Here is a 45,540-nt window from a genome sequence, read left to right as displayed (position 1 = left end):
CGTTGGAGACGGTCTGGCCGGTGTTGCGGTCCAGCACGACCACCTCGATATCAGCCCCGGCGGCCGCCGGGGCTGATATCGAGGTGGTCGTGCTGGACCGCAACACCGGCCAGACCGTCTCCAACGGCACCGACCGCCCCTTCCCGATCGCCTCCGTGGCCAAGCTGTTCATCGCCGATGACCTGTTGCTGCGGGCGTCGAAGGGCGAGACGACACTGACACCCGCCGACCGCGAGTCGCTCGACCTCATGCTGCGCTCCTCCGATGACAGCGCGGCCCAGAACTTCTGGGATCGTGACGGCGGAAACGCCATCATCACACGCGTGGTCGCACGGTACGGACTGACCGGCACCACGGCGCCCTACAACGGGCACTGGGACGTCACGCAGAGCACCGCAAGCGATCTCGTCCGCTACTACGACAAGCTGTTGAACGGCAGCGGAGGGCTGCCGCCCCAACAGGCCAACGTGATCATGAGCAACCTGGCGCACTACACGCCGACCGGAACCGACGGGTACCCGCAGCGGTTCGGCATCCCCGACGGGCTCTACGCGGAGCCGGTCGCCGTGAAACAGGGGTGGTTCTGCTGCTGGAACGGCGCCAATCAGTTGCACGTGTCGACCGGCGCGATCGGACCGGACCGCCGCTATGTGATGGCCATCAGCTCCCTGCAACCCGTGGACGCCGCCGCGGCGCGCGACACCATCACCGAGGCCGTCGAGACGATGTTCCCGGGCGGCCGAATCTGAACGGCGCGCCTGCCCGCCCGTTTCTTCCGTGGTTCGTCGGCCGTCATCGCTGCCACACCTGGCGGTACTTCCCGCTGTTGGGGTCACGGGCCGGCGGTTCGGCCGCATGCTCCACCACAACGGGCGCGGCCCCCTGTGCGGCGAAGAACGCCTGCAGGCGCTCGTCGAGGGCGCGCCAGACCTGCGCCGAATCCACCTCCGACGACATCTCCAGTCGCACCCGCAAGGTCCTCGGATCGGTGCGGATGGCCTGACATCGATGCACCCCCGGGGTTTCCTCGATCACCTCCACCAGGGCCAGCGGCAACACCGTGACCACCGACCCGTCCGCCGCGTCGAAGGAGAGGAGGTCGCTGGTGCGGCCCTCCACGGTGATCGCCGGCAGCCGATTCCCGCACGCGCACGCGGTGGCAGCCAGTTTCACGCGGTCGCCGAGGTCATAGCGGATCAGTGGCTGCACCCGGTTGGCCAGGTTGGTGACCAGAACGCTGTGGGAGACGACGCCCGGCGCGACGGGCCGGTTGTTCTCGTCGACCGGTTCGATCAGATACCAGTCGCTGTTGACGTGGAACTGCCCGTACCCGCATTCCATTGACAGGCCGGGGAATTCGGCCGAGGCATAGCGGTTCTCCACCGAGCAGCCGAACGTCGACTCGATGTCGGCGCGTTGCTCCGTGGTCAACTGCTCACCCGCGGTGATCGCCAGCAGGGGTTGTATCGCCAGCCGGCCCGCTCGTTGTTCGCCGGCCAGTAGCGCCAGCGCGCTGGGGTATCCCTCCAGGGCCGTCGGCCGAAACGCGTTGATGTCGCGCACCAGATCGGGCAGGGGCCGCAGCACCGAGAACACGCGCACGTGGTCGGCCAGGAAGGTGCTGCGGCGGCGGGTGGCCTCCAGCGCGGCGGAGGCACCGACGTGCCCGCCGGTGACGAACAGTGCCGCCACCCGCAGCCCGCGCCGCAGCACCCCGCACAGCAGCGCCGGTCGCCGGACGAACCGCCACTCGCCGCGGCGGCCCACGAACTGGAACACCGCCCACGACGGGTCGTCGTGGATCAGGATGGCCGGTTCTCCGCTGGTCCCCGAGGTCGTCGCGACGTGGTAGCGGCCCAGATAGCGGGCTCCCAGAAGGGAATCGTCGGACAGGAAGTCACGCCGTAGCGACTCGATGGTGATGTCCGGATCGGTCACCCAGTCGTCGAAGTGCGTCATCAGCTCACGCTTGGACGTGACGGGGAGCGACTCCGGAGCGACCTGCCCCGGCGGGACATCTCGGTACAGGTGGCGGTAGTACGGTGACGCCGTTCGGGCATACCGGACCAGCGCCTGCAAGCGGGCCCGCTGGCGGCGGGAGATCATCTCGTCACCGCGCCGGAAGCGCCATGCCTCCCATGCGATCGTCGCCAGGCGAACCCTCGTGCCGGCCACTCCCACCTGTCGGCGAGAAAACATGCGTCGCATTGGTTCGCTCCCCTAGCACCGTGGAAAGTTGAAGATCCGCCGCGCGTTGCCCTCGACGATCAGCCTGGCCTCGTCGTCGGGAACGTCCACATCTGCGCCCACACACTTGATGCGGGCGTCGATGTCGTGGCATCCGGTCCGCATGCCACCGTAGCTGCGGGGGTCCATGCCGAAATCACGCCGCGGCTTTCCGGCGACCGCGTTGAGGGCGAAGTTCCCGGCCGGCCTGCCCTCGTAGATCCGGGTGTCGTTGCCGTCGGGCAGCGTCTCGATCCGGGGAGCAGCATTGACGTATTTCGACGGTAACCTGTCCAGCCACACCCTGAGGTGCTCGATGACGTGGTCGTCGACCGAGATGACTTGTGCGTCTTTCGGGAGCACGGTCGGCCTCCTCTCCGTTCAGCCGTATCGGGAGCCCTCGCTAGATCTTCGCGACGGCCTTGTTGCGTGTCACGGGCTCGGCCAGCCTCTGATCGACGATGACCTCCTGGAGAGATTCGGTGGTCTCCTCCAGCCCCTTGCCCCGGCGCCGGCCCGGGGTGAAACAGGCCGGTAGTTTCAGCATGCCGTTGATGATGCCGACGGACGGGTAGTGAATCGTCGTATCGGGATAACAGACGGAAATCAGGGATACGCTCGAGACGATCATGTGACCGAGCGCAAGTCCGCCCACATGGCTATCTTCGGTTGTCCCCGATGGGCGGGACATTGTCGGTAATGAAGGACGCGTGCGCGGCAACGATCCGCCACCGTGTGCCCTCGCGCTTCCAGGCCCTGGTGTAGCGCATCCGGGCGGTGAACGCGGTACCGCCGACGGTCCCCTCCAGGGTGCCGAGGAAGAACGTCGCCCCAACGTCGTCACCGAACGTCTCGATTCGCAGTTCCTCTTCATCGACGCGGCGCATCTTCTGGTGTCCGCTGCGATGAACTCGCATGTCATCGTCGCGGCTGTAGAGGTTGCCGTCGGGACCGGTGAAGACGGCCCTCTCGTCGATGAGCTCCTCCAGGGCGACCACATCGGAAGTCAGTTGGGCGGCCTGCAATCTGCGCTCGGCATCGGCAAGGGCGGACACGCGGGCCTGGTCCATATCCACCTGCGCATCGTGTCAGACCCGCCACGCGGACGCGCTTCCTTACGCCAGCGGCGAACTCCGGCGCGGGCCGCACGCGGCGAGAGGTCCCACTAATTTCACCTGAGCAATCATTGCGCTATCGAAACTATTTCATTATGGTAATCACCTATGGATGCGGACCGACCGGTGAACAGCCTCGAAGAGTTCATGCGGGCGATGTTCACCTCGCTGATCGTGGGGTTGTCGCGCTCGCTCAAGGATCAGCAGCTCAGTGTCGTCGAGTTGGCCGCGCTGCACCTGATCGACCAGCACGGCACGTTGCGGGTGGGCGATATCGCCAAGCGTCTGGACGTCGCGCTGGTGGCGGCCAGCCGAGCGGTGTCGAAACTGGTCGATCAGGGGCTGGTGCTGCGCGCCGAGGACCCCGGAGACCGGCGCAGCCGCACCCTGACGTTGTCCGACGCCGGCCGCGACCTGATCGACGCGACCAGCGCCGAGCGTGTCGACATGGCCATCGCGACAGCCGCCGAGCTACCCGGACCGGTAATGGAACGTATTGCGGCCGTGCTCAATTCGCTCGGCGCCGACGCCCAAACCCGGGACGAGGAGGAACCGCAATGAGAAGCACCTGGAAAGTCGAGACGTTCGTCCCGATGTTGATGACCGCCGGCTTCGTCATCCACCTGATCAACGCGTCGCGCCATCTGCTCACCGGCAGCTCCGACGTCGCCGAGATCATCAGCTGGCCGGTCGATCTCTGCCTCTTCGCGCTGATGCTGTTCTGCTCGGTGGCCCTGATCGCCCGCAGGAAAACCGTGTTCGCCGCCTACGACCTGGCGACGGCGCCGCGCCGGGTCGGTTACTGGGTCATCACCGGCTACATCACCGCGAGTCTGCCCGGACACCTGTTCTTCCTGACAACCGGGAGCACGGTGTATTTCGACGTCTTCCCATGGTGGTTCAGCCTGCTGATCATGGCTGTCTACCTCGTGATGATCGGCTACTTCGTCTCGCTCAGGCCGGTTGCGCGCACCTCGCAACGACTCGGTGAGCCCCACCGCGAGGCGAACGGAGCGGTCCGATGAAGCGCACTGCGAAGGCAACCCTGATCCTCGTGATCGGTTTCGTGCTGGGCGCCGCCGTCGCCCTGGGTTGGTCGATCTTCCGCCCGTTCTCCGGCCCGGACATCAGAGCCACGGCACCCCGGCTGACCGAGACTCCCGAGGGAAAGACCTTGGAGACGTTCTACCTCGAGGAGCCCGGGGACATCGTTGCCATCACCCACGACGGCAACAAGCCGGTGCCGCCGTTTCCCGACGACATCGCCACGTTCGACGCCGACAGCCTGAGCAGCGGGATGGCGTTGGTGACGAAGGTGCGCAACGCCGACGACGAGATCGTGGGATTCGCCGTGGAACAGGAAGAGGTCACCGCGGACTCCTCGGTCATGCGGGGGAGGATGCGGATGTACACGTCGTGGACACTGACCCTGCCGGGCCGGGGAACCATCTTCATGTACGAGATCGAGGACGGCAGCAAGTTCGCCCGCGAAGTGGTCATTCCCGCGCTCACCGGCGTGCGGGAGTTCCAGGCCGACGGTGAGCCCTACTACTTCGTCACCACAGACGGACCCAATCCCGACGGTACGGGTCAGATCATCGGCGGAACCGGTGATTTCGCCGGCATCTCAGGACATTTTCGCGAGCTGAGCTGGCTGCGGAGCTTCACCTCGGACGGCGCCATGACCGGCCGCTTCGCGCTGGAGCTGGTCTACGACCTACCGACCGGCTGACGTCGGTGTGGCCGGCACGACGTGGATGGGACCGCAATGCACGCCAGGCTTCGCCAGCGCCTGCTTCGTATCAACGCGATCTTCCTGGGTGGGTTCGGTCTCCTCGGCCTGGCGGTGCTGGACGTCCCGGCTGCATGCTGCCGGACGGGGGCGGCCGCGACGATCGTCGGCGGCGCACCGTCGTCGGCCATCGGGTTCATCGAGGCGCACGGGCTGGCGGTCATCCTCGCCGCCTTGCTGTTCCACGCGTCGCTGCGGGTGCCCGACCGGTCCTGGCACGTGGCGGCCAGCGCGACGCACCTGCTATTGGGCACGGCCAACATCGTGTTCCGGGACCTCTTCGTCATCGGCGACGTCGTATGGGTGGGCTGGCTGACCACCGTGCTGCATTTCGTCTTCGCGATCGCTGAAACCGTTGCCGCCGTGACGGTGAGCGCGCGGGGCGTTCCGGGACCTGTGAACCAAGCGGATTAGTTCTCCGGTCCCCACGAAATCGTGAACAGTGCTGTTCAATGCGTGTCGATGACCCGGGTCTTTCGGCGTTGTCTCACAGCGGCTGCCCCGGACTTCGTCTCGCGAGGCGCTGCATCTCCTCTACCGATTCCTGACAACGAGCGGCGCATCCAAGCCCAGCCGGGGATTGACAGGCAGGTGGTTACTTGCCTATTGTTCGGACGGGTGGGTGACGTGTTCAAGGCCTTGGCGGACCCCACGCGCCGCGCGATCCTGGACGAACTGACCGAGCGGGATGGCCAGACGTTGTTCGAAATCTGTGCCCGCCTCGCCACTAGGCACGGCATCGGGTCGTCGCGACAATCCACCTCGCAACACCTCGACATGCTCGAGTCCGCCGGTCTCCTCAGGACCCGTCGCGACGGTCGATACAAGTTCCACTACGTCGACACCACACCGCTAAGACAGATCGTGCGGCGGTGGCCGATATCGGACCAGGAAGGACCGACATGAAGATCAACCTGGCCAGTGTGCTGGTCGACGATCAGGACAAGGCATTGCGCTTCTATACCGAGATCCTGGGCTTTGCCCCGAAACACGACGTACCGATGGGACAGTTCCGATGGATCACGGTGGTATCTCCGGAGAACCCTGACGGTACGGAACTCGTGCTCGAACCCGACGAGCATCCCGCCGCCAAACCGTTCAAGGAGGCGCTCGTCACCGACGGAATCCCCTACACCGCCTTCACTGTCGACGATGTCCACCATGAGTACGAGCGGTTGCGTTCGCTCGGAGTACGTTTCACCCAGGAGCCTGCGTCGATGGGCCCGGTGACCACCGCGGTGTTCGACGACACCTGCGGCAATCTCATTCAGATCCAGGCGGGTTAGCCGCTGCCCCTGGTCGGTGTCGGCGCTCGGGTATTCCCGCGTCGCGAATGCCGTGGTGCTGCGCCCGCAGCCACGCTGGTCGAACATGACCAACCGATACGCGTCGGGGTTGAAGGGCCGTCGCATGCCGGGCGCGCTGCCCGATCCTGGACCGCCGTGGACTGCCAGACCTGACCCTCCTGCCCCTCGGGGCGATCACCGCGCCGTCACACGACCAGCGCGACCGACTCACCGGCAACGGAAACGGCAGGACCGTGAAAGCCGCTGGGCGATATCGGTTCCCGCAGACCCGTCGCCGGGGCGGATCACCGAGCAGCCCAAGGGGTTTCCACGGTCTGGACTGCGTCACGCGAGGGTGAGGCAAAGAGTGCCGAGGGCACCCTTTCCACCTTCAGGATAAGGCAGGGCCGGGGGCTTGTGGCAAGGCCCGGGTGGTACTGCATACTTGCGCGTCCCACCAGCTCGGCAGGAGGATTCCAGGTGTCCGGACCGCTTGATGAGGGGCCGTTCTTCCACGGCACGATCGCGGACATGACCGTCGGTGAGTTCCTCACCGCGGGCCGTCCATCGAACTACCGTCCCGAGATCGTGATGAACCACATCTACTTCACTGCACTCGTCGATGGAGCCGGCCTCGCGGCGGAGATCGCCGCAGAACTGGCGACGGACGCAGCCGTTCCGAGGGTCTATCGGGTGGAGCCGACCGGGGCATTCGAGAACGACCCGAACGTGACTGACAAGAAGTTCCCCGGCAACCCCACCCGGTCCTACCGCAGCAGCGCCCCCTTGCGGATCCTCGGCGAGATCACCGAGTGGACACGACTGACTCCCGAGCAGATACAGACGTGGCGGGAACGGCTGGCGGCGCTGCTCTCAAGCGACCGTGGCGTGATCATCAATTGACATCGGGTTCCCGGGGTGGGAACGGTCCGTTCCCTCGATTCTCAAGGGGTGGCGATGAGGTTTCGCCTCGCCGCCGGTCGGTACAGACATGACCGACCAGACCACGACAATCCCGAGCCAAGGAGGAGTGTCATCGAACAACACCAGATCGCCAAGGAACTGGCCCTCACGGGCGCGAAGGAACTGCTCGACGCCACCTCGGAAGCGCACCTGGCCTACACCGGCCGCGACGGAACACCACGGGTGGTCCCCGTCGGCTTCTATTGGACCGGCGAACAGTTCATCATCTCCACCGCGGAGACGGCACCCAAGGTCAGCGCACTGTCGGCCCGCCCCGACGTCGCACTGGCCATCGATCGCGGCGACACTCCCGGAGAAGCACGAGCCCTGTCCGTACGGGGGCGAGCGGCCATCACGATCGTCGACGGCGTGGTCGAGGAATACCTCGCCGCCGCGCGCAAGTCCATGGGCACCGAGGCGGCAGCCGAGTTCGAACGGAACTGCCGGCAGATGTACGACCGGATGGCCCGCATCGCCATCACACCCAGGTGGGCGCGGTTCTACGACTACGGCGCAGGCCGACTGCCCACATTCCTCGCCGAGCTCGCCCAGCGGAACCAGAGTTAACGGCACGACCGAAAAGGACTGACACCCATGCCCGTGATCGACGTCAAACAGGACATCGACAACCTCACCCTGACCATCACCGCCGACTTCGCCGCACCCGTGGCGCGGATCTGGCAGGTCTACGCCGACCCGCGTCAGCTGGAAAAGATCTGGGGACCACCCAGCTACCCGGCGGCCGTGATCGGCCACGACCTCACCCCCGGCGGGCTCGTGACGTACTACATGACCGGCCCCGAGGGCGACAAGCACGCCGGATACTGGCGGATCACCACCGTCGACGAGCCGAACAGCTTCTCGTTCATCGACGGCTTCGCCGACCAGGACCTTAACCCCAACCCCGAGATGCCGGTCTGCACCAACGTCTACACCTTCGCCGAGCACGGCGGCGGCACCCGCGCGACCTACCTCAGCACCTACGAGACCGCCGAAGGCCTGCAGCAGGTGCTCGACATGGGTGTCATCGAGGGCACCTCATCGGCGATCAACCAGATCGACGACCTGATCACCACCTGAGCCCTCCTTGGGCTGGTCGTCGCAGGCCCCGCCCTGGCCGGTCCGGAGGCGAGAGGACTACCCGAGCAGCTGCTGGCGCAGCGTCATGTCAAGCCAGCTGCGGTAGCGCCGCGGGCTCCAGCGGCGGTCGACGACGAGCAGACGATACGTCTCGGGCGACATGATGGCGTAGACGATATCCGCCGCGTCAGGTTCGGCCAGCCCGGCGCGCAGGGCGCCCAGGCGCGCGAGCGCCCGGGTGAGCTGACGCTGCCCGGTGGCGCGCTGCCGCTGGATGTCACGAAACAGGCCTGCCGCGTCGGAGTCGGCCTCAGCGGCGCCGGCCAGGATTCGATAGACGTTATTGCTCCGGCCGTTGATCGCCACGGCCAGGTCGGCGAACCCGGTGATCAGACGTACCGGATCACCCTCGGCGAGCAGGTTGGCAACCTGGGGCCGCTCCGTCACTGCCACCGGAGCGTCATCGCCGCCGATCGCGACGTCGAGCCATGCCTTGAGGATCCCCAACTTCGACTGAAAGAGCCGGTACACCGTTGCCGGAGGCACATCGGCTCGCTCGCTCACCTCGGCGACCGTCGTTGCCGCGTAGCCATGGTCGACAAAGAGTGCGGCAGCGGCATCGATGACGGCCCGGCGGGCAAGGCGGGTACGCGCCTGTCCGTCGGAAGGCTTGACACTCGGTGACTTGCGAGGCACATTTTGAGAGTACCGCTCTCAATTTGAGAGTTCCAGTTCACGATGGGAAGTGGCATCCGATGAAGACGATGACCTGCCAGCAACTGGGCGGGCCCTGTGATCATGCGCACCGCGGTGCGACAGCCGACGACGTCATCAACGCGCAGGACCGTCATCTGCGCGATGCCGTCGCGCACGGGGACCCGACTCATTCCGATGCCCTGGCCGCGATGAAGGCGCGCTGGAGGCGCCCGATCTCCGGAATGGGCTGGTATCGCAGGGTCAAGCGTGACTTCGCCGCCCTACCGGAGGATTGACATGGCCGAGTAGCCGAAGCCCACCCGCGAGGCGGGAACCACCGAAATCGACAACCTCCTCGCCAGCCTCGCCGACTGGCGAGGAGAGCTGCTCGCCCGGGTCCGCGGGCTGATCCTCGATGCCGTCGACGGCATCGAGGAGACCTGGAAATGGATGGGCAGCCCGGTGTGGGAAAAAGACGGCATCATCGCCGTCGGCAACGCGCACAAACAGAAGGTGAAGCTGACCTTCCCCAGGGGCGCACAGTTGCCGGACCCGTGCGGGGTGTTCAACAACGGGTTCGGTGGCAAGTCCTGGCGCGCGATCGACCTGCACGAGGGGGCCGCCCTCGACACCGCTGCTTTCCAGGAACTCGTCCGGCAGGCGGCAGCACTCAACGCCGACTCGCGCTGAGGTGTGCGTCGCGCCCCGCGATCCCACCGTCGGCGCTGTGACCGGTCGCGACCCATCGGCCGTACGTCCGGCGAGCCCAGGATGCCCCCGGTCAGACCAGCGGGGTATTGAGGTCCAGTCCCAGCTGATGCCGTCCGATCAACTCGCGGGTGATGTCCCAATCCCAGAAGGCGTGCGAGCACACGGTGTTGATGTCGCGCCAGTGCCGCTGGATCCGCTTGTCGTTGTGAAAGCTCGACGAACCGGCAACGGTCATCATGTGGTTCATCGTGTCGCGGCAAAGATTGGACACATAGGCGACGCGCCCCTTTGTGGCGACACGGTCGTCGATCGTGAAGGGCCTCGTCGCGAGGATGGCCTCCGACTGCGCATAGCCGGTACGCGCCAGATCCTCGGCCATCTCCAGTGCCAGCTCGAGGCCGCCCAGAGTGATGTGGGCGTGCTGCTGGTCCTTGATCACGGTGCCGACATGGCTGCGCACGCGTTTTTCCGTGGTCGCCTCAAACTCCTCGAGCGCACCGGCCAGCGCTCCCGAAATCACCGGCATGATCGAGGACAGCGCGACGACGAAGAAGGGGATCGAATAGAAGGGGTTGGCATAGAGTTTCGATCCCTCGGTCTCGCCATCGAAGAATTCCAGCAGCGAAATCGCGCGATGGTCGGGCACGAACACATCCCTGGCCACATAGTCGGCGCTGCCGGTTCCCGACATGCCGGTGAAATACCAGGTATCGAGTACTTCGACATCGCTGACGGGCATCAGGAACGAGCGCGGCCCCTCCGCCGTGTTGCCGGTGATGATCACCCAGTCGGCGTGCATGATGCCCGAACCCCAGACGGCCTTGCCGCTGATCTTCCAGCCGCCATCGACCCGTTCCGCTTGCAGGTCAGGAGCCGAGGCCGCCGGCAACAGCGCATAACCGTTCTTCGCGAAGACCTCTTCCTGCGCCTGGGCGGGGAATTTCGCGATGTACAGGTTGTGGAGGATGTAGAAGGCAGTGATCCAGCCGGTCGACGGACAGGCCGCGGCGATCGGCCGAACGACATCGAAGATCGTCGAGAATTTGGCCTCCGAACCGCCCCATTTCTCCGGCACCCACATCTGCAGGATCTCCGCGTCGAGCAGGTCCCTGATCGTGTCGTCGTGCGGCTTGCGCAGCCTCGCGGTCTCGGCCGCGCGCGCCTGAATGGTTGGAGCAAGAGCGCGGGCACGTTCGATCAGCTCAGCATCGGTAGCAGGCATTTCTCTCTCCTAATAGGGTGCGGCCTTGGCGGTCCGCACATCAACGGGGCCGACCTCCGAGCTGTGCATCGGTGGCGTTGAACCGCAGGCGTTGGATTCGCTAACGGCTTTTCGACTCGCTCATGGGAGAACGGGGGTCGGGATGCCGAGGATCTTGCGGTATTCATCCGCCGTGGCGGGCCGCCGACCGTGGAGTTCGGCAATCTGCCTTGCCATCTCGAGCATCTCCACGTTGCTGGTGAGCTTCTCGTCGCTGTTCGGATACTTCCACGGTGTGTCTTCCGTACCGACCCGGATGTGCAGGCCCATCATCGTCGCGAGCGTGGTCATATAGAGGGTCGCGCGGCCGGCTGCACACACCAGGATCGGCCCCTCGGGATCGATTCGCCGGATCTGGTCCACCATCAAGAACAGGTGCAGCGCCATGTCGCGTGCGTTCGGCACGTAGGTGCCGGAAAGGAGCGTGCGGCCGGAGTTGAACGGGAGCCCGTACAGAATTCCCCAATAGGCGGGCAGTTTCAGCACGCCCGTGTCGACGAGCTTGCGCTTGGTCAGCTCGATCTCCCCCGAGCTGTGGATGGCGAGGAACGGTTTGACACCCGCGTTTTGCACGGCCTCGATCGCCGGGACCATGAAGGCTTCGGGGTGCCCTGGGGCACACGGCGCGAGCTCGGCAAGACCCTCGCGCGCCGGGGCCATGCACTCGTCGAAGGTGGACCCGTTGAGCACGTTGCAGTCCGTCACGAATTCGGTGCCGTACTGCTTGCGCAGCGGGTCGATCACCGTCCGGTAGGCGTCGACGGGCTTGAGGTCGCGATCCAGCCGGCGACCCGAGGAGTCTTCGACCCAGGTGAAGTCGAAATGCACGCCGACGGCGCCTGCTTCGATCACCGCGCTCGCGTCCGCAATGTAGTCCTCGAGGTTGGTCGCCCCGACACCAGCGCGGCCGGAGACCGCCGTGTGCAGGGCGATCTGCTCAGGAACGTCCCACCGGGGCTGGATCTCGGGCCCCACCGTGAACTGGTAGTCCTCCATCTCCTTGCGGGCGGCTTCCCAGAGCGGCGGCGGCGTGGTCATTATCTCGTCCTCCATCGATCGTTGGTTGTCTACGGCGATGAGCCGGCCATCGCACCCTCTAGCGCGGCGCGGGCCCTGTGGGTCGTCGTGGGTTGCAGTGGACTGGCGCCGTCGTCGAGCTCGACGGCGATCCGCGGCGCACCATCGAGGTGCGATCCGCGGCAGGCACCACCCGAGAGCGTCACCGCGTCCCCCCTTGAGCTCCTCACGACGTTTTCGCCCCGCCGGCGCGTTGGTCCGTCTCGCCTTCCCCGGCAACACTCCGGGATCACGCGTGTCCAACACACCAGGTCGGGGCCCGGTGCTGCACCTCGGTATGACGATCCGCGACGAAGGTGCTAGACGAACCTAACCCGAAACATCTAATATTCCAATAGTTCAATAGTAGGCGCTCCGCACCCTGGACCACCGGGACGGGGAGACCGGATCGCCGCCGGCACACCATCAACCGCGCGGGAAGCGGTCAGGGACGATCGACAACGAAGCGTCGCACAGCGCCATGGCACAGAGCCGCATGCATACGGTTCCGGCAGGGAGCCGACCGGCGGGAAGATCGCGACGACGTCGGCGCGCCTCCGGATCTCCTTATTGAGCCGCTCCTAGGGAACGCGGTGAACGCCGGCAGATCGGCCCGAGCTGCCTCCAAGTGTTCGGCGGACCGGCGCGCGAACGCCAGGCCCCCTCTCCGCCCCGGCGTCTGGGACAATAGTTCAGACCATCAGATCAACAGCAAGGGAGACGACCATGGCGAGCGCCCGTCTGCGCCAGGTCGATCGCAGGCCGCTCTACGAACAGGTCAGCGAGCGACTCCGAGAGTTCATCGACACCAGCGGCATGCAGCCCGGCGACAAGCTGTCCAACGTCCGCGATCTGGCCAACCAGTTGTCGGTGGGGCGGTCGTCGATCCGCGAGGCCATCAACGCGCTGCGCACTCAGGGCATCGTGGAGGTCCGCCACGGCGATGGGATCTACCTGCTGAATCGTCCGGAGGACGTGATCACCTCGCTAGCCACCGAACTGGTCGAGACTCGTGTCGACCTCCCCTACATATGGGAAACGCGCCAGGCGCTAGAGACGCAGTGTGCTCGGCTGGCCGCTACTCGTGGGACGGACGAAGACCTGGATGAACTTGAGGCGGCCCTGAAGGAGATGGAGGCAGAAGTCGATGCGGGCGAGCCCGGCCTCAACGGAGATCGCCGTTTCCATCTCGGAGTCGCCGCCGCCTCGCACAACCCGATCCTTATCAAGCTGCTACATGGGCTCAGTCAGCCATTGGACCGCACGTCGGAGGTCTCGCTGACGCGCGGGGGCCGACCAACGAAGTCACTGGATGACCACCGCCAGATCCTCGCCGCTATTCGTGCCCACTCGGCCGACGATGCGGCAGAGCGGATGATGCAACACCTGGTCAGCACCTCGGACCATCTGATGGCCAACCCCGACTGACAGAGCGGTTCGACGGGGCCCTCCCACTTTGGCGCGCGGGCCGCGGCGCACGGTGCTACCGTTCAGGTGATCTGATCACCTGAACGGTTTCGACCGTACCGCTCCGGCGAGCGAGAGCCGGCCGACCAGGATAAGCCAAGAGATCAGGCCACCTGATCACTGAAAGGACTGTTGATGGGTTCCTCATTCATCGCCGAGCACGGGCTGTGGACGGCAGAGCAACAGGAAGCTGCTCAGCAGCTCGGGGCGCGAGTCCGGGAGATGAATCTGCGCCAGATCCGCATCAGTTGGGGCGACCAGCACGGCATCCTGCGCGGTAAAACCCTAGAGGTCGATCACTTTCTCACCGCACTCGAGAATGGCAAGGACTTTCAGACCGCGACGCTGATCTTCGACACCACCAACAATCCCGCCATCCCGCCGTTCGAGGCGCATGGCTTCGGAGATCCGCGACTGACGGGGCTGCCGGACGGCGTGCTGGTCCCGGATCCCACAACATTCCACGAACTGCCGTGGGCCGAGCGGACAGGCTGGGTCTTGTCAGATCTGTACTACCGCAACGGCGACCGAGTGCCGTTCGATACGCGCGGCGTGCTACAGCACCAACTCGCCGCGCTCGCCGCTGACGGATACACCTTCACCACAGGTGTGGAGCTGGAGTTCTACATCACCCGAATGGTGGATCCCAAGCTCGGGTTCGCCGACTCGGGCTACCCGCCTGCCCCACCGGTCGTGACCGCCCTGTCCCACGGATACCAGTACCTCACCGAGAACCGTGGCGACGAGGCCGACGCCATCCTTAGCGTGCTGCGCGATCATCTGGTCGCCCTGGGGATGCCCCTGGCCACGATCGAAGACGAATGGGGGCCGGGGCAAGTCGAACTGTCGTTCGACCCGCTGCCAGGCATCCAGTCAGCCGACAATGTGCTGCTGATCCGCAGCGCCATCAAACAACTGTGCCGCCGGCACGGATACCACGCGACCTTCATGTCTCGCCCCGCCTTCGACCACGTGGTGTCCAGCGGATGGCACCTTCACCAGTCTCTCGGTGTCGCCGGTCAATCCAACGTGTTTCCGGGCAAGGACGGTGCGTTGTTGTCGGATACGGCGATGAACTACATGGGCGGCCTCTTGGCCAACGCCCGCGCCAGTTCGCTGCTCACGACGCCCACCGTCAACGGATACAAACGCTACATCGCCAACTCGTTCGCACCGGACCGAATCGCGTGGTCGGAGGAGAACCGAGGCGCGATGGTGCGGGTGTCAGGCGCCCGCGGCGATGCCACAACGCATCTGGAAAATCGCATCGGCGAGCCGGCCGCCAACCCCTACCTGTACTTGGCGTCGCAGTTGATCAGCGGACGCGATGGCCTGGCCCGCAAGCTCGACCCCGGCCCACCCGTCGATGAGGCGTACAACGCCGACGCGCCGTTGGTGCCGGCGTCGCTTCAGGAGGCGCTCGGATACTTCCAGGGAAGCGAGCTGATGCGGCGCGAACTCGGCGATCCTTTTGTCGACTACCTCACCGCCCTCAAGAAGATGGAGGTCTCCAGATTCAATGCCGCGGTGACGGATTGGGAACAGCGCGAATACTTCGAGGTCTACTGATCCGACATGAGCTCAAACATCGCGATCGAGGTCATCAAAGAACATCGTGAACCCCGCGCCGGCCCGGACGTCCTCACGGTGGCTGCCGCGCAGCTCTCCGGGCCGTGGCTGGCACCGGCAGCCCGGCTGTCGCGCGCCATCGCGGCCGCGGAGGTCGCCGCCGCAGCTGGCGCGCAGCTGGTCGCCTACCCAGAAACCTACCTGTGTGGCTACCCGTTCTGGCTACCCAGGACCGACGGGGCGTCGTTCAACCACCCCGACCACAAGGACTGCTACGCCTACTACCTGGACACCGCCATCCACGTCGACGGGCCGCAGGTAGCCGAACTATGCACCGCAGCATCTGATCTCGGCATCACGATGGTGATCGGGGCATCCGAGCGCGGACACCGTCAGGGAGAGGGCACCATCTGGTGCACGCTGCTGACCATCGACCCGCGCATCGGCGTCGCCGGCCACCACCGCAAGCTCGTCCCCACCTACGACGAACGCCTGGTGTGGGCACACGGCGACGGCGCCGGACTGCGCACCCATCGCGTCGGCACCGCCACCGTCGGCAGCCTCAACTGCTGGGAGAACTGGATGCCGCAGGCGCGAACGGCGCTCTACAGCCAAGGCGAGACCGTGCACATCAGCGCGTGGCCCGGGTCGACCGAGCTGACCCGCGACATCACCCGCTTCGTCGCCGCCGAGGGCCGGCTGTTCAGCGTCGCCGTGTCCGGATTGATCACCGCGGACACGATCCCTGCCGACTTCCCGCTCGCCGAGCAATTGCGCAGCGCCTGCGACGACGTGATCTTCGACGGCGGCAGCGCCGTGGCCGGGCCCGACGGCGCCTGGCTGATACCCCCGGTCCCGAACGTCGAAGGGTTGTTGATCGCCGACCTGGACCCCGAGCAGGTCGCCCGGGAGCGATTGACCTTCGACCCCACGGGTCACTACGCGCGCCCCGATGTCCTACACACGACGGTCGACCGCAGCAGGCGAGCAGCGGTCACCTTCGACGACCCCTCCCCCGACCCAACCTGACAGCACCTACCAGCAGCGCAGCTATCCCACTCCTACCACTCACAAGGAGGCTCCATCATGTCCGCACGCATGTCCGCACGTCTTGCCAGCACCATTGCCATCGGCCTGCTGGCCGGCCTGTCCTGCCTGGTCACCGCCTACGTCATCACGGTGCCGATCTGGGTTCTGTTCATCTCCTGGGCTTCGTTCTTCGCCGCCGGCGGCGGCGTCACCGGCGCCAAACGCTCCCTGGTGATGTCACTGCTCGGCATCGCCAGCGCGACGGGCACTCTGCTGGCAATCGCCGCTCTCGGCGGCAGCCCCTGGGCGGTTGCCGGCTGCGTGGTGGTCGGCGCCGGACTCCTTGTCGTCATAGCCACCGACGACGTGCTCAGCTTCACCCCCGCCGGGTTCTTCGGATTCGCCTCCACCGTCGGCACGATCGCGGCCACCGGTCTGCCGATCACCTCGCCGGTATCGATTTCCCATCCGGTCGTGCTGGTCGTGACCGCCACCGTGCTGGGGATCCTGTTCGGGCTGGCATCGGAGTGGCTCGGAACGGCACTCACCTCAGATCGCAGCCCGGCCCTCACCGAGCAGTGAGCCCACACCACCAGCCGGGATCACCGATCCCGTCACAATGGCGGCCAAGTTATCGGCCGACGACGATCTGATTAGGACAAGACCGGATACAACAGCAGCGCAACACCTTTGGCACGCGGCACCCTGAGCAGCGGACATCTGATGGCTGGTACGTTCCGATTGAGGACCGGCCACGAGCTGACCCGCTCATGAGGTCATGGGGTACTTCGTCAACCCAAGAAACGCGGTTGAGAAGCGGGGGCTTCCGGGCGCGTTGGCGGAGATGTACGACTCGGAGACGAGGTGACGATCACGGACGTCGCTGCTACGAGGACCAGCACGGGCTGTGCAGTCGGGCGAACGAAGGGAAGCGGCATCAACCCCAGGCGGTTCACAGTCCCGCCCCGGGCCGTTTGCCGGCCCCGCCAGAATATTCGCGGCGTCCGCTATTCCGCTGAGCGAAAATAGGGCTCGACCGTGCCGCTGAGCTTGACGACCATGGGATTTCCGCGGCGATCCTTCGCGGTTGGGACTTCAACACGCACCCAACCCTCGGCCACGTTGTACTCGTGAACGTTGGTTTTCTCGACGCCGTTGAAGCGAATACCCACGTCGCGGCTGAGCACCTCTTCGCTATAGAAGGCGCTGCGCGGATCGATGGAGAGGTGATTCGGGGGAACGCCGGTGTTCTGATCGTCGGACATGATGGCCTTCGTTTAATGCTGCGTCAGGTGGTCGGATTGCTCCTCGAAGAATCTACGCGACCCTGCAGTAGCGGGAGGAGCGGAGGTCTCGGCGAACGCAGTAACTTAACCGGGTAAGGGGTTGGACCGACAGTCGAGAACTCTCCCCGCGGAGCCGCCTGTGGATACCCGTGCCTTGGTCGCAGCCGCTCTGGAAGTTCTCGAGCGGGATAAGTCTTGTTATCTCACTCCGATGTCCAAAATGACATGCGATGACAGTCCGTTTGAGAGATGACACGGATTTTGAGATTCGACAACAGTGCAGCGTCCTACCGCGCCATGTTCGTGAACCGGGACAGATGCAGCTGATGAGCCACGGTGACGGTACGGGTGGGTCCGGCACGGTGCTTGGCGATGATCAGGTCGGCCTCGCCGCCGCGCGGGTCGTCGCTTTCGAAGGCGTCCGGCCGATGCAGCAGGATCACCATGTCTGCGTCCTGCTCGATCGACCCCGATTCGCGCAGGTCGGCCAGCATCGGCTTCTTGTCGGTGCGCTGCTCCGGACCGCGGTTCAGCTGGCTCATCGCGACCACCGGCACCTCCAGCTCCTTGGCCAGAAGCTTGATCTGGCGGGAGAATTCGGAGACCTCCTGCTGGCGTGACTCGACCTTCTTACCGGAGGTCATCAGCTGCAGGTAGTCGAGCACGATGAGCCGCAGCCCCGCCTTCTGGTGCAGCCGGCGGGCCTTCGCCCGGATCTCCATCATCGTCAGGTTCGGCGAGTCGTCGATGTAGAGGGGCGCCTCGCTGATCTCGCTCATCCGGCGCGCCAGGCGCGTCCAGTCGTCGTCGCTCATCCGGCCTGAACGCATGTCGGCGAGCTTGATCTTGGCCTCCGCCGACAGCAGCCGCATCACGATCTCGGACTTGCTCATCTCCAGCGAGAATACGATGCTGGGCATCCGGTTCTTGATCGAGCACGACCGCAAGAAATCCAGGCCCAGCGTCGATTTCCCCATACCGGGCCGCGCCGCGACGACGATCATCTGCCCCGCGTGCAGCCCGTTGGTGAGCTCGTCGAGTTCGGTGAACCCGGTGGGCACCCCGCGGGCGATCCCGCCGTTGGAGGCGATCGCGTCGATCTCATCCATCGTGGGCTGCAGCAGGCCCTCCAGCGCGACGAAGTCCTCGGCGGTGCGCCGCTCGGTGACGTCGTAGATCTCGGCCTGGGCGCGGTCGACGATCTCGGTGACATCGGCGCCCTCGGCGCCCGCGTAGCCGTACTGCACGACCCGGGTGCCCGCCTCCACCAGGCGGCGCAGCAGCGCCTTCTCCGCGACGATGCCGGCGTAGTAGCCGGCGTTGGCGGCGGTGGGCACCGTGGAGATCAGGGTGTGCAGATAGGGCGCTCCGCCGATGCGCTTGAGCAGCCCGCGCCGGTCCAGCTCGGCGGCCACGGTGACCGCGTCGGCCGGCTCACCGCGGCCGTACAGGTCGAGGATGGCGTCATAGACGCTCTGGTGGGCCGGCCGGTAGAAGTCGCCGGGCCGCAGCTTCTCCAGGACGTCGGCGATGGCGTCCTTGCTCAGCAGCATGCCCCCGAGCACCGACTGTTCGGCGGCCATGTCCTGCGGCGGCTGGCGCCCGAAGTCCTCATTGGGCGGAGGTGCATCCATCCCCGGCTGCCCGCGATCGTCAACGACGGCCATTCGGCGTCCATACCCCCTCACCACTATTGTCGAACAGTCGTTCGATGTCCTTGCGCCGAAGCGTACGGAGCCGCTCCGACATGCCCTGCCTGATCCCCTGCCCGACCCCCGGCCCGATGCCAGCTGCCGCATCGCGCCGGGATGACGGTAGACGTTGCTGGGCCCGTCGCCAACTGGGCCTGTAGATCAACTTGTGGAAGGCATGTGGATATCTGTGTGCGGCGATGTTGGCGCACTGGGGAAAACCTGTGGACAACTGCCGACTTTCCGGGCGTCACTGCTGATAAACGCACGATAAACGGCTACTACCACTGTGGATGGGAAACTCGTCGGCGTGTCGGGTCGGGTTGCCGCCTCGGGCGTGTTGTGTTGCCGGCGATTGTGCGGCGGGTTAACAAACCGTAATTTTCGCTGCATTCACTACTGCAAAGTAGGTTCGCCAGCGCAGACAGCAAAACCCCGGTGGTCGCCACGTCGGGCTCCCACCGGGGTTCTTGCTCACGTCGACGCCCTCCGGGCGACGACTGATGCTATTCGTTCAGGTGTTCGGGCTGTCCGCTCCGGACCTGATCCGCGGACTACTCGGCGACGACGTCCACCGAGACGGTCGCCACGACATCGTGGTGCAGCCGCACCTCGACCGGATGCGTGCCCGTCGACTTGATGTGCGCCTTGGGCAGATGCACGATCCGCTTGTCCAGATTCGGGCCGCCGGCCTTGCGGATGGCCGAGACGATGCCGGCCGCGGTGACGGAGCCGAACAGCTTGCCCGAGTCGCCGGCGGTCTTCACCGGCAGCGGCACCGGCCCCAGCGCGTCGATGGCGGCCTTGATCTCCTGGGCGTGCTCGAGGTCGCGAACCGTCTTGACCTCCTGGGCCCGGCGGATCTCGTCGGCCTGACGCTGCGCGCCGCGGGTGGCCACGATGGCCAGGCCGCGCGGCAGCAGGTAGTTGCGGCCGTAGCCGTCCTTGACCTCGACGGCGTCTCCGGCCGAACCCAGCTTGTCGACCTCAGCGGTGAGAATGAGTTTCATCGGTTGTTCCTCCCGTCCCTCAGCGCGTGCTCGAGGTGAACGGCAGCAGGGCGACCTCACGGGCGTTCTTCACCGCCACGGCGACGTCGCGCTGGTGCTGCACGCAGTTACCGGTCACGCGGCGGGCGCGGATCTTGCCCCGCTCGCTGATGTAGGTGCGCAGCAGTGCGGTGTCCTTGTAGTCGATGATCTGCCCCTTGCCCTTCTTGGAGCAGAACACGCACTTGCGCGTCTTGACGGGCTTCTCCGGCGCAGGGCGCCGCTTGTTGGCCTTGGCCATGGTGTGTCTTTCTCTCTCTTACTTCTTGACGAATGTTCGTGTGTCAGAAGGGGGGCTCGTCGTCGCTGCCACCGAAGGACCCCGAAGCCGGGGCGCTGCCCCACGGGTCCTCCGCCGGAGCGCTGCCGCCGCCACCGCCGGCACCGCCGGACGGGCGGGAGCCACCGCCGCCGCCACCACCACCGAAGCCGCCGCCACCGCCACCGCGGCTGATCTTGTTGACCTTGGCGGTGGCATACCGCAGCGACGGGCCGATCTCGTCGACCTCGACCTCGACGACGGTGCGCTTCTCCCCTTCGCGGGTCTCGAAGGAGCGCTGCTTGAGCCGGCCGGTCACGATCACTCGTGCCCCGCGGGTCAGGCTCTCCGCGACGTTCTCGGCGGCCTCCCGCCAGATGTTGCACCGCAGGAACAGCGCCTCGCCGTCCTTCCACTCCCCGCTCTGCCGGTCGTAGATGCGAGGTGTGGACGCGACCGTGAAATTGGCCACGGCCGCGCCGGACGGGGTGAAGCGCAGTTCCGGGTCGGCGGTCAGATTGCCGACGACGGTGATGGTGGTGTCACCAGCAGCCACGGGAGGTCCTCCTGAGGAATAGGCGGTGTGCTCGATTCAGCGTTCGCAGGCGAGCCTACGGAAGCACGCTGACGTGCAGGCCCCATCTGGCGATTAGTGGATCAGTGCTTGTCGGTCCGCATCACCTTGGTGCGCAGCACCGACTCGTTCAGGCCGAGCTGACGGTCGAGCTCGGACACCGTGGCGGGAGCGGCCTTCACGTCGACGACGGCGTAGATGCCCTCGGCGTGCTTGGCGATCTCGTAGGCCAGCCGGCGCCGGCCCCAGATGTCGACCTTCTCGACAGTGCCACCGTCATTGCGGATGACGTTGAGAAACGTCTCCAGCGACGGGGCTACGGTGCGCTCGTCAAGTGTGGGGTCAAGGATGACCATGATTTCGTATGGACGCATGGGAACCTCATCACCTCCTATGGTCGTCGCGGCCACGGCGTGTTCCGTGGCAGGAGGGTCGCCTGCGTCGGCAACCGGGCCAGGTTACAGGAAAACCCTCTGATCAGGAAAATCGCGCACCCCGGGTGACCGTTTCGGGTCGAGTCCGCACGGTGGCGGGGATATCTTGGCCAGGTGCTGCCGCCCGGCTCGACGATCGCGGGTTACCGCGTCCGACGGGTGCTGGGCAGCGGCCGGATGGGCACCGTGTACCTGGTGCGCAGCCCCGACCTGGCCCGCGACGAGGCACTGAAGGTGCTCAGCGGCGACCTGGGCCACGACCCCGAGTTCCGCGCCCGCTTTCTGCGGGAGGCCGAGGTGGCCGCGGGGCTCAACCACCCCAACATCGTCGCCGTGCACCGCCGCGGCTCGACCCCCGACGGTCAGCTGTGGATCGCGATGCAGTTCGTCGACGGCACCAACGCCGACATCGCCCAGCGCAGCGGCCGGATGACCCCGGAACGCGCCGTGCACATCATCGGCGAGATCGCCGAGGCGCTCGACTACGCACACCGCCACCACGTGGTGCACCGCGACGTCAAACCGGCCAACATCCTGCTCTCCGGTCCTGCGGGCCCCTCCGAGCACGCGCTGCTCGCCGATTTCGGCATCGCCCGGGCTCTCGGGCACGCCGAGCTGACCACCGCCGGTCAGGTCCTGACCACCGTGGCCTATGCCGCCCCGGAGGTCCTGGCCGGTCAGCCGGTCGACGGGCAGGCCGATCTGTATTCGCTGGGCTGCACCCTGTTTCGCCTGTTGACCGGCCGGGTCCCGTTCCCCGGCGACGGCGGGATGGCCGCGACGGTCGGCGCGCATCTGCATCAGGCACCGCCGCGGGTCACCGACCTCGTCCCGACGCTGCCCCCGGCCCTCGACGACGTCATCGCCAAGGCCCTGGCCAAGGACCCCGCCCAGCGCTACCCCACCGGGGCGGCACTGGCGGGCGCCGCCGCCGAGGCAGTACTGGCGGGCGCCGCCGGGACCCTCCGCGCCCCGGCCGCGCCGGCGGTCGAACCCCCGGCGCCGCCCGCCTCCCCGGCCGTCCGACGCCGGCTGGCGTGGGTCGCCGGTGCGCTGGCAGCCCTGGTGGCCGTCACCCTGGGCGTGGTGGTGTTGCGCTCGGGCGGCTCCGACACGGCTACTCCCCCAACCGAGCCCACCGCGACGTCACCGCCGATCGTCGCCGACTCCGGGCTGGACCCGCTGCTGCTGTCCGAGCCCAACATCAGCGCCATCATGGGCACCCCGATGCAGCTGGGCGCCTCGGCCGGCAAGCTCATCGACTACGCCGGCCTGATCCGGGAGGACCAGTGCGGTAGCGCCTACGGGCCGCTGGCGCGTTCCGTCTACGCCGGATCCGGCTACCTCGGCGTCCGGGCCCGCGGCTACCGCACGGTGGAGGCCAGGCCCGCGCAGGGTCCGGCCTCGGCACAGCAGGCCGTCGTCGCCTACCCGTCGCCGGCCGCCGCCGACGACATCGTCGACCGCCAGCTCGCCGACTGGCGTGGGTGCGCCGGCCGAACCGTGACCAGAAGGGTGCCCGCCGAGGACCCCAACGCCCGGGTCACCTTCGGCACGGTCGACACCACCGACACCGACGTCAACGTGGTGACGCAGCGGGTGGGCGCCGGGGGTTTCGTCTGTGCGCGCGGGCTCACCGCGCGCAACAACGTCGTCGTCGACGTGCTGGTGTGCCGGATGAACGACGCCACCCGGCAGGCCCTCGACATCGCCCACGACATCGTCGCCCGGATCGGCTGACCACCGCGCGCGGATACCGCACGCGGTGTCAGTCCCCCGGAGGCGCCGCCGGGACTCCCGCCGGCCGAACCGCCTCCCCGCCATGGGCCGCCCCCGGCGCCACGCCATAGGCCGCCCCCGGCGCCGCGCCCGCAAGCGCCCGGGGCCGCAGCCGGTTCGGCAACCAGGAGGGCGGCGCATCGGGCGCCCGGTCGAACGGCCCGCCGGCCGGGTCGTCGAGGCGGCCTTGCCAGCGCACCAGATCCGTACCGGGCCGGTAGATCTGGCGCAGCACCAGCACGCACAACGCCACCACGGCGATGTCGCGCACCAGCACGGTGGTGGTGAACCACTCCTGGGGCAGACCCATGTTCTGCTCGCCGTAGAGGTACTGCATCCGCGGTATCCACACCAGCGCGTCGATGGTCATCCACGCCAGCAGCACCCGCCGATGCGGCAGCGCCAGCACCGCCAGCGGCACCAGCCACAGCGAGAACTGCGGGCTCCACACCTTGTTGGTGAGCAGGAACGCGGCCACCACCAGGAAAGCCAACTGGGCGATCCGGGGGCGCTGCGGTGCCGTGAGTGCGACGTAGCCGATGCCGGCCAGACACACCACGAACAGCACCGCCACCACGGTGTTGAGGATCACCGGCGGCTCCCACAGGCCCAGGCCGGTGTCGAAACCCGGCCAGCCGGTGAAGGACCGCACGACGTTGTACAGCGAATCCATGTCGTCGCCGCGGCGGGTGTTGAGCCGGAAGAACTCCGACCAGCCGCGCGGGAACAGCACCATGATGGGCAGGTTGACCACCAGCCAGGCCAGCACCGCAGCGATGCCGGTCCGCAGCGCCTCGGCCCACCGCCCGGTCCGCAGCGCCAGCAGCGCGATGGGTACCAGCAGCAGCACCGGATACAGCTTGGCGGCCACCCCCAGGCCGATGAGCACGCCGGCCAGCACCGGTCTTCGGCGCGCCCAGGCCAGCAGCCCGCCCATGGCGAACGCGGTGGCCAACGCGTCGAAATTGGTGAAGATCTGGAAGATCAGGATCGGTGACCCGGCCACCAGGGCCGCGTCCCAGATCCGCCGGCCGGCCAGGGTCGCCGCGGCCCACACGGTCAGCATCCAGGCCAGCGCCAGGCCGAGCGCGGAGATGTTGAAGAACATCACCACCTCGGCGACCACCGGCATGGCGATCGTCTTGGTCAGCGCGGTGTAGGTCTTGGCCAGCGCCATCGAGACGTACTGATAGAGCCCGGTGAGCACCGGATACTCCATGTATCGCACCGCCGGTCGGCCGTTGTACTGCACCTGCGGGGTGCCGGCGTCGTCGGTCTCCACCCAGCTCGACTTGTAGGGGAACTTGCCCTGGCTCAACAGCTCCGCGCCGTAGAGCGGCACGGTGTCGGAGTAGCACATCGCGAAGTAGGCGCGCTGCTGGCCCCAGTTGGCGACCTTCTGGTCGGCGGTGCCGGTGCCGACGGTCTGCAGGCAGGCCGATTTCGTCGTCCAGCCCAGGGCCATGAACACCAGGGCGATGATCAGCATCACCCGCAGCGGGGTCAGGAACCGCTGCCGGCCGATGAGGGCGTGCCGGCCGACCGGTCCACCGATCACCCCCGACAGGGCCGCCCCCAGTTCGTCGTTGCGGCTGGGCAGGTCCCGGTCGTCGGCGCTGCGCAGGTCGGTGGCCACCGGCGCCGGCGACACCGTCACCGGGTCCGGATTCGAGCCACCGGCCTCAGGGTCGCCCCATGTCACGGCACGGGCGCCGGGACGGCGTTGGGATCACCCGGTGGCGGCGCGGCGTTCGGGTCGCCGCCCGGCGGCGGCGGTGGCGGCGGCGGGGCACCCGGCGGCGCCTGGATCGTCGTCGGCGGCCCGATGGGGATGGTGATGCCCGGGGCCACCTCGATGCTGGGCTGGATGACCGTGCCCGGCGGCGGCCCGGGCGGCTCGGTGGGGGTCGGCTCCGGCGGTGGTGGCGGCGGGGCGGGCACACCCGCGTAGCCGCCGACCTCGGTGGGCTTGGGGAACGACTCGTTGTCGGTGCCCTCCAGCGCGCCGTCCATCGTGGCCTTCCAGATGTCCGACGGCAGCCCGGAGCCGTACACCGGCCCGCCCCATTCGTTCTGCAGCGGCTTGGTGCCGTCGGTGGTGCCCACCCACACCGCGGTCGACAGCGACGGCGTGTAGCCCACCATCCAGGCGTCGCGGTTGTCGCCGGTGTCACCGAGCTGAACGGTGCCCGTCTTGGCCGCCGAGGGCCGGCCCCCGGCCAGGTTGTGCCCGCGCGACCAACCGGCGATCGGCTGCATCGCGGCGGTGACGTTGTCGGCGACCGCCTTCTCGATGCGCTGCTCGCCGCTGTCGTCCTGGGTGCTGGCGTCGAAGAGCACCTGGCCGTCGGAGTTGACCACCTTCTGCACGAAGTGCGGGGCGTGGTAGACCCCGGAGTCGGCCAGCGTGGCATACGCCGAGGCCATGTCGATGACCCGGGTCTGGTACTGGCCCAGCACGATCCCGTTGTTGGGCGGACCGCCCTTGCCGTCCTCGCTGAGGGTGTGGTCCACCCCCGGGAAACTCTCGGCGATCCCGGCGCGGTGGGCGGCGTCGGCGACATCGGCGGGCCCGTTCTTGAGCTTCAGCATCAGCCGGTAGTAGCTGGTGTTCAGCGACATCTTCAGCGCCTGGGCGATGTTGCAGGTGCCGCAGCCCTCGCCCCCGACGTTGGTGATCTTGATGCCGTTGACGGTCACCGGCGAGCTGTCCACCTGGTATCCCAGACCCATGCCTTGTTCCAGGGCGGCCACCAGCGCGAACACCTTGAACGAGGATCCGGTCGGCAGTCCGGCCTGAGCGAAGTCGAAGCCGTTGGCGTCCGAGCCGCCGTAGTAGGCCTTGACCCCTCCGGTCTTGGGGTCGATGGACACCACCGCCGCACGCGTGTCCGGGTCCTCGCCGTCCAGGTACTCCGAGACGGCGTCCTGGGCGGCCTGCTGGGCCTGCGGGTCGATGGTCGTGGTGACCTGCAATCCCTCGGTGTTCAGCTGCTGTTCGCTGATGTTGAACAGCTCCAGCAGTTCCTTGATGACCTGGCGCTGGATCAGCCCGTCGGGGCCGGTGGTCTGGTTGGCGTCGCGGGCCTGGTCCGGCGGCACCGTCGCCGGGAAGACCTCCTGGGAGCGGTCCTGCGGCGACAGGGTGCCCATCTCGACCATCCCGTCGAGCACCCAGTTCCAGCGCCGGTCGGCACCCTCGGGGTCGACGGCGGGATCCAGCGTCGACGGGCGCTGGATGAGCGCCGCCAGCAGCGCCCCCTCGGCGACGGTGAGTTCCTCGACCGGTTTGTCGAAGTACGCCCTGGACGCCGCGGCGATGCCGTAGGCCCCGCGGCCGAAATAGATGATGTTCAGGTAGGACTCCATCACCTGGTCCTTGGACCACTGCCGCGACATCTTCGTGGAGATGACGAGTTCCTTGGCCTTGCGCACGAGCCCGCCGATACCGGTGCGCTGGTCGCCCACCAGGGCGTTCTTGACGTACTGCTGGGTGATGGTGGAGCCGCCCTGGGTGTCGCCGCCGAACAGGTTGTTCTTCAGCGCGCGGGCGAAACCGGTCAGCGAGAACCCGGGGTTGGAGTAGAAGTCGCGGTCTTCGGCGGCCATCACCGCGTTGCGCACATGCACCGGGATCTGGTCGATGCTGACGTCGACGCGGTTGCCCTCCGGCGGGACGATCTTGGCGATCTCGGTGCCGTCGGAGGCCAGGATCGTCGACACCTGGTTGGTGCGGATGTCCCCGGGCTTGGGCACGTCGACGATGAAGTAGGCCATCGCGAACGTGACGATCGGCAGCACCAGCAGGAGCACGGCCGCCAGCGCGGTCCCGCGCCGGACCCACCGCCAGTTGATGGCGGGCGTCCGCCGGGGCGGCCGGCCACCGGATGCGCCGCCGCCGCCACCTCCACCGCCGCCCGGCGGCGGGGGTCCCGACGGCGGACGGGGCGGGGGCGCCCCGTCCAGGGCCGCCTTGACGACGTCGATGGGGTCGCGCAGCCGCGGGTCGATCTGTTCGCGCACCGGCGGCAGGATCGCCGTGGGTCGGCCGTCGGGAGCGACGGGCCGGCGCGCACCGGTCCCGTGGCGCGGCCCCTCACCGGGTCGCGCCGCCGGCGCGGCGGGCGGTCTCTGGGCGGGCATCCGGGTGGTCTCGCCGGTGGAGCCCGGAGCGTCCGATCGGGCGTGGCGCGGCGCCGGGGCACCGTCGGACGCCGGCCCGTGCGGGCTGTCGGCGGCCGACCGGTTCTGGCGCTCGTCGCTATTCACTGGCCGTGCGCGCGCCCTTGCGCGCGGTCTGTGCGCGCCGGCCGCGCGTCGGTCCCTTGCGGGGCCGCGGCGTGCCGAGCACATAGGACTTGACCAGGTGATTCCAGCTGCAGGTCCGGCATACCTCCACCACATGTACCGAGAACTCGTCGAAGCGGGTGGCCAGCAGGACGAGTTCCTCTGCCGTGCGCGCCGATCCGGAGACGGCGCCCAGGTGGTCGCCGAACACCCACGACACCAGGGTCAGCTGCTCTTTGCGGCAGATCGGGCAGGGCACCGAACTCTGCTTGCCGTGGAACTTCGCGGCGCGCAGCAGGTAGGGATTGGCGTCGCAGACCTCGCTGACACCGGTGCGGCCCGAGTACACCTCGGCCAGCAGGGACCGGCGCCGCAGCGCATAGTCCACCACCTGTCTCTGCAGTCGCACGTTGACAAGAGTACGTCGGTGATCTGAGCGCGGAGGCGCGACGGGCCACGCGCCGCGTTCCGGCGAACGGTTCTGCCAGCCGAATCGACTCCTGAATCGGCTGGGGATCGACCCCTGGATCGAGCGCCGAAGCGGCGCCGGAGTCCGCACTACTCCCGGAACCGAGTCCGTACCGAGACTGTCGTCCCGTGGCGGCGGGTGCTCTCTTACGATCATCGCGTGGCGACGCGGCAGACGGCGGCTACCCGGGCGAAGGACAGCGACCGCAATGACACCTGCACGGTGCTCGACAGCGCGCTCGCCGACGGCCAGCTGTCCATGGAGGAACACCGGCAACGGGTGGCGGCCGCGACCCGTGCGGCCACGCTCGGGGAACTGCAGACGCTCGTCGCCGATCTGCAGACCACCAACGCCCCGGTCAAGCTGCCCACCCTGAAGTCACCGTCGCCGTTGCGGGCGGCCGGCGGCGGGTGGGGCATCCGGGCGGCGATCGCCGGCGTGCTGGTGGTGCTGGGCATCGCGATCGGCTGGGGCCTGTACGGCAACACACCGTCGCCGCTGAACTTCACCTCCGACCCCGGCGCCAAGCCGGACGGGATCGCCCCGGTGGTGCTGACCCCGCCGCGACAGCTGCACTCGCTGGGCGGGCTGACGGGTCTGCTGGAACAGATGCGCCAGAAGTTCGGCGACACCCTGGGCTACCGGTTGGTGGTCTACCCCGAGTACGCGTCGCTGGACCGTCCCGACCCCGCCGAGGACCGCCGCGAGCTCAGCTACACCTACCGCGGCGGGTGGGGCGACCCGACGAGCGCGCCGCGCAGCGAGAACGCCGTACCGGTGGACCTGAGCGCCTTCGACGCCAAGGCCGTCGTCGGGGTGCTGCGCGGGGCGCCGGAGACCCTGGGCATCAAGCCCGGCGACGTCACCAGCACCTATCTGATCTTCGACCCGAGCGGCGACCCGACCGCCCCCGGCACGCTGGACATCTCGGTGTACGTCTCCAGCGACTACGGCGGGGGCTCCATCGAGCTCGCCCCCGACGGCACGACGAAACGCATCAACTACCCATCCTGACGCCGCTGACCTGCGGTGTGCCCGGTCATCCGGCCGGCTCCGGCGGGGGCAACGGGCGGATGGCCACGGGGTGAAGTAGCGGTAAATATATCGGCGCGATACTATCGTGCGAGGTGTCGGACCGCCGTAACGGCTGTGCAATGAGGAGGTGTTTTCATGCTGGAGCTCGCGATTCTGGGCCTCCTGCTCGAATCACCGATGCACGGCTACGAACTGCGGAAGCGCCTGACGGGCCTGCTGGGAGCGTTTCGCGCGTTCTCCTACGGCTCGCTGTACCCGGCCCTGCGCCGGATGCAGGCCGACGGCCTCATCGTCGAGGACGCGGCCCCGGCGGGAACCCCGAAGCTGCGACGCGCCCGTCGCGTCTACCAGCTCACCGATGCCGGCCGCCAGCGCTTCGCCGAGCTGGTCGCCGACACCGGGCCGCAGAACTACACCGACGACGGGTTCGGTGTACACCTGGCCTTCTTCAACCGCACACCCGCCGAGGCGAGGATGCGGATTCTGGAGGGCCGCCGCCGCCAGGTGGAGGAACGCCGGGAAGGCCTGCGCGAGGCGATCGCACGGGCCAGCAGTTCGTTCGACCGCTACACCAAGCAGCTGCATCAGCTCGGTTTGGAGTCCAGCGAACGAGAAGTCAAGTGGCTCAACGAGCTGATCGCGGCCGAACGGGTGGCCCAGGGTCACCCCGAGCAGAGTTAGCCCGCCTGCTCGATCCGCGAGAGTCACGCCGCAGCACAGCAAGTAGCACAACAGCAGGCAGAACAACAGCAGGCAGCCAAGTAGAGGCAACAAGAGGGAAGTAAAAGGAGAGCCCCCCATGAGTGAGAACCACGCGACTGCGGCCAATATGGCATCCGGGGATGTGCGGGTCGCCATTGTCGGCGTCGGTAACTGTGCGTCCTCGCTGGTGCAGGGTGTGCAGTACTACCACGACGCCGACGAGAACGCCACGGTGCCGGGCCTGATGCACGTCAAGCTCGGCCCGTACCACGTCCGCGACGTTAAGTTCGTCGCCGCGTTCGACGTCGACGCCAAGAAGGTCGGCTTCGACCTGTCCGAGGCCATCTTCGCCTCGGAGAACAACACCATCAAGATCGCCGACGTGCCGCCCACCAACGTCACCGTGCAGCGCGGCCCGACCCTGGACGGCATCGGCAAGTACTACGCCGACACCATCGAGGTCTCCGACGCCGAGCCGGTCGACGTGGTCAAGGTGCTCAAGGACGCCGGCGTCGACGTGCTGGTCTCCTACCTCCCCGTGGGCTCCGAGGAGGCCGACAAGTTCTACGCCCAGTGCGCCATCGACGCCGGCGTGGCCTTCGTCAACGCGCTGCCGGTGTTCATCGCCTCCGACCCCGAGTGGGCCAAGAAGTTCACCGACGCCGGCGTGCCGATCGTCGGTGACGACATCAAGAGCCAGATCGGGGCGACCATCACCCACCGCGTGATGGCCAAGCTCTTCGAGGATCGCGGCGTGCAGCTGGACCGCACCATGCAGCTCAACGTCGGCGGCAACATGGACTTCCTGAACATGCTCGAGCGTGAGCGCCTGGAGAGCAAGAAGATCTCCAAGACCCAGGCCGTCACCTCGAACCTGCAGCGCGAGTTCAAGACCAAGGACGTGCACATCGGCCCGTCCGATCACGTCGGCTGGCTCGACGACCGCAAGTGGGCCTATGTCCGCCTGGAGGGCCGCGCCTTCGGCGATGTGCCGCTGAACCTGGAGTACAAGCTGGAGGTCTGGGACTCGCCGAACTCGGCCGGTGTCATCATCGACGCGGTGCGCGCGGCCAAGATCGCCAAGGACCGCGGCCTCGGCGGCCCGATCATCCCGGCCTCGGCCTACCTGATGAAGAGCCCGCCCAAGCAGCTGCCCGACGATGTCGCCCGCGCCCAGCTGGAGACCTTCATCGAGGGCTGACCTCACCGGAGCTGACTGCGGAAGTCTGCGCACAGACTGCGGCCACCGTGCATCCCGTCACGGTGGCCGCAGTCTCGTCGGTGGGCTCCCCGCGCCGGGCGGCGAGTAGGGTCCGCACTGTGAGCGCACCGGACTTCTCCGACGACCAACTGGTCGGACTCGACGAGTTCGCCCTGCTGCCCGAGAACGCCGAACAGGCCGGCGTCGAGCGGGTTCCACCCGTGCAACGCCTCGAGCGCGGGCCGATCAGCGCGCTGCGGTTCGGTGCCGGGCCACCGCGCGTGGTCTTCCTGCACGGCGGCGGCCAGAACGCCCACACCTGGGACACCGTCGTCCTCGGGCTCGGCGTGCCCGCCCTGGCGGTGGATCTGCCCGGCCACGGCCGCTCGGCCTGGCGGGAGGACGGCGACTACGGGCCCCGGCTCAACGCGCAGACGCTGGTGCCGGTCCTGCGGGAGCTGGCACCCGATGCCGAACTGGTGGTGGGCATGTCGCTGGGTGGGCTGACGGCGTTGCGGATCGCGGCCACCGCCCCCGAGCTGGTGCCGCGCCTGGTCCTGGTCGACGTCACACCCTCGGCACCCGAGCGGCACGAGCAGATGACCAAGGCTCAGCAGGGCGCGGTGGCGCTGGTGCGGGGCGAACGCAGCTTCCCCAGTTTTGCGGCCATCCTCGACGCCGCCGTGGCCGCGTCCCCGCACCGTGACCGGAAATCGTTGCGCCGCGGCGTCTTCCACAATTCCCGACGTCTCGACGACGGCACCTGGACCTGGCGTTACGACTCGTTCCGCAAGGCCGACGGGTTCGAGGGACTGTGGGACGACGTTCCCTCGATCACGATGCCCACCACGCTGGTACGCGGCGCCAACTCGTTCTTCGTCAACGACGAGGACGCCGGCGAATTCGCCCGGACCGCACCCGGTTTCCAGCGCGTGCACGTCGTCGCGGACTCCGGTCACTCGGTGCAGAGCGACCAGCCCGACGCACTCGTGGCGATCCTGCGCGGCGTGCTCGACGGCTGAGGACGCCACCGCTCCTAGGCCGCGCCGGGCGCCCCCGCCCGTCGCCGCCGGCCGAACACGAGGACCCCCACCAACGCGACCGCGTCGGTGGGTGAATGGGGCATCACCCGGTAGCCGAGGTCGGTCAGGATGCCCAGTTCCACGGGGCTCAACACCCGCACGCCGGGTCCCCGGTCGGTGACGGCGCTCATGATCTTGGATACCCACAGTCGTTACCAGGCCTTGCTCAGGACGTAGGCAGCGGTCAGGTCGACTTCGTAGAGGTGCCCATCTCGGCCCAAAGTCTTCGCGACAGTGACGTGGCCAAGTTGGCGCTGGAAAACCGGCTCTTCGGCCCGTGGAGATCAGTAGTGGCTTCGAACGCTCCGCGGCGCGCGAAGGAGCAGGGGGCATCAAGAGAACCTCTTCGGGCGTCCACGGATGCCCAGCGGACTGGCCGCAGCCAACGTGCTGCTGCCTGCGCGGTGACTTCACGGGTCGTACGCAGCGAGATCACCGAGACCGAGGCCATCGAGAGCCGCGAGAATTTCTCCTGCGGGGATACCAATGTAGAAGCCACCGAACTCGCCCGGTCCCATCACCCCCGCGTCCGACGGTTCCTCGCCAAGCGTGTTCTTCGCCGATAGACCTTCCTCGATCACCATTCCGATGACGCGTCCGTCCTGCGCCACGATTGGCCCACCACTGGCGCCTGGCCTCGCTATCGCCGAATAGAGAAATAGCGGACGCCGGTCATATCCCCGCACCTCCGGGTTGACGACCTCGCCCCGCTGAACGATGAGATTCGGACCGTCATCACCATCGGGGAGTTGCCCGGGCGGGTATCCGAAAACGTAGGTCGTGTCACCCCATTGTGGATCGCGAAACCCTATATCGGGGACGGGCTTCATCGGTGCGTGTCCAGGCGCGGGCTCTACTTCGAGAACAGCGAGGTCAATATGCTTGCTCCTGCGCGTATTGGTAATTCTTACTTGCGATGCTGGGCGAGGAGGCGCTTTACTATGCGGCTTCGGACTGCTCGATCTCGGCGGCGCCATTGTGGGAGTTACGAGCACGGTATCGAGCACCATTCCGTCAACGTTGTGTTTGGCGGTCAGGATGTGGTTCTGGCCGATGATTAACCCTGAGCCAATACCGTGCCTACCATCTTTGCGGCGAGTGCCCGTAATTGCGATAGTCACCGACCCATAGGTGGGTATAACGAGGCCAGCACCCAGTAAGCCCGACAGCCAGAGATCGCCACGCCCCTGTACATTGGTGATTTCTCCGCCTGACAAATAGTACCTGTTAATCACGTCCATCTGTTGCGGCTCACCGAAATACGGGTGCCTGATCAGAAATCCGCTTCTCTCCAATTCCGCGCAGAACCGTGAAATTTGAAAGGCGTACTGAAGGTGATCGACTCCAGTGAAAGATTGTAGATAACGGCACAAGTGGTATACGGTGCAGCCTCGCGATAACCCATTACGCATTTCACCCGGATTCGGCAGCTCTAAAGCCTCCTCCACAGACTTGTCCCGTTGTGGATGGAATACAGCCCAGGCGGCACGGGCGATCAGAGCCATATAGCCAACATCGAACGGGCCGCCACTCATGCTCCAAGGCTAGAATACTTGTTCGAGAGTCAACGGGTTGGCGCGCCGCCGACTCTTTTCGCACGTTGAGTGCAACTCAACCCGCGCCAATGGAGATCGTGGCTCAGATTCCCATCCAATCGGTCAATTCAGCCAACGCTGGCTGGCCTACATAGACGACATTACGAACACTGCCTTGTGGTGGCGCTCCATGGGCGCGATGTCCGGGTTGGCGTCGGTGCGCCTGCAAACGTCGAACTGCCTCGCGGTAAGGAACGCAGCCAGCACTGCCCAGCAATCATAATAACGGCGGAATGGTTCCACAAGTATCGCATTGCCCCCATCGCTCCACGGAAGATGACCCATCTCACCAGCGACAAAGCTGGGCAGTTGCAGATCTAGTTAATGTCCAGATGTATCCAAACGAGTCCAAACCGGAAACGTCAAAGTGTAGGGACTGTAGCCGCATAGCGCCCCACCCCGGCAAACCTCCAAGGGCAGGTGGTCCCGACCCGTAACGCCCCCGTCTCCCACGCGCCGGGCAGGCTTCAATCGCCGTTCACTCGCTCCTCGCCTCACGCTCGCGAAGCTGCCGTAACTTCCGGCGCGATCCCGGCCCCAGCCCGGCCGGATGCCCCGTCGGAAGGATTCCCAGCCATGGCGCTTCAGCCGTTGAACCTGTTCGTCAGCCACAACGGAAAGTCCTCCCGCCAGCACGTCACGTGCCGGTACAAGTGCGGCGACGCGTGCTCCCGGCCCGCGCCCAACACCAGCGACAACGAGTACTTCGGCGATGTGGTGCGTCAGTCGGTGTCGCGGCGCTCGGTGCTGCAGGCCGCCGGGGTGACGGTGCTGGCGGTCGGCGCCGGTTCCGCGCTGGCCGCCTGCTCGTCGGATCCGGCCCCACAGAACGGCGCCGCCGGCACGTCGAGCGAGGCACCGAACGCCCCGAGCCCGGGGATGAACTTCGCCTCGGTGGCGCCCAACAGCGAGGATGCCGTGATCATCCCCGACGGCTACAACCAGGCGGTCGTCATCAGCTGGGGCGACCCGGTGCTGCCCGGCGCACCCGCTTTCGACGTCAACGCGCAGTCGGCCGCGGCCCAGCGCCAGCAGTTCGGCTTCAACAACGACTTCGCCGGGCTGCTGCCCATCGAGGGCTCCCCCAACCACTACCTGCTGGTGGTCAACCACGAGTACACCACCGAGCAGTTCATGTACCCGCGCTACGACGCCGACAAGCCGACCCGCGACCAGTTCGACACCAGCGTCGCCGCCCACGGGCTGACCGTCGTCGAGGTCGAACGCACCCCCGACGGACTCCGGCCCGTGATGGGCCGCTACAACCGGCGCGTCACCGCCGACACGCCGTTCACCCTCACCGGGCCCGCCGCCGGCACCGACTTCGTCAAGACCGCGGCCGACCCCACCGGGCGCACCGTGGCAGGCACCGTCAACAACTGCTCCGGCGGTGTCACCCCCTGGGGCACGGTGCTTTCCGGCGAGGAGAACTTCAACAACTACTTCGGCGCCGCCGAGGGTTCCCAGGCCGCCAACCCGGTGGAGGCCGACCGGTTCGACCGCTACGGCATCGAGTTCGAGCCCAGCGAACGACGTTGGGAGAACTTCGATCCCCGGTTCGACCTCACCGCCACACCCAACGAGACCAACCGGTTCGGCTACGTGGTGGAGCTCAACCCGTGGGACCCGGCCTCCACCCCCGTCAAGCACAGCGCCCTGGGCCGGTTCAAACACGAGGCCGCCAACATCTATGTCACCGACGACGGGACCGTGGTGGCCTACTCCGGCGACGACGAGCGGTTCGACTACATGTACAAGTTCGTCTCGTCGAAGAAGGTGCAGCCCGGCCGGGACCCCGCGGCGATGGCCCACAACATGACCATCCTCGACGAGGGCACGCTGTATGTCGCCAAGCTGAGCAGCGACATCCCCGCCGACCAGATCGACGGCTCCGGCACGCTGCCCGCCAGCGGGGCATTCAGCGGAACCGGGACGTGGATCCCGCTGCTGCGCTCGGGCCCCGACGGCGCGGAGTCGCTGATCGACGGAATCTCCCCCGAGGAAGCCGCCGTGTTCACCCGATTCGCCGCCGACAAGGCCGGCGCCACCAAGATGGACCGGCCCGAGGACTTCGAGGCCAACCCCACGACCGGCAAGCTCTACGTCGCCCTGACCAACAACGACAAGCGCGGCGCCAGCGGCAAGCCCGGCCCGGACGCACCCAACCCCCGCAACGACAACAAGAGCGGGCAGGTACTGGAGATCACCGACAACCACGCGGGCACCGACTTCACCTGGGATCTGCTACTGGTCTGCGGCGACCCGGCCGCCGCCGACACCTACTACGGCGGGTTCGACAAGACCCAGGTCAGCCCGATCTCCTGCCCCGACAACGTCGCCTTCGACAGCCACGGCAACCTGTGGATCTCCACCGACGGCAACGCCCTGGACGCCAACGACGGCCTGTTCGCGGTGGCGCTCGACGGCCCCAACCGCGGTGAGACCAAACAGTTCCTCACCGTGCCGATCGGCGCCGAGACCTGCGGCCCGATCATCACCGACGACCTGGTCACCGTCTGCGTCCAGCACCCCGGTGAACACGACGACAACAGCATCGACGACCCGCTGTCGCGGTGGCCCGAAGGCGGCAACGGCACCGCGCGCCCGTCGGTGGTCGCGGTGTGGCGCGACGGCGGTCAGATCGGCATGTGACGAGTCGCTGTGGGTGTCGGCGCCGCCGGTCGGATCGGCGCACCCGAGGGCTACTCTCGGATGAATGACCTTCCCGATCCGCATCGGCGTGCAGCTGCAGCCCCAGCACGCGCCGGACTACAACGACATCCGCGACGCCGTGCGGCGTTGCGAGGACATGGGTGTCGACGTGATCTTCAACTGGGACCACTTCTTCCCGCTCTACGGTGATCCCGACGGTGCCCACTTCGAATGCTGGACCATGCTGGGCGCCTGGGCCGAGCAGACCTCGCGCGTGCAGATCGGCGCCCTGGTCACCTGCAACTCCTACCGCAACCCCGAGCTGCTGGCCGATATGGCCCGCACCGTCGACCACATCTCCGGCGGCCGGCTGATCCTCGGCATCGGGTCGGGCTGGAAGCAGAAGGACTACGACGAGTACGGCTACGAGTTCGGCACGGCCGGCAGTCGGCTGGCCGACCTGGCCGAGGCGCTGCCGCGCATCGAGTCCCGGCTGGCCGCACTCAATCCGCTGCCCACGCGCCATATTCCGCTGCTCATCGGTGGGCAGGGCGAGAAGAAGACCCTGCGTCTGGTCGCCCAGCACGCCGACATCTGGCACGGTTTCACCACCGGAGCCACCTATCCCGGCAAGGCCGAGGTCCTGGCCCGCCACTGCGAGACCGTCGGCCGCGACCCGGACACCGTCGAGCGGTCCTCGGGGGTGGACGCCCGCGACGCCGACGGGCTGATCGCCGAGGCCGAGGCGTTGTCCGCGCTGGGCGTCACGCTGCTCACCGTCGGATGCGACGGCCCCGACTACGACCTCGACGCCGCTCAGACGCTGTGCGCCTGGCGTGACCGCCGCTAGCCTCGGTCTCTCATGCCCAAGAAGTACGGGGCCAAGGAGAAGGACCAGGTCGTCGCGCACGTGGTCAACCTCATCCTGACCGGAAAGCTGCGCACCGGGGACCGCATCGACCGCAACGAACTCGCCCAAGACCTCGGCGTCAGCCGCGTGCCCGTGCAGGAGGCCGTCGTCCAGCTCGAACACGACGGCATCCTGACCACCCGCTACCACCGCGGTGCCTTCGTGGAACGGTTCGACGAGTCCGTGGTGCGCGAGTACCACGAGCTGCACGGGCTGCTGACCGGGCTGGCCTCGGCGCGCGCGGCCGCCGACCGGAATCCGGCGCTGCTGGCCGAACTGGAACGACGGTTGCAGACGATGCGCCGGGCCTCCGAACCCGGAGCATTCCAGGACGCCGCGTTCGAATTCCGGCGCACACTGTGCGAAACCTATGCCGGCCCACGCCTGCTCGCACTGATCCGCGCCTCGCAGAGTTTCCTCCCCCGCCCCTTCTGGGCGGTCTACCAGGCCAGCCGCGAACAACTGCTGCCGTTCCTGGAGGCCGAGGTGACCGCCATCGCCGGGGGCGACCCGGAGGCGGCCCGGGCCGCCAACACCGGCCGGGCCCAGCTGATGGCCGAGATCATGCTCACCGAGCTGGCCCGCCGCGGGATCATCGAGGCGCCGCGCTGACTCCCGCGCTCAGCGCCCGTCGTCGCGCAGCATCCGGGCCAGGTCGTCGGCCTGCTCGGGGGTGAATTCACCGGAGAGCAGCAACGATCCCCCACGGATCTCCCGGGAGATCGACGGCGCCGAGAGCACCACCGCGTCGTGCAACAGCGCGACCTGCTTTCCCACCTGGGTGGCGGTGTAGTCACCGAAGGCCTCGCTGGACTCTGGCGTCAGATCCACCCGCACCGCCAGGGTGCCGTTCTCGGCCGGCGCCGGGTAGACCTCGGCGGCAGTGACGTTCAGCTCCAAGGCCACCGGCCCCAGCGAGAACATCGCCGTCTTCTCGATGTTGCACGCCGACAGCGGTTCGGCGGGGGCCACCGGCCCGACGGTCATGCAGGCCTCCGGCGCGGTGCCACGCACCTCGATCACCGGGCGGACCGCGATCGGGCGGCCGATCACCGGGGCCACCGCCGTGGTGCTGGGGCCGGCCTGCACCGGTGCCGGCGCCATCTTCTGGTACAGCAGCGGCACCAGCACCCCGGCCAATGCCCCGATCACGATGGCCAGGATTCCGATCGTCGCCAGGATGGCCAGCATCGTGGCCTTGGGTCCCCGGCCGCTGAGAGGATTGCGCATCAGTTGGATTATCGACCTCACCGTGGGAAGTGTCGGGCGGTTCGGATCCCCGGTTTGACCCCGCCGCCGCCGGTTGGCCCGGAATTCACAAGCATGTCAGAAATACCCGCGAGCACCGAGAATGACCGGCACTGACACGTTAGACTGTCGAACTATGGCAGAAAGCGACGCCACCCCCGCTGAGGTGACCGCGCTTGCAGAGGGGCTGCACCGGACACTGTCCAAACTGTTCTCGGTGCTGCGCCGAAGCGATGCCGACAACCCGGCGGCCGGGGACCTGACCCTGGCGCAACTGTCCATTCTGGTCACCCTCCTGGAGCAGGGTCCGATGCGGATGACCGACCTGGCCACCCACGAACGGGTCCGTACCCCCACCACCACCGTGGCGATCCGCCGGCTGGAGAAGCTGGGCCTGGTCAAACGCTCCCGCGACCCCTCCGACCTGCGCGCCGTACTCGTCGACATCACCCCCAAGGGCCATGCGTCGCACGCCGAGGCGCTGGCCAACCGGCGGGCGCGGCTGGCCGCGATGCTGCAGCAGCTCACGCCCGGTGACCTGATCACCCTGCAGGACGCCCTGGCCCCGCTGGAGCGGCTCGCCTGCGGGGAGCAGGCCTGCGGGGAGTCCGGCGAGAACGCCGTCCCCGGTGCCACTAACCCTGCCGGTAGCGCTGCCAACGACAGCGCCATCGCCGTCCAGCACTCGGGCTAGTCCGCGAGCGCTCAGCCCAACCAGTCCAACACCGCTGCGGCGGTCCAGGATTGCTGCATGCTGCCCAGCGGCTCCCCGGTGAACGGCTCGTAGTACTCGGCGAAGGTTCCGTCGCTGGCCTGACGCAGGCCCTCCTGCCGCAGCATCCGGGACCGCTCCGCCCAGCCCCGGCGGGCGAAGGCCCAGGAGAACAGCCACGTCATCACCGGCCACACCGGGCCGCGCCAGTATTCGCGGGGCCGGAAATCCCGCGAGACCGGCGAGGTGGACGGGATGAGCGCGTACTTCAGGTCCGGGTGACCGCAGAACCGCGGCCCCTCAAGCAGTTTCAGCAGCGTGCGCTCGCGGTCGTGGGCCAGCCCCCCGCAGAGCAGCGGCGCGAACTGGGCCACCGTCTCGGTGGTGATCAGCCTGTTGGTGCGGACGTCGAAATCACGTGCGGCGCCGGTGCGTTCGTCGGCGGTCTCCACCACGCCGGTACGGAACCGGTCGGCCCACCCGTAGAGATCGCGCACGTCGGCGCGGGGACGCTTGTAGTCCTCACCGATCTCGGCGAGCACGGTGCATGCCAACGAGAACACCGCCGAGACGAACACGTCCTCGACCGCGAAGCTCATCTCCTTGGGCAGCAGGTCGTCGTCGTAGCGGGCGGCCTTCATCTCCTCCAGCAGCCACAGGTACCGGTCGTACTCGCCGTCGGAGGGCCGCTGGCTCGGGTCGGTGATGATGTGGTTGTCCTCGCGCTGGTACTCGGGCACCTCACCGGGAACGACGTTGGCGTAGGCGGTATCCCAGCGCGGGGAGTTGTCCATTCCCGACTCCCAGCCGTGGTACAGCGTGATCCTGCCGTGGGAATTCTGATCGCGACACTCGGCCAGCCAGCGGTGCCAGCGCACCAGATCGCTCCACCGGCGGTCCAGGAACGCCTCGGCGACCGCGCGCGTGGACCGGCCGCGGTTGCGCGCGTGGTCCAGGATGCGCTGCACCGCGATGGCGTGCACCGGCGGTTGGGTGATACCGGAGGTGTGCCGGTTCAGCGGTGCGTGGGCGGACAGGGCCGAGCACGCCCAGCGCGCCGGGCCCGGGAAGTACCCGTCGACGCCGTTGGCGAACACGATGTGGGGAATCATCCCGTTGGCCCACTGCGCCGACAACAGGGTGTCGAGCTCGACGACGGCGCGTTCGACGCTCAACGGCGCCAGTCCCACCGCGACGAACGCCGCGTCCCAGCTCCACATGTGCGGGTACAGCAGCGGTGCCGCCGTGGTCATAACCCCCAGGTCATTGCCGCGCAGCAGATAGGCGGCGCGGGCCGCGAGCTGCGTCGGGGTGAAGGTGGGATCATGGGCCACGCCCTCCATTCTGCGTCGCGTCGCCTGTGCTCGCGCGGTGAGGACCCCGGGTGACCGCTGGCACACCCGCGGCCCGGCTAGGGTGGCCGGTATGCCGACCGCACTGATCACCGGCGCATCCCGGGGGCTGGGCACCGCCATCGCAGAGGCACTGGCCCCCACCCACTCGCTGCTGCTCGGCGGGCGCCCCTCCCCGCAGTTGCAGGCGGTCGCCGACCAGCTCGGGGCCACCGTCGTGCCCCTGGACCTCGCCGACGACGACCCGCTGGGCCCGGTGGCCGAGCCGCCCGCCGAGCTGGACGTTCTGGTGCACAACGCCGGGGTCGCCATCCCCGGCCGGGTCGCCGAGTCGACCGTCGAACAGTGGCGAACAACCATGCAGGTCAATGTGATCGGCGCGGTGGCTTTGACCCTGGCGCTGCTGCCGGCCCTGCGCGCGGCCGCCGGTCAGGTGGTCTTCATCAACTCCGGTTCCGGGCGCAACGCTTCACCCGGGCTGGCCTCCTACTCGGCGAGCAAGTTCGCGCTGCGCGCATTCGCCGACTCGCTGCGCGCCGACGAGCCCCGGCTTCGGGTGTCCTCGGTGCATCCGGGCCGCATCGCCACCGACATGCAACGCACCCTGATCGCCTACGAGGGCAGGGACTACGACCCCGGACAGTTCCTGCGACCGGAGACGGTCGCCGGGATGGTGGCCGAGGTGGTCTCCACCCCCCGCGACGCCGACGTCCACGAGGTGGTCATCCGCCCCGCCTGACCCCGGCCCGACTCCGTCAGGCCCGTCACATCGCCCGACTCCGTCAGGCCGGTCACATTGCCCGACTCCGTCAGGCCGGTCACATTGCCCGACTCCGTCAGGCGACGATATTGACCAGCTTGCCGGGCACCACGATGACCTTCTTCGGGGTCGCGCCGTCCAGGAACGCCAGGACCTTCTCGTCGGCCAGTGCGGCCGCCTCCAGCGTCGCCTTGTCGGCGTCGGCCGGCACCGTGATGCGGCCCCGGACCTTGCCGTTGACCTGGACCGGATACTCCACGGTGTCCTCGGTCAGATAGGCCGGGTCGGCCACCGGGAACGGGCCGTGCGCCAGCGAGGACTCGTGGCCCAGGCGCTGCCACAGTTCCTCGGCCAGATGCGGGGCCAGCGGCGCCAGCATGAGCACCAGCGGTTCGATCGCCGCGGCGGCCGTGACCGCCTCCTTGGTCAGGTGGTTGGTGTACTCGATCAGCTTGGCCGCCGCGGTGTTGTTGCGCAGCTGCGCGTAGTCCTCGGACACCCCGGCGATGGTGCGGTGCAGCGCCTTGAGCGTCGCCTCGTCGGGCTCGGCGTCGGGGGTCACCCTCACCTCGCCGCTCGCCTCGTCGACGACCAGGCGCCACACCCGCTGCAGGAACCGGTGGGCGCCGACGACATCCTTGGTCGCCCAGGGCCGCGAGGCCTCCAGCGGGCCCATCGACATCTCGTAGACGCGCAGGGTGTCGGCGCCGAACTCGTCGCAGATCTCGTCGGGCGAGACCGAGTTCTTCAGGCTCTTACCGATCTTGCCGAACTCCTGGTTGACCTCGATCTCGCCGTCGGGTCCGGGCCAGTAGAACCTGCCGTCGCGTTCGGTCACCTCGGCGGCCGGCACGTAGGTGCCGCGGGCGTCGGTGTAGGCGAAGGCCTGGATGTAGCCCTGGTTGACCAGGCGCCGGTACGGCTCGCGGGAGCTGACGTAGCCGAGGTCGTGGAGGACCTTGTGCCAGAACCGCGAATACAGCAGATGCAGCACGGCGTGTTCGACGCCGCCGACGTACAGATCCACCCCACCGGGGTCTTTGGCCCCGTGCGTCTCCGGCCGCGGCCCCATCCAGTAGGCCTCGTTCTCCTTGGCGCAGAACGAGTCCGGATTGTGCGGATCGCAGTAACGCAGCTCGTACCAGGAGCTGCCCGCCCACTGCGGCATCACGTTCGTGTCCCGGGTGTAGGACCGCAGGCCGTCGCCGAGGTCGAGCTCGACGTGCACCCACTCGGTCGCCTTGGCCAGCGGCGGGGACGGCTCGCTGCCGGCGTCGTCGGGGTCGAAGAGCACCGGCGAGTAGTCGGGGACGTCGGGCAGTTCGACAGGCAGCGCCGATTCGGGCAGCCCGTGGGCGCCGCCGTCGGCGTCGTAGACGACCGGGAACGGCTCGCCCCAGTACCGCTGCCTGGCGAACAGCCAGTCGCGCAGTTTGTACTCGATGCGGGCGCTGCCCCGCCCCGACTCGGCCAGCCGTGCGGTGACCGCCGCCTTGGCCGCCGCGACCTCGGAGCCGTCGAGGTCGCCCGAGTTCACCAGCACGCCGTCACCGGTGTAGGCCCCTTGCGAGACATCGCCCCCGGCAATGACTTCCACGATCGGCAGGCCGAATTCCTGGGCGAATTCCCAGTCCCGGGCGTCGTGGCCCGGTACGGCCATGATCGCGCCGGTGCCGTACCCGACCAGGACGTAGTCGGCGATGAAGACGGGTACCGGGCTCCCGTTGACCGGGTTGACCGCGTAGCCGCCGAGGAACACCCCGGTCTTGGTCTTGTTCTCCTGGCGCTCCAGGTCGGACTTCGCCGCGATCGCCTTGCGGTAGGCCGCGACCGCCTCGGCCGGGGTGGCCGCGCCGTAGGTCCAGCGTTCGTCGGTGCCCTGCGGCCAGGCCTGCTCGGTGAGCCGGTCCACCAGCTCGTGCTCGGGGGCCAGCACCAGATAGGTCGCCCCGAACAGGGTGTCGGGCCTGGTGGTGAAGACCTCGATGTCCACCGGCGCCGAGGAGGCGCCCGCCGAGAACAGCACCGCGGCGCCCGTCGATCGGCCGATCCAGTTTCGTTGCATGGTCTTGACCTTGTCCGGCCAATCCAGCACATCGAGATCCTCCAGCAGCCGCTCGGAGTACGCGGTGATCCGCATCATCCACTGCCGCAGCCGTTTCCGGAACACGGGGAAGTTACCGCGATCACTGCGGCCGTCGGAGGTGACCTCCTCGTTGGCCAGCACCGTGCCCAGGCCCGGGCACCAGTTGACCATCGAGTCGGCCCGGTAGACCAGCCGGTGTCCGTCGACCACCTCGGCCCGCTGGTGGGCCGTCAGTTCCGCCCAATCTCGACCGTCATCGAGTGTTCTTGTACCCGAGTCGAACTCGGCGATCAGCTCGGCGATCGGCCGGGCCTTGCCGGCGGCGGGGTCGAACCAGGAATTGTAGATCTGCAGGAAGATCCACTGAGTCCACTTGTAGTAGTCGACGTCGGTGGTGGAGAAGCTGCGCCGCGAGTCGTGACCCAGACCCAGCCGGCCGAGCTGGCGCCGGAAGTTGACGATATTGGCCTCGGTGCGGGTGCGCGGGTGGGTTCCCGTCTGCACCGCGTACTGCTCGGCGGGCAACCCGAACGAGTCGAAACCCAACGCATGCAGCACATTGCGGCCATGCATCCGGAAATAGCGGGCATAGACGTCGGTGGCGATGTAGCCCAGCGGGTGGCCGACGTGCAGGCCCTCCCCGGACGGGTAGGGGAACATGTCCTGGACGAACATCTTGTCCGCCGGCACCGCGGACCCGTCGGGTGGTGCCAGCGAACCCACCGGGTTGGGCACGTTGAAGGTGCCCAACCGGGCCCAGTTGGTCTGCCAGCTCTGTTCGATCCGGCCCGCCAGCTCTGCGTTGTAGCGGTAACGGGGTGTTTCCTCCACCGGGGTGCCGGCCGGGCCTGCGGTCGGGGTTTCGCTCACCGCACCAGGGTATAAGGGCATGTCCGCGGGTCGGAAAACAGCCGGGCCGTCGCGGCGTGCGCCCCCGCGCCGGCCGGGCCGACAACGACGCCGACAAGGACGCGACAACGACGCCGACAACAACTTGGTCTCGGTTGCGTCGCGGGGGGGTCAGCGGTTGGTTCCAGCTCGGTTCCAGGTGCGCCCGCGGCCTTCAGAACTGCCCCGCGATGTGGATACATTCACCCCCTGAGCTTGGGTGACAGGCGCACCCGCACACATCCGGATACCCGGTCCGGATACCACGCGATCCCGGAAGGATGGCCGTCGATGTTCGCAACTGCCCGTAGCTGGCGGGTACTGGTCGGTGGCGTCGCCACAGGCGTCGCCGGGGTCGTGGGCTTGGCGGGGGCCACCGCCTCCGCCGAGCCGACGCTGCCGCCGGCTCCGCCGGTTCCGGCCCCGGTCACGGTGACCCAGACCGTCGTGGTGCCCGAGACCGTCGGCCCGGTTCCGGCGACCGCGGACGCGGCCACCACCGTCGCGGTCGCCCCGCAGATCGCCGAGCAACAGGCCGCCACCGCCCCCGTCGTGCCCGCGGCGCCGGTCAGCACCCTGGTGCCGGCCAGCTCCGGGACCCTGCGCGAGTACTTCGGTGAGAAGGGCGTGCAGATGGAGCCGCAGAACCCGCGCGACTTCCGTGCCCTGCACATCACGCTGCCGGTCCCGACCGGCTGGACCCAGGTGCCCGATCCCAACGTCCCCGATGCGTTCGCGGTGATCGCCGACCGGGTCGGCGGCGACGGCCTGTACACCTCGAACGCGCAGGTCGTGGTGTACCGGCTGGTCGGCGATTTCAATCCCGAGGAGGCGATCACCCACGGGTTCATCGACAGCCAGCAGCTGACGAACTGGCAGTCCACCGACGCCTCGCTGGCCACCTTCGGCGGGTTCCCGTCCTCGCTGATCGAAGGCACCTACCGGCAGAACGACATGACGCTGAACACCTCGCGCCGCCACGTCATCGCCACCGCCGGCGCGGACCGGTACCTGGTGTCGCTGTCGGTGACCACGGCCGTCAACCAGGCCGTCGCGGCGGCCGGCGCGACCGACGCCATCGTCAACGGTTTCCGGGTCACCGACCCGGCCACAGCTTCCCCGGCTTCCCCGGCCGCCCCGGCCTCGCCCGCGTCGCCGTTGACGTCCGCGACGCCGGCCCTTCCCGCCGCCCCGGCCGCCTCCGCGGCCTCCGCCCCCGCAGGGGCCTCGGCCCGGGG

General features: G+C 67.7%; 48 protein-coding genes. 27 read left to right on the top strand and 21 right to left on the bottom strand.

The window, feature by feature from the left end; translation table 11 throughout:
• Window positions 1-749: serine hydrolase (locus tag CSR00_RS17715; RefSeq protein ID WP_099023732.1), on the top strand; the 749-nt coding region annotated here is incomplete at its 5' end.
• Window positions 750-792: 43 nt separating this feature from the next.
• Here the strand turns inward: CSR00_RS17715 and CSR00_RS17710 are convergent.
• The 4 genes from CSR00_RS17710 to CSR00_RS17695 are packed head-to-tail and all read right to left on the bottom strand — an operon-like array spanning window position 793 to window position 3,296.
• On the bottom strand, window positions 793-2,175 hold the full coding sequence (locus CSR00_RS17710) for a phenylacetate--CoA ligase family protein (RefSeq protein ID WP_245906189.1): 1,383 nt from the start codon (window positions 2,173-2,175) through the stop codon (window positions 793-795).
• Between the two features lie 45 nt (window positions 2,176-2,220).
• Entirely contained in the window at window positions 2,221-2,589 is a 369-nt protein-coding gene (locus CSR00_RS17705; protein WP_245906187.1) for a hypothetical protein, read from the bottom strand.
• Window positions 2,590-2,629: 40 nt separating this feature from the next.
• Window positions 2,630-2,857 (bottom strand): hypothetical protein, encoded by a 228-nt coding sequence (locus CSR00_RS17700; RefSeq protein WP_099023730.1) that lies wholly within the window; start codon window positions 2,855-2,857, stop codon window positions 2,630-2,632.
• A gap of 28 nt (window positions 2,858-2,885) precedes the next feature.
• Entirely contained in the window at window positions 2,886-3,296 is a 411-nt protein-coding gene (locus tag CSR00_RS17695) for a nuclear transport factor 2 family protein (protein WP_099023729.1), read from the bottom strand.
• A 171-nt stretch (window positions 3,297-3,467) separates the two neighbouring features.
• Between CSR00_RS17695 and CSR00_RS17690 the strand changes: the two genes are divergently transcribed.
• From CSR00_RS17690 to CSR00_RS17645, 9 genes are all read left to right on the top strand, one after another.
• A complete protein-coding gene (locus CSR00_RS17690) occupies window positions 3,468-3,902 on the top strand; it encodes a MarR family winged helix-turn-helix transcriptional regulator (RefSeq protein WP_218014512.1) in 435 nt (144 codons plus the stop codon).
• Window positions 3,899-4,366: a hypothetical protein gene (locus CSR00_RS17685; RefSeq protein ID WP_099023727.1), complete on the top strand. Its 468-nt coding sequence runs from the start codon at window positions 3,899-3,901 to the stop codon at window positions 4,364-4,366. The genes CSR00_RS17690 and CSR00_RS17685 overlap by 4 nt, the downstream gene beginning before the upstream one ends.
• Window positions 4,363-5,073 carry a hypothetical protein gene (locus CSR00_RS17680; protein ID WP_099023726.1) on the top strand — a complete coding sequence of 237 codons (711 nt, stop codon included), beginning with the start codon at window positions 4,363-4,365 and terminating at the stop codon, window positions 5,071-5,073. The genes CSR00_RS17685 and CSR00_RS17680 overlap by 4 nt, the downstream gene beginning before the upstream one ends.
• Before the next feature lie 36 nt (window positions 5,074-5,109).
• Window positions 5,110-5,547: a hypothetical protein gene (locus tag CSR00_RS17675; RefSeq protein WP_099023725.1), complete on the top strand. Its 438-nt coding sequence runs from the start codon at window positions 5,110-5,112 to the stop codon at window positions 5,545-5,547.
• 204 nt (window positions 5,548-5,751) lie between these two features.
• Entirely contained in the window at window positions 5,752-6,039 is a 288-nt protein-coding gene (locus CSR00_RS31300; protein ID WP_245906185.1) for an ArsR/SmtB family transcription factor, read from the top strand.
• On the top strand, window positions 6,036-6,419 hold the full coding sequence (locus CSR00_RS17665; RefSeq protein ID WP_099023724.1) for a VOC family protein: 384 nt from the start codon (window positions 6,036-6,038) through the stop codon (window positions 6,417-6,419). Before CSR00_RS31300 ends, CSR00_RS17665 begins: the two co-directional genes overlap by 4 nt.
• 480 nt (window positions 6,420-6,899) lie before the next feature.
• Window positions 6,900-7,322, top strand: a complete 423-nt coding sequence (arr, locus tag CSR00_RS17655; RefSeq protein ID WP_099023723.1) for an NAD(+)--rifampin ADP-ribosyltransferase — start codon at window positions 6,900-6,902, stop codon at window positions 7,320-7,322.
• 54 nt (window positions 7,323-7,376) lie between these two features.
• The gene (locus CSR00_RS17650; protein ID WP_245906183.1) at window positions 7,377-7,949 is read left to right on the top strand and encodes a pyridoxamine 5'-phosphate oxidase family protein; all 573 of its coding nucleotides are present in this window, start codon (window positions 7,377-7,379) and stop codon (window positions 7,947-7,949) included.
• 27 nt (window positions 7,950-7,976) lie between these two features.
• Window positions 7,977-8,462 carry an SRPBCC family protein gene (locus tag CSR00_RS17645; protein WP_099023722.1) on the top strand — a complete coding sequence of 162 codons (486 nt, stop codon included), beginning with the start codon at window positions 7,977-7,979 and terminating at the stop codon, window positions 8,460-8,462.
• A gap of 57 nt (window positions 8,463-8,519) precedes the next feature.
• Here CSR00_RS17645 and CSR00_RS17640 read toward each other — a convergent pair whose 3' ends face one another.
• The gene (locus CSR00_RS17640; protein WP_099023721.1) at window positions 8,520-9,158 is read right to left on the bottom strand and encodes a TetR/AcrR family transcriptional regulator; all 639 of its coding nucleotides are present in this window, start codon (window positions 9,156-9,158) and stop codon (window positions 8,520-8,522) included.
• A 59-nt stretch (window positions 9,159-9,217) separates the two neighbouring features.
• On the opposite strand from CSR00_RS17640, the gene CSR00_RS17635 reads away from it, so the two are divergent.
• Both CSR00_RS17635 and CSR00_RS17630 read left to right on the top strand, forming a co-directional pair.
• Window positions 9,218-9,454 carry a hypothetical protein gene (locus tag CSR00_RS17635; RefSeq protein WP_099023720.1) on the top strand — a complete coding sequence of 79 codons (237 nt, stop codon included), beginning with the start codon at window positions 9,218-9,220 and terminating at the stop codon, window positions 9,452-9,454.
• A 46-nt stretch (window positions 9,455-9,500) separates the two neighbouring features.
• Window positions 9,501-9,848, top strand: coding sequence for a DUF1801 domain-containing protein (locus CSR00_RS17630; RefSeq protein ID WP_099023719.1), 348 nt, complete (start codon window positions 9,501-9,503; stop codon window positions 9,846-9,848).
• 91 nt (window positions 9,849-9,939) lie between these two features.
• Here the strand turns inward: CSR00_RS17630 and CSR00_RS17625 are convergent, their stop codons facing one another.
• Window positions 9,940-11,091, bottom strand: coding sequence for an acyl-CoA dehydrogenase family protein (locus CSR00_RS17625; RefSeq protein WP_099023718.1), 1,152 nt, complete (start codon window positions 11,089-11,091; stop codon window positions 9,940-9,942).
• A gap of 120 nt (window positions 11,092-11,211) precedes the next feature.
• On the bottom strand, window positions 11,212-12,168 hold the full coding sequence (locus CSR00_RS17620) for a 3-keto-5-aminohexanoate cleavage protein (protein ID WP_099023717.1): 957 nt from the start codon (window positions 12,166-12,168) through the stop codon (window positions 11,212-11,214).
• A 744-nt stretch (window positions 12,169-12,912) separates the two neighbouring features.
• Between CSR00_RS17620 and CSR00_RS17615 the strand changes: the two genes are divergently transcribed.
• The 4 genes from CSR00_RS17615 (at window position 12,913) to CSR00_RS17600 (ending at window position 16,833) form a co-directional block, all read left to right on the top strand.
• A complete protein-coding gene (locus CSR00_RS17615; protein WP_099023716.1) occupies window positions 12,913-13,614 on the top strand; it encodes a FadR/GntR family transcriptional regulator in 702 nt (233 codons plus the stop codon).
• A gap of 174 nt (window positions 13,615-13,788) precedes the next feature.
• Window positions 13,789-15,222: a glutamine synthetase family protein gene (locus tag CSR00_RS17610; protein ID WP_099023715.1), complete on the top strand. Its 1,434-nt coding sequence runs from the start codon at window positions 13,789-13,791 to the stop codon at window positions 15,220-15,222.
• Between the two features lie 6 nt (window positions 15,223-15,228).
• Window positions 15,229-16,251, top strand: a complete 1,023-nt coding sequence (locus CSR00_RS17605) for a carbon-nitrogen hydrolase family protein (RefSeq protein ID WP_245906181.1) — start codon at window positions 15,229-15,231, stop codon at window positions 16,249-16,251.
• A gap of 57 nt (window positions 16,252-16,308) precedes the next feature.
• Window positions 16,309-16,833: a DUF1097 domain-containing protein gene (locus CSR00_RS17600; protein ID WP_245906178.1), complete on the top strand. Its 525-nt coding sequence runs from the start codon at window positions 16,309-16,311 to the stop codon at window positions 16,831-16,833.
• A 425-nt stretch (window positions 16,834-17,258) separates the two neighbouring features.
• Here CSR00_RS17600 and CSR00_RS17595 read toward each other — a convergent pair whose 3' ends face one another.
• The 6 genes from CSR00_RS17595 to rpsF all read right to left on the bottom strand — a co-directional run bounded on the left by CSR00_RS17595 (window position 17,259) and on the right by rpsF (window position 21,484).
• Entirely contained in the window at window positions 17,259-17,516 is a 258-nt protein-coding gene (locus CSR00_RS17595) for a DUF3297 family protein (RefSeq protein ID WP_099023714.1), read from the bottom strand.
• Between the two features lie 308 nt (window positions 17,517-17,824).
• Entirely contained in the window at window positions 17,825-19,204 is a 1,380-nt protein-coding gene (gene dnaB / locus CSR00_RS17590) for a replicative DNA helicase (protein ID WP_099023713.1), read from the bottom strand.
• Between the two features lie 578 nt (window positions 19,205-19,782).
• Complete coding sequence (gene rplI, locus CSR00_RS17585; protein ID WP_099023712.1) at window positions 19,783-20,238, bottom strand: 50S ribosomal protein L9; 456 nt, start codon at window positions 20,236-20,238, stop codon at window positions 19,783-19,785.
• Window positions 20,239-20,257: 19 nt separating this feature from the next.
• A complete protein-coding gene (gene rpsR, locus CSR00_RS17580) occupies window positions 20,258-20,518 on the bottom strand; it encodes a 30S ribosomal protein S18 (RefSeq protein ID WP_099023711.1) in 261 nt (86 codons plus the stop codon).
• Window positions 20,519-20,561: 43 nt separating this feature from the next.
• The gene (locus CSR00_RS17575) at window positions 20,562-21,092 is read right to left on the bottom strand and encodes a single-stranded DNA-binding protein (RefSeq protein WP_099023710.1); all 531 of its coding nucleotides are present in this window, start codon (window positions 21,090-21,092) and stop codon (window positions 20,562-20,564) included.
• Window positions 21,093-21,193: 101 nt separating this feature from the next.
• On the bottom strand, window positions 21,194-21,484 hold the full coding sequence (gene rpsF, locus CSR00_RS17570) for a 30S ribosomal protein S6 (protein ID WP_099023709.1): 291 nt from the start codon (window positions 21,482-21,484) through the stop codon (window positions 21,194-21,196).
• Window positions 21,485-21,658: 174 nt separating this feature from the next.
• Here rpsF and CSR00_RS17565 point away from each other — a divergent pair, with 174 nt between their 5' ends.
• Complete coding sequence (locus CSR00_RS17565) at window positions 21,659-23,284, top strand: serine/threonine-protein kinase PknH/PknJ (RefSeq protein WP_099023708.1); 1,626 nt, start codon at window positions 21,659-21,661, stop codon at window positions 23,282-23,284.
• Window positions 23,285-23,312: 28 nt separating this feature from the next.
• On the opposite strand, the gene CSR00_RS17560 is transcribed toward CSR00_RS17565, so the two are convergent.
• From CSR00_RS17560 to CSR00_RS17550, 3 genes are read right to left on the bottom strand one after another with little or no spacing between them, the layout of a single operon-like run.
• Window positions 23,313-24,974, bottom strand: a complete 1,662-nt coding sequence (locus CSR00_RS17560) for a glycosyltransferase family 87 protein (protein WP_099023735.1) — start codon at window positions 24,972-24,974, stop codon at window positions 23,313-23,315.
• Between the two features lie 47 nt (window positions 24,975-25,021).
• On the bottom strand, window positions 25,022-27,592 hold the full coding sequence (locus tag CSR00_RS17555; protein WP_176562126.1) for a transglycosylase domain-containing protein: 2,571 nt from the start codon (window positions 27,590-27,592) through the stop codon (window positions 25,022-25,024).
• Window positions 27,585-28,019 carry a DUF5318 domain-containing protein gene (locus tag CSR00_RS17550; RefSeq protein WP_099023707.1) on the bottom strand — a complete coding sequence of 145 codons (435 nt, stop codon included), beginning with the start codon at window positions 28,017-28,019 and terminating at the stop codon, window positions 27,585-27,587. The genes CSR00_RS17555 and CSR00_RS17550 overlap by 8 nt, the downstream gene beginning before the upstream one ends.
• A 219-nt stretch (window positions 28,020-28,238) precedes the next feature.
• Here CSR00_RS17550 and CSR00_RS17545 point away from each other — a divergent pair, with 219 nt between their 5' ends.
• The 4 genes from CSR00_RS17545 (at window position 28,239) to CSR00_RS17530 (ending at window position 32,039) form a co-directional block, all read left to right on the top strand.
• Window positions 28,239-29,093 carry a DUF1707 SHOCT-like domain-containing protein gene (locus CSR00_RS17545; RefSeq protein ID WP_099023706.1) on the top strand — a complete coding sequence of 285 codons (855 nt, stop codon included), beginning with the start codon at window positions 28,239-28,241 and terminating at the stop codon, window positions 29,091-29,093.
• Window positions 29,094-29,249: 156 nt separating this feature from the next.
• The gene (locus CSR00_RS17540) at window positions 29,250-29,795 is read left to right on the top strand and encodes a PadR family transcriptional regulator (protein WP_099023705.1); all 546 of its coding nucleotides are present in this window, start codon (window positions 29,250-29,252) and stop codon (window positions 29,793-29,795) included.
• 118 nt (window positions 29,796-29,913) lie between these two features.
• A complete protein-coding gene (locus CSR00_RS17535) occupies window positions 29,914-31,017 on the top strand; it encodes an inositol-3-phosphate synthase (RefSeq protein ID WP_099023704.1) in 1,104 nt (367 codons plus the stop codon).
• 119 nt (window positions 31,018-31,136) lie between these two features.
• On the top strand, window positions 31,137-32,039 hold the full coding sequence (locus CSR00_RS17530; RefSeq protein ID WP_099023703.1) for an Rv0045c family esterase: 903 nt from the start codon (window positions 31,137-31,139) through the stop codon (window positions 32,037-32,039).
• Window positions 32,040-32,053: 14 nt separating this feature from the next.
• Here the strand turns inward: CSR00_RS17530 and CSR00_RS30695 are convergent, their stop codons facing one another.
• Window positions 32,054-32,230 carry a hypothetical protein gene (locus tag CSR00_RS30695; RefSeq protein ID WP_176562125.1) on the bottom strand — a complete coding sequence of 59 codons (177 nt, stop codon included), beginning with the start codon at window positions 32,228-32,230 and terminating at the stop codon, window positions 32,054-32,056.
• 279 nt (window positions 32,231-32,509) lie between these two features.
• The gene (locus CSR00_RS17525; protein ID WP_099023702.1) at window positions 32,510-33,634 is read right to left on the bottom strand and encodes a S1 family peptidase; all 1,125 of its coding nucleotides are present in this window, start codon (window positions 33,632-33,634) and stop codon (window positions 32,510-32,512) included.
• A 636-nt stretch (window positions 33,635-34,270) separates the two neighbouring features.
• On the opposite strand from CSR00_RS17525, the gene CSR00_RS17520 reads away from it, so the two are divergent.
• From CSR00_RS17520 to CSR00_RS17510, 3 genes are all read left to right on the top strand, one after another.
• Window positions 34,271-36,346, top strand: coding sequence for a PhoX family protein (locus CSR00_RS17520; protein ID WP_099023701.1), 2,076 nt, complete (start codon window positions 34,271-34,273; stop codon window positions 36,344-36,346).
• A gap of 64 nt (window positions 36,347-36,410) precedes the next feature.
• Window positions 36,411-37,196, top strand: coding sequence for an LLM class F420-dependent oxidoreductase (locus CSR00_RS17515; RefSeq protein WP_099023700.1), 786 nt, complete (start codon window positions 36,411-36,413; stop codon window positions 37,194-37,196).
• Window positions 37,197-37,208: 12 nt separating this feature from the next.
• Window positions 37,209-37,868, top strand: a complete 660-nt coding sequence (locus CSR00_RS17510; RefSeq protein WP_099023699.1) for a GntR family transcriptional regulator — start codon at window positions 37,209-37,211, stop codon at window positions 37,866-37,868.
• A gap of 9 nt (window positions 37,869-37,877) precedes the next feature.
• Here CSR00_RS17510 and CSR00_RS17505 read toward each other — a convergent pair whose 3' ends face one another.
• Window positions 37,878-38,486, bottom strand: a complete 609-nt coding sequence (locus tag CSR00_RS17505) for a SecDF P1 head subdomain-containing protein (protein ID WP_099023698.1) — start codon at window positions 38,484-38,486, stop codon at window positions 37,878-37,880.
• Window positions 38,487-38,640: 154 nt separating this feature from the next.
• Between CSR00_RS17505 and CSR00_RS17500 the strand changes: the two genes are divergently transcribed.
• A complete protein-coding gene (locus CSR00_RS17500) occupies window positions 38,641-39,198 on the top strand; it encodes a MarR family winged helix-turn-helix transcriptional regulator (protein WP_099023697.1) in 558 nt (185 codons plus the stop codon).
• A gap of 11 nt (window positions 39,199-39,209) precedes the next feature.
• Here CSR00_RS17500 and ggh read toward each other — a convergent pair whose 3' ends face one another.
• The gene (gene ggh, locus CSR00_RS17495; protein ID WP_176562124.1) at window positions 39,210-40,559 is read right to left on the bottom strand and encodes a glucosylglycerate hydrolase; all 1,350 of its coding nucleotides are present in this window, start codon (window positions 40,557-40,559) and stop codon (window positions 39,210-39,212) included.
• Between the two features lie 82 nt (window positions 40,560-40,641).
• On the opposite strand from ggh, the gene CSR00_RS17490 reads away from it, so the two are divergent.
• Window positions 40,642-41,307: an SDR family oxidoreductase gene (locus CSR00_RS17490; protein WP_099023696.1), complete on the top strand. Its 666-nt coding sequence runs from the start codon at window positions 40,642-40,644 to the stop codon at window positions 41,305-41,307.
• 97 nt (window positions 41,308-41,404) lie between these two features.
• Here the strand turns inward: CSR00_RS17490 and leuS are convergent, their stop codons facing one another.
• On the bottom strand, window positions 41,405-44,305 hold the full coding sequence (gene leuS, locus CSR00_RS17485; protein ID WP_099023695.1) for a leucine--tRNA ligase: 2,901 nt from the start codon (window positions 44,303-44,305) through the stop codon (window positions 41,405-41,407).
• A gap of 288 nt (window positions 44,306-44,593) precedes the next feature.
• On the opposite strand from leuS, the gene CSR00_RS17480 reads away from it, so the two are divergent.
• Window positions 44,594-45,540: LpqN/LpqT family lipoprotein (locus CSR00_RS17480; protein ID WP_141564389.1), on the top strand; the 947-nt coding region annotated here is incomplete at its 3' end.

It is taken from the genome of Mycolicibacterium palauense (assembly GCF_002592005.1).
Lineage (GTDB): Bacteria > Actinomycetota > Actinomycetes > Mycobacteriales > Mycobacteriaceae > Mycobacterium > Mycobacterium palauense.
This window is presented reverse-complemented; position numbering and strand designations above follow the sequence as displayed.

Excerpts from the sequence above, each read along its gene's own strand:
- CSR00_RS17700 (WP_099023730.1), bottom strand. The coding sequence starts at position 2,857 with ATGATCGTCTCGAGCGTATCCCTGATTTCCGTCTGTTATCCCGATACG.
- CSR00_RS17695 (WP_099023729.1), bottom strand. The coding sequence starts at position 3,296 with ATGGACCAGGCCCGCGTGTCCGCCCTTGCCGATGCCGAGCGCAGATTG.
- CSR00_RS17685 (WP_099023727.1), top strand. The coding sequence starts at position 3,899 with ATGAGAAGCACCTGGAAAGTCGAGACGTTCGTCCCGATGTTGATGACC.
- CSR00_RS17680 (WP_099023726.1), top strand. The coding sequence starts at position 4,363 with ATGAAGCGCACTGCGAAGGCAACCCTGATCCTCGTGATCGGTTTCGTG.
- CSR00_RS17675 (WP_099023725.1), top strand. The coding sequence starts at position 5,110 with ATGCACGCCAGGCTTCGCCAGCGCCTGCTTCGTATCAACGCGATCTTC.
- CSR00_RS17665 (WP_099023724.1), top strand. The coding sequence starts at position 6,036 with ATGAAGATCAACCTGGCCAGTGTGCTGGTCGACGATCAGGACAAGGCA.
- CSR00_RS17650 (WP_245906183.1), top strand. The coding sequence starts at position 7,377 with ATGAGGTTTCGCCTCGCCGCCGGTCGGTACAGACATGACCGACCAGAC.
- CSR00_RS17645 (WP_099023722.1), top strand. The coding sequence starts at position 7,977 with ATGCCCGTGATCGACGTCAAACAGGACATCGACAACCTCACCCTGACC.
- CSR00_RS17635 (WP_099023720.1), top strand. The coding sequence starts at position 9,218 with ATGAAGACGATGACCTGCCAGCAACTGGGCGGGCCCTGTGATCATGCG.
- CSR00_RS17625 (WP_099023718.1), bottom strand. The coding sequence starts at position 11,091 with ATGCCTGCTACCGATGCTGAGCTGATCGAACGTGCCCGCGCTCTTGCT.
- CSR00_RS17620 (WP_099023717.1), bottom strand. The coding sequence starts at position 12,168 with ATGACCACGCCGCCGCCGCTCTGGGAAGCCGCCCGCAAGGAGATGGAG.
- CSR00_RS17615 (WP_099023716.1), top strand. The coding sequence starts at position 12,913 with ATGGCGAGCGCCCGTCTGCGCCAGGTCGATCGCAGGCCGCTCTACGAA.
- CSR00_RS17610 (WP_099023715.1), top strand. The coding sequence starts at position 13,789 with ATGGGTTCCTCATTCATCGCCGAGCACGGGCTGTGGACGGCAGAGCAA.
- CSR00_RS17605 (WP_245906181.1), top strand. The coding sequence starts at position 15,229 with ATGAGCTCAAACATCGCGATCGAGGTCATCAAAGAACATCGTGAACCC.
- CSR00_RS17600 (WP_245906178.1), top strand. The coding sequence starts at position 16,309 with ATGTCCGCACGCATGTCCGCACGTCTTGCCAGCACCATTGCCATCGGC.
- CSR00_RS17595 (WP_099023714.1), bottom strand. The coding sequence starts at position 17,516 with ATGTCCGACGATCAGAACACCGGCGTTCCCCCGAATCACCTCTCCATC.
- dnaB (WP_099023713.1), bottom strand. The coding sequence starts at position 19,204 with ATGGCCGTCGTTGACGATCGCGGGCAGCCGGGGATGGATGCACCTCCG.
- rplI (WP_099023712.1), bottom strand. The coding sequence starts at position 20,238 with ATGAAACTCATTCTCACCGCTGAGGTCGACAAGCTGGGTTCGGCCGGA.
- rpsR (WP_099023711.1), bottom strand. The coding sequence starts at position 20,518 with ATGGCCAAGGCCAACAAGCGGCGCCCTGCGCCGGAGAAGCCCGTCAAG.
- rpsF (WP_099023709.1), bottom strand. The coding sequence starts at position 21,484 with ATGCGTCCATACGAAATCATGGTCATCCTTGACCCCACACTTGACGAG.
- CSR00_RS17540 (WP_099023705.1), top strand. The coding sequence starts at position 29,250 with ATGCTGGAGCTCGCGATTCTGGGCCTCCTGCTCGAATCACCGATGCAC.
- CSR00_RS17535 (WP_099023704.1), top strand. The coding sequence starts at position 29,914 with ATGAGTGAGAACCACGCGACTGCGGCCAATATGGCATCCGGGGATGTG.
- CSR00_RS30695 (WP_176562125.1), bottom strand. The coding sequence starts at position 32,230 with ATGAGCGCCGTCACCGACCGGGGACCCGGCGTGCGGGTGTTGAGCCCC.
- CSR00_RS17525 (WP_099023702.1), bottom strand. The coding sequence starts at position 33,634 with ATGAGTGGCGGCCCGTTCGATGTTGGCTATATGGCTCTGATCGCCCGT.
- CSR00_RS17520 (WP_099023701.1), top strand. The coding sequence starts at position 34,271 with ATGGCGCTTCAGCCGTTGAACCTGTTCGTCAGCCACAACGGAAAGTCC.
- CSR00_RS17515 (WP_099023700.1), top strand. The coding sequence starts at position 36,411 with ATGACCTTCCCGATCCGCATCGGCGTGCAGCTGCAGCCCCAGCACGCG.
- CSR00_RS17510 (WP_099023699.1), top strand. The coding sequence starts at position 37,209 with ATGCCCAAGAAGTACGGGGCCAAGGAGAAGGACCAGGTCGTCGCGCAC.
- CSR00_RS17505 (WP_099023698.1), bottom strand. The coding sequence starts at position 38,486 with ATGCGCAATCCTCTCAGCGGCCGGGGACCCAAGGCCACGATGCTGGCC.
- CSR00_RS17500 (WP_099023697.1), top strand. The coding sequence starts at position 38,641 with ATGGCAGAAAGCGACGCCACCCCCGCTGAGGTGACCGCGCTTGCAGAG.
- ggh (WP_176562124.1), bottom strand. The coding sequence starts at position 40,559 with ATGGAGGGCGTGGCCCATGATCCCACCTTCACCCCGACGCAGCTCGCG.
- CSR00_RS17490 (WP_099023696.1), top strand. The coding sequence starts at position 40,642 with ATGCCGACCGCACTGATCACCGGCGCATCCCGGGGGCTGGGCACCGCC.
- leuS (WP_099023695.1), bottom strand. The coding sequence starts at position 44,305 with ATGCCCTTATACCCTGGTGCGGTGAGCGAAACCCCGACCGCAGGCCCG.